Genomic DNA, 57,671 nt, shown 5'->3' on the forward strand with positions numbered 1-57,671 from the left:
CCAATTCGGCCATTGGCTACATTCACAATTGAACGTTGTCGCGCTCTCAGAAACATATCACGCGCTTCTTGGGGAATGTCCCCTGCGGGGAAATGCAAACCTAACAGTGATGGTAGACGCTGTTGATGTATAGATTCAGCAACCACTTCACCACTACCGTCGCTATCAAATCTATATACCATTACGCGATCTGTGCCCAGAAAGGAACGAATTTCTGCAACACTGGTAGTTAATATGTCTTTAAGTTCCAGTGATTGCCTAATCCTAGCGGTTATACGATATAGTAATCCTTCTTCGCCTGTTCCTGCTGCCAATTCCTGTGAGTACTCAGTCACTGCTGTCATTTATTTCTACGTAGGTATAATGTATAAGTACGTAGATGCCCCCTGATGTTTTCCACCACAAAGCCTGCTAATCCGTTGGATCGTAATTAGCTGCCTTGCATGATTTTGCACGCTATTTGCACATTATAAAAATTTATCAGTTTTAATCACTTCATTACTACAACATTTCCTGCATTCAGTATTGTTACGGTTTATGAAGTAAAAAACTGTGCCAATTCTACTTATATATACCCATTATCGAACTATGGTAGCAGATCTTCCTGTATCTAATGGCTGAAATATGAATAGGGATATTTTTGATCAGTAATTACCTCATCTAATATTTAGCTCTTCTTCAAAGGCTTCCAACTAAAAAAATATGCGATCGCTTTATTGCCGTAGAGACGCAATTAATCGCGTCTCTATGTGCAGGGGGAGAAATCAGATAAGCTAAACCACATCTAGTTTGCATAATCTGAAATTGTATATTTACTTGTGGGGTGGACATCTTGCCCGCCCAATCTATGCAAGTTAAATATGGAACAGCTTATTATCTCTTGTAAATTAGATAATTTATTTTCTGGAAATTCCCCCAGCTATTCAGCATTAACCTTTGTGATGATTCCGCATGGCTTTATGGATTTTCTTCCAGCGTTCTTTCTCGGCTAATTGCGCCCGTTGGTCTTGTTTGCGGGCAAGATAGTTCAGTTCTTTTTGCAATTTTTGGTAGCTGAGAAATCGGGAATAATCAAGTGTTCCGTCAAGTAATGCTTGTTGCACGGCACAATCGGGTTCGTTATTGTGTTGGCAATTACGAAAATGGCATTCTGCGGCTAAAATTTCGATGTCTGCAAAGGTTCCTTGTAAGCTTTCATCACCTGCCCAGATTTGAATTTCTCGCATTCCTGGAGTATCGATAATTAAGCCACCTGTTGGCAGTAAGATTAATTCTCGATTTGTCGTTGTGTGTCTACCTCTGTCGTCACCGCGACGCACTGATTGTACGGCTTGCACTGATGCACCTTTAAGTTGGTTAGTCAAAGTAGATTTACCTACACCAGAAGACCCTAATAAAGCCACTGTTTGTCCTGGTTGAAGATAAGTTTTTAAAGCATCTAATCCTTGATTTGTGGTGGCACTCAATGCCAAAATTGGTACCCCAAGAGCAACAGCTTCGACTTCAGATATATACTCATCTAAAGAGTTGCACAGGTCTGCTTTATTTAAAACTATGACGGGATTTGCACCACTTTCCCAAGCCAGAATCAAATAGCGCTCAATTCTTCTGGGGTTAAAGTCGCCATCAAGTCCACACACCAAAAACACCGTATCAATGTTAGCTGCAACAATTTGTTCTTGAGTTTTACTACCAACGGTTTTTCGGGAAAACTTGCTTTTTCTCGGCAAAATTCCGTGAATAGTTGCGCTTCCCTCTGACTCTCTCGCCTGAATAATTACCCAATCGCCAACAGCCGGAAAATCTTGCGGTTGGGTAGCTTGATGTCGCAGTTTACCTGTAACTTCGCCTGTGAGTTCTCCCTGTTCGCTATAGACGATGTAAGTATTTCTGTATTCAATAGCAACCCTAGCAACGCTAAAACCTTGTTGGCGATAGGGTGCAAAACTGTGAGTAAAAAAGTCACTCCAGCCTAAAAAATCTAAATTCATTGAAGTTTCCTCGATGTGTGCTGCTTGCTATACACAAGGCGCACAGAGGCGGACACTTTTTTAGATGAATGTCTCTAGTGTCTGTAAATTCGAGTATCATCCCTGTAAATGGAGGACTGAACGAAAATCTCTGCGCCTTGTTGTGGTTGAGTTTGTGAAGAGAACCCGGACGGCTGGCAATTCATTCATGATTCTTCCTCTCTGATGTACTACAAGAATAATCTACATTACTACATTATCTCATTTCGGCAAATCCCTAACTTACAAATACTGGGTGATACCAACTCAAATAATGTTTGCGACAGATAAATCCTTTGTAAGGGCACGGCACCAGTAAGATATTTGATATGCCAAAAGATTGCGGATGCCGTGCCCCTACCCATCTGTCGCGTTCTTTTTTCAAAATGGTATGAGTTCAGAATTTTTCGTCATGATTTTGGGGTTGGAAAGACGCGATTAATCGCGTCTCTACAGGATTAGCTCACTTCTTGCGGCGTACATAGCTAACCCCATCAAGCCAGATGACACTTTTGGGGTCTGTGGGATCGGTAATTAAGATGCGACGTTCGCTTGAGCCATCATCGTAATTAATGTATAGTATCAGCCCTTCAACGCGATAGCGACCGCGCTCATTAGGTGCTATGCTGCCGGTAGCAAAAGAGTCGTTACTGGCACCAGCACCTTGACCACGCACGACTCGGCCATCGGGCGAAAAGCTATATTGCTGCCAAGCTACAACTGACTGGCTACCTCCAATCGCAATGTTACCTGTGCCAGAAAGTGAGCGGAATAATCCGTTAAGCTTAAAGTTATTCGGCAATTTCGGATATGTCTTCGAGAAAGGTAGTGCCTCCCAGCCGTCCTTGTTTGCCAGTTCTATTTTGCCACCTTGACTGCGCCAGCGCGTCCATTCGTCTGGTTTGGCGCGTTTGTGAGCTGCAATCCCACCGCTAAAGGATAGCCCTTCGACGTTGGTGAGCGCATCTCCGTTGCGAAACAGCACAACAGGATAGATATCAGTGGTTAAGAAACCACCAATACCCATGACTGTGCGTGAATTGAAACCAAAGCTGTCAATCTGCTTCACAAGTTCGTTGTCTGTTGAGGAAGTAACAGACTCTGGTTTTTTGGCAGCAGGCTGTTCTGCCTTTTTGGGTGTTTTGGGTGGTTTACTTACTGGCGAGAGCAGTTGTGGCGATACTTTGGCAAATTGAGCATCGGGCATTCGGGACACCGAAAGCGCCACAGAGCAAGGATTGATATTGGCGTTTTGAGTGGTGATTTGTTTGGTAATTATAGATAGAGCTTGATCGAGTTGTTGCTTTTGGGTGGGGTGCCGATCGAGTTCAGGTAAGCGAGCGCGGATTTGAGCGACACCGTTGGTAGTTTCCCACGCTTCGACTTTAGCAGCATCGCTAGCGGTGAAGCCACTACCCTGCTTGCATTCCGTGGCAAAGTAATCGAATGCCATCACAGTCAGCGCGGCTTTCATAAATGGCTCACTTGTGACATCAGTATTTTGGGCGTAAGCACTCTGCATCGCAGCCACTGACATCACTAGAGTCATTGCCATAGCATTTACTCGCATAAAAACTTCCGTATCCTCACTTAACGGTTTAATTGAACGGCAGTAGATATCTTTAGCACCCATAGGTGCAAATTATCTCTGTTTTTTCCACTCTCATAAACCGTTATGCCGCGATCGCTTAACAATTATTTATCCTCGTGGCTGTAATTGTTGCATCTGAGGATAACTAGATTGTCAGCGGTGCGATCGCCAAAAAATGCTCAACTTAGATGTAAACCACCATCAACAGGTAATGCGACTCCAGTAATAAATGCAGCTTGCACAGAGCATAAAAAAGCTACGGCTGCACCAATTTCTTCCACAGAAGCCCAACGTTGCATAGGTGTATTTTCGATTCTATTTTTCATAGCATCGCCATCTACTCCGCCTCTATTAGCAGTGGCAAATTCCCACGCGTCAGTTTTCACAAAACCAGGAATAACTACATTGACTGTGATTTGTCGTGGTGCCAGTGCTTTAGCATAGTTTCTTACCAAAAACTCAACAACTGCTTTCGCTTGACCTGGCATGACATAGTCTAATCTTGGCGTTTGAGTATTGTTACATCCTGGAGAAGATATTGCTACTATATAGCCGTTTTTGTCTTCCATGTAATTGATAGCTTTTTCGACACATCTAATCAAGCATTTAGGATAGACATTCTGATAGTAGTCGTACTTGTCAAAACTATTCCACTTACCAGTACCTAACAATCTAGTTGAATCATTAGTAGCTAAAATTGCTCTTTGAGATTGAGAAGATGTGGTTGTGCCGACGTATAAACCAGCATTATGAATTAATGCTGTCAATTTACCGCCAAAATCATCTTCTACACATTGAAATATTTTTTCAATAGTAGATTCTTCTGCTACGTCGCCTTTAATCAGGGAAACTTTGCAGCCATAGTTTAATTCCAGTTTAGCTTTCGCAATTGATGCTGCTTCTTCATTGGAATTAAAGCCAAGTATCAAATCATAGCCATCTTTTGCCAAATGCTGCGATATTCCCCAACCAATGCCACGGGTGCCACCTGTAACTATTGCTAGTTTTGATATCATAATTTATCTCAATTAAGTTAAAAAAATAGAAATCAAAATTTCAGGATAGATTGTACTGTATCCATCCAAAAATTTTCTTCGCCTATAAATTAGCAATTAACTCAACAAAAGCCAAGAATTGTAATGAATTTAAATAATCACTTATATTTATTTTACAATTGCAATTGAAGTGAATTAATTGATTCAGAAAAATGATTTACAGGTTATTTATAAAATCGCAGTATGCAGGTAAAAAAACCATAATTTTATGCTTTCAATTTCTGGCACATTAAGAGAATTTATTTAGCTAAAATGGATTTAACCTGTAGCATCGATATTATTTTCTTGATTCTTGAGGTTTTGATACCATTTATCGCATTTTCCTGGTAATTGATGTGTTTTGCTGCCAATATCCCCGACTTTTTCAAAAAGCTGGGGATCTAAATCTCGCTCAAGTAGGAGGATGTGTTAGCGACAGCGTAACACATCCTAAATCTTGCTAAAGCTTGTTGTTGATCCGATTCTCCTGCATCAGCTGTGAGTGCGATCGCGGGGATTTGTCCGCCTTTTTATGCTAATACACCAAAAGTATCAAGTTAAATTATGAACTAGTAATCGATTAGGTACGACGCAATTTTAAGAGCTTTATTAAAGTTACCGAACCGCATCTATATCTCAGTATTGGTCATATTTTCCCAGGAATTGAAAATTAGTTTTTATTTCTTACCCTGATAAATAACCATTTTGCTACAGTCAATTAATGCGGCAGATTTACCACAACATAATTGGTAACCCTGCGATGAAGGAAGCTATACTAGTCCACAAAGTAAAGCTTTCAAGATTGCCTTCATCCAGCGCCAGACTCATTTGCTTTAGGGCTGATAATAATGCTACTAATAGCACAAGGAAGAATGCAAAATATCTGAAAATAACCATACTCTGCGCTACTTATTTTAAAAGTAAACCTAGTAAGTTTTTAACAGTATATTTCACTCTTTTTTGTTGTCTATTTAGCGCTTTATCGGCTAAAATTTTAAATTCAGCAATCCGTACAGAGGAACATTCAATCCACTGAAATTCTTGCTACCAGAAGGAAGTTAAAATTTCAAATAATTCTTTATTAGGAAAAAACATCTAAACCATAGTTTTGATACAGAGTTTTAATTTTTTCTTGGATAAGCGATCGCACATTTTCTGGTGCGACAATTACACAATCGGGTGCATATTGCATTACCTCCCGAATAAACCAAAAGGTACTAGAGACACGCCTGACAACGCGCTTGACTTTTGCTTTATCTGGTAGCCATTCATTGATTTTGTCTTCGAGTTTGGCTTGATAAGCAAAGGCTAAACCAGCTAACAGATGCATTTCTACATCTATCTCTGCTAACCCAGAACGTCGCCACTCACCAACAATCGGCGAAACAGCAGCATCTTGAATCCGATCTAAACGTAAACTCCAATTGTGCTGTAAGTCTTCTACATCCAAGTTACCCTCAGTCTCTTCACACCAGCAATCAAGATATTGGCGCTTTTCGTGGGGCGTAACTTTGGCGTAACGGACAGTAAAATTCCAGATATGCTGTCTCGCATCTTGATAACTCAGTTGAAATGGTTGCTCGCGTAAAATGTAACGATCTATTTCTAAACGCCAAGCTGGGGGTAAGTTTCCTAAAAAATTGTCAATTTCAGTACGCAGAGGTATAGGTAGTTCGCTACGCTCAAGTAATAATTGTGCTATTATCTGCGCTTGCTCATTTTGCCCAATATCAGCCAATGCAAGCATTGCACGATGAACAGCACGCAGACGCGATTCTGTCCAGTCATGATTTTTACCAATAATTAAATGATGACGAGCGATCGCTTCTATTAGTTTAGAGATATTTGGGCGATCGCCCCACTTCATCCCAAACTCTAGCGCTAAGTTTTCTAACTCGGCTTTATCTCGTTCTGATACCGATAAAGTTATAGACTGACCCTTTCTACTCATTTTATACGGACACTTTTATACGGATATATCTTGTCAACTTCTATTTTGCGTGCCAATATTGTTTTTAACAACCAGTTACGGACACTATTTAAGTTTATGTCCGAAAGTTACAAAATTAATCTCAAATCTGTTTATTCCCAAACAGTCCCCACACCCAAAGGTGTACAATTACCCCAAGATTGGTCATTATCTTGGCATCAAGCAGCAACTTTAGAAGCTTTGCGAGATCCAAATATTGATGTCATCTTCAACACCGCCATGACAGGCGATGGTAAAAGCTTGGCTGCATATTTAGAAGTGCTTCAGGGTGAATCTTCGGCTATTGGACTTTACCCAACTAATGAATTAGCGCGCGACCAAGAAATACAAATTCAAGGCTATATAGCAGCATTTCAACCTGCAAATCAACCCCGTGTAGTGCGACTCAGTGGTGCTGATTTAGAAATATATGCAGAAAATGAAGGCTTAAAGAAAAGTGCTGCGATCGCAACTCTCACCAGTCAACGAGAAGCATTATTAACTAACCCTGATATTTTCCATTATTTACATCGCGGTGCTTATATTATTAAGGGTGATAGTCCAGATAAATTATGGGGCAGAATCGATAAAGATTTTGATTTATTTCTTGTAGATGAATTTCATGTATTTGCTGCTCCACAGATTGCCAGTATTATTAATACAATGTTATTAATTCGCTGCACCAATCGCCGCAAAAAATTCCTGTTTCTTTCAGCCACCCCAGATAAAAATTTAATTACTAAACTAGAAATAGCAGGTTTTCGTTGTCGAGAAATTAATCCCCATGAACAAAATAAATATCAATTTCCTGAGACTGAAGAACAAGAACAGCAATTAAAATCTCAAGGATGGCGGCAAGTAGCAAGACCAATCGCTTTAAATTTTATCCCATTAGAACCAGCTTTTAAAGCATCAGAAACTTGGTTAAAAGAAAATGTTGATTTGATTGTCAATCAATTTCAACAATATCCAGGTAGTAAAGGCGCAATTATTCTCAATTCTATTGCGTCCGTCAAGCGATTAACTCCATTTTTTCAAGAAATTTTACAGCCTTACGGTTTAAAAGTAGGCGAAAACACCGGACTTTCTGGGAAAGCAATCAAAGAACAAAGCCTTGCTGCTGATTTAGTTATTGGTACAAGTACAATTGATGTAGGCGTTGATTTTAAAATTAACTTTCTGATTTTTGAATCATCCGATGCAGGTAACTTTATTCAACGTTTAGGTAGGTTAGGCAGACATGATGGCTATGACAAAGAAGGGCAGAAAATTCAGTTTGCAAATTTCACAGCTTATGCGCTTGTACCCAACTTTTTAGTCGAGCGTTTATTTCAGGTAGAATCTCCACCCTTAACAGTTAATTGTATTTGCGATCGCCCATTTTTACAAAACACCATTAAAGAGCAATATCGCCAAATTAATGATTTTCAGGGATATTATCGCCGTTGGGGTGCTGTACAGTCTTTTTGGTTATGTTGTCAATTAAGCGATCGCACTATTCAACAACAGTATGCCCAAAGCCGAGATAAATTTCAAACAGTCAGCGAGCAAGTATTTAATACCAGTTTGAAATCGATGGCGGGACGGATAAAAGGATGGGCTAAAGAATGGCAAGAAATCTCTGGAAAATCGGGAAATCCTATTGCTGAAGATGCTGCTAGTTTTCGTGGTTCTAGTCCTTTGCAATGTGGTTTATATGATTTAACCGAAGCCAACGAAGTTGATAGGTTTAAAACCTACGACTTACCAGGTATTTTGAGCAACTTAGATATTGAAATGTGGACTGAGGCGGCATTTACACGGACACTGAAAGAAACCGCACAACGCACCGGACAACCTATTGCCAAAGGTAGATTTGCCCACTGTCTAGCATTTATCAAGCTGCGTTCTTACCGTGAGGAACGGTTGAACTGGAAATTTACTTACCCCGGCGACTTGCAACCAATAGCTGATGCTTGGAAAGTCCAGGTTTTAACAGGTATAGAAGTTTGGCAACCAGAAAACCAATGGATTAGGGAGATAAACAAACGCTTAAAAACACAGGGTTTGGTATGTTATGTGCTTCGCCGTCCGGTTGCAGAAGTGCGGATGCGGCTACGGCTACCGATGCATTTTCAAATTTACCCGATTAGCGACAAGTACAGCGTTCATGATGCTAACACACCGTATGCGATCGCGTTTGGTCACTCTGCACTGCTGCTAGATACGCTGGCGTACACCTTTAAAAGTAAAGGAGATGAGACATGGATTGCTTGAGGTTTCAATCCCTCATAGGGATTTATGGGATTCAAAGTCTAAAGGCAGAAAAAGGAACAGTAATACGTTCACAGAGTATTGTTTCAATCCCTCATAGGGAGTTAGAGTATGTTATTGCCTTAGACTTTGACTTACAGTATAAGTATAGTACAAACTCTTTAGTCAAGATAAAGAAGTTTGTGTGGTCAATACACTGTGAACTGAAATTACTGTACCTTTATCTGATACAGGCAAATGCAAAACCAAAATGCCGACCCCCACCTGTTGAAATGCGTACTTAATGCTGACATCAATCAGCTCCAACAGATTAACCAAATGCTGATTCATCGGCTTGTTGAGGAAATCTACAAGCATGACTGTCGCATCAGTACTTTAGAAAAGCAAAATCAAGAAATATTGCTAAAACTTAACAAATTAGAAAATCTCACAAACGCAAATACTAGTCAGCTTCAAGAAAACCAAGAATTAATCAGTTTTATAGAAGCAGAAATTCCATATTTGAGACACCTAGTTTCCAAAAATGAGGACTTAGAGAATCGTTTGGCTTTTCTCGAACCATCAGACTAAGGTGTTGTTTGCAGTGTACACGACATCAACAATCTAATTTCAAAACACTTATTACACCTATTAGAAGTTTATCCCTGGTTTGACTGGGAAAATGTGCAAGCCTGTTTAGTATATGCACCTCAGTCAGTTCGCGATCAATAAGTTGAAACTTTGTCACTATGAGTAAACCAATTCCAGATGATTACACAAATCTACTAGTGCAAGTAAAACAACGCATACGTTCTGCCCAGTATGAAGCACTGAAGGCAGTTAATAAAGAACTCATTGCGCTGTACTGGGATATTGGGCAGATGATTGTTACCCGACAACAGGGAGATAGTTGGGGTAAATCTGTAGTGGAACAGTTAGCAAAAGATTTACAGACAGAGTTTCCTGGAATTACTGGATTTTCTACTGCTAACCTCTGGCGGATGAGGCTTTTTTATGAAACTTATGCCGCGAATGAAAAACTCGCACCAATGGTGCGAGAAATTGGATGGACTCACAATATAGTCATTTTTGAGAAGTGCAAAGATGACATAGAACGGGAATTTTATATCAAAATGACTCGTAAGTTTGGTTGGACAAAGAATGTTTTGATTCACCAAATTGAGAATCAGACTTATGAAAAAACTCTGCTAAATCAAACCAATTTTGACCAGACTGTTTCAGCAGAGATTCGCAATCAATTAAAACTTGCAGTTAAAGATGAATATACTTTTGAATTTTTGGAACTAGCAGATGAACATAATGAACGACAGCTAGAGGAGGCAATTTTAACAAGAGTTGAACCATTTTTACAGGAAATGGGTGGAATATTTGCTTTTATCGGTAGTCAATATCGCTTAGAAATTGATGATGAAGAATATTTTATAGATATCTTATTATATCATCGCAGTTTAAAGTGTTTAGTAGCAATAGAACTGAAAATAGGTAAATTTTTACCTGAATATGTCGGTAAAATGCAGTTTTATCTAGCTGTTTTAGATGACAAAGTAAGGCTAGCTGATGAAAATCCTTCCATTGGAATTATACTTTGTAAATCTAAGCAGAGAACGATTGTTGAATATGCACTGAAGGAGTCTAATAAACCAATTGGTGTAGGAACGTATCAAATAGTTTCAACACTACCTCAAGAATTAAAAAATCAGCTTCCGGCTCCTGAACAAGTTGCCAAATTACTCGAAGGATTTGAATAAAGTTTTAAAATGAGTAAATGAATGTTGACGATTATTCAACAAACTGGAGGATCATCAAATGCAAGACCACACTCCAACAATTGCAGAACTGCAAGAATTAGCCTCACAACTTCCTGAAAAAATTTCTTACTTAAAAATGTTAGTGCTGTTTGGTTCTAGAGCTACTGGTAACGCCAACGCAAAAAGTGACTGGGATTTTGCAGTTTTATGTGATGAAGAACAGCGTGAAGCTTACATAAAAAATAATATTTCAGGTTTGTTTGAATTACCTATGCTGCTTGGCGAAGTATTAAAAATCAATGCTGACCACATTGATATTGTAGAACTTAATCACTGTGCTGAATTGATAGCACATTTCGTTGCTCGCGATGGCAAAGTTTTGTATGAATCTGAATCTGAAGGATTTGAAAAATTTAAACAAAAAGTATTACTCAGTAAATCAGAGCTTAAAACAATTGAAAATCATAAACGACAAAATATTGAGAATTTTCTACAAAGATGGGGCGTATGACAAATATAGATACTGTAATTGTTACAACTCGGTTAGAGTTTATTGCTCGTTATCTTGACAATCTGAAAAGATTCGAGGCAATTACTTGGGATGATTACCTCAATAACATTGATAATCAATTAATTACAGAAAGACTATTGCAATTAATGACTCAAGCTGCGATAGATATTAACGATCATATCTTGTCAAAGCTAAATCCAGGAAATTCAAATACTAACTTTGAAGCTTTTATTGAGCTTGGTAAATATGGTGTCATTACTCCCGAACTAGCAAGACAATTGGCACCATCATCTGGATTAAGAAATCGTCTTGTTCATGAATATGACGATATAGATCCGCAGCAAGTTTTTAAGGCAATTAGTTTCGCCTTACAGCAATATCCACTGTATGTCAGACAAGTCAACTCATATTTAATTTCTTTGAGTGAAGAGAATGGCTAAAAAAAGTAAAGCTGCAAAAGCCTCGGATGAATATCAGCAATTATCACTTTTAGATATAGAAAACACTGCAAATGCTGAATCATCAGATGAAGATTGGTTATCAGGTGATTTTGGTTTTGATAGTGATGGCGATCGCACTATCGAAACAAAACAACAATTACTCACACTCAAGCTACTGCAAGAAGCGATTACAGCGCAAAATCCTGATGATATAGTCATGGCAGATTTTGCCCAATATGTTTTACCAAATCTGCTAAAAATAGCAATTGGTGTCACAGCTAAAGGTGGTAAATTCTTTGATGAAATAGACCAACAGCGAGAAGCAGCAGGTAAAACTAAAGTTAGACGAGATAACGCCGCAGATCAATCACTCAATACACACTTACTCAACGGTTTATTTCCGGCAAATTTAATTGAGAAACGCTTAGAAAATCTGGATACAACTATTCGGCGCGTAGTCAAAGAACGAGAACGACGCTTAGTCATTGCTGGGTTCATTTTACATGACTTTGAAAAATTCCCCGATGTTCCAGAAAATTGCCGCAAATTAGCCTTAGCAGAACATCGTCAAATTATTGATGAAAAAGTCAAACAATTAGGACTTAATAAGTTTATCAATCCCGATAATCCAGAAGATTACAAAGAATATCTAGACGATTTATTATGTTTAGCTTACAATGCTCAACGTCGTTGGGATACTAACTGGAATTTTTCGGAATTTGGCTTAAATCCTGTTCTTAAAGACCGTACTCTTCGCTGTCTTGCTGATTTAACTTGTTTAGCTGATTCTCTCGCTTCTATTGTTAAACATCCTCAAGATGCAGAAAATCCGAGATTGCAAGAAATTATTCATAATCTCAGCGATGGACAACTGAAATTTACCTATCATCGTATTGCTGAGAACCGGGGTGTTTTAACTAATGTTGTTAATAATGCCGTAATTCAAGCTTATACAAACCTTAATACCAATGAGCAGATATACTATGAACCTTTACTATATCTGCCAACAGGCGTAATTTATCTCACTGCGCGTAATGCTCCTTCTCTATCTACAAAAGACTTACCAGACCTTGTAGTTAATAATATTAAATCCCTGTGTCAAGGACAATTAAAACTCAGACAAACAGGATTTGGTCGTGATGGTAAAGGCATGAAATATGCCGAATATTATAACTTATTTTTTGACTCTCCCGGCTTAATGGAAGTAGCTTTAGATGCAACATTACGCATTTTAAGTTCTACTAAACCATCTGTTGCTAAAAGTCGTAGTGAGAATTTAGTTAAGTTTCAACAACAAGGCGTTTTACCTGCTGAGTTTGATTTTAAATTTACCGATGATATACGCATTGATCAAATAGCAGAATTTGGCGATTTAGTCAGTCGTAAAATTTGGGATGAAGCTGTTAACCGGATTGAAGCAATTCGCAAGAAAGATAAAAAATTACCAGCTATACCTGCTTTTGATTTAACTCATAAAGTCGCTGAATTTTGGAATTTAACAGAATATCTCCCTGAGATTCGCCACATTCAGCGTATTAATGAAAGCCTGAAAGAAAACAAGTTAAAAGGTAATACTGGCGGCGTACCTTATGAATGGTATTATCTCGCTGCTAAATATTTAGAAGCACATCCAGGCGTGGAAGATGTCAGGGAAATTTGCCAGCAAGTTATTGAATATTTGACAGGTTTAATTTCTCCTATCCTCTCTCAATATCAATTACCTGATGGTTGGGATGACTTACGACAATGGGTATCAAGAGTTGTGATGTTACCAAATACAAATCAACAATCATCATCTGAAACGCAAACAGAAAATTTTCTCAATGAGTTAAGTAACTATAATGCTGCTAAAAAACCTGGAAGGGGAAGACAATTAATTTGTTCAATTTCTCATTCTGCTTATACAGTAACAGAGCAGATGGAATCAGCAGTTTTATTTACACCGCAAGTTTATACAAATAAACAAATGTTAGGTGGTTCTAATGCCAAGCGCAATATTTCCAGCATTGCAGGTGTGGAAATGATGTTGCGACAAATTTTGATGAATCAAACTCAAGCAGTAGGTAAACGTTTTGAAGATGGTAAATATCGCTATCTCTACTTTTATCCAACTTATTACTTTACCCCAGAAACTAATAAGTTTTTACAGAAAGCTTATAGTGGTGTAGCTCAAACTCGCTTTGATACTAGCATCCGCAATCATTTTATCTCCAAAGATTTTCAAGCGAATTTAGATAAAGAAAATTATCAAAATGTAGATAGTTTCTTAATAGATGAAAATCTCGATAATGAAAAAGACCGGACATTTAAGCTTACTTATCCTGAAGACCAGCCTTTAACATTTTATTTCATGGCGCTACCTCCAGGACGAGACAGCACAGATACGGAATCCTGGGTTATGCCTACTTGGTTAGCGTTTGCTTTCCCGATGATTTTAGATGTCAAAACTGTAGTTTCAGAATCGCCAATTCCACCTTTTAATGATGGTGCAGAGTTTGAAGAAAGCGTTTTTCTTGATAGTGCGCCTCATGCTTTTCGTGCTTTGGTAAAAAGAGATAGGTTCCGTTTAGACTACATTCTGGAAGGTTGGCAAGAAAACGGTATTCAATACCCTGCACCCCTGAATGTCTTGACTGCTGCTTATGCCATTCATTTAGATGTGAATGCGCGACAAGGTAAATCTGGTTATGATGCCAACTGGGGAAGATTTAGCGAATTAGCCAAGGATTTAGAAACTAGTCCATTGTATGTATTTTATTATCTAAATCGTTGGGCACGTAACCAGGGAGTTGAATCAGCCAGAGTTGAAAAAATTCGGCTTTACACCTATCATTTTTATCCTTGTTTTGACCCTTATGCAAAATTTGACTACACCAAAGAGGAATTAATTGTGGGAGAAGAATCAAGTCTCAATCATCCTAAGAAGTTAACGGAACTTTATCGCCGTTTTTATAGAGCTAATAAGCGATATAATCCCAAAGCTAATGCTGTATTAAAACCGATTGATATTGCATCTGAAACTATACTTAAAGCTGAGTTAAGTGTATTTCGCGGTGAAACATTAGTTACAGCTGTAGCCGCCGAAGTTTTTAAACTCATGGATCGCGTTCATTCTTCCACTGCTGAGGGACGTTGGGTAATGAGTAAACGGGAGGAAGAACGACAAGCGATTTTAGATTTTGCCCAGTATTTTGTAGTTGAAGTATTTGAAAAATCTTTTGCAGGCGATCGCGCGCGTTTAGCAGGCCGTCAACTCAACTTAATTCGCGATACTTGTGAATTTATCTATCGCTTAGAAGACGATAAAGAAAACATAGAGAAAAATCAAAAGTCACCGGAATCAGATAATCAATAGATACCAGCTATTCTCAGCTAAAAACTCTGCCAATCACATTAAATAATCATATTGGAGAAATATCATGGCATTGCTCAAAACAGTTGAACCTAAATTATTTCAAACCGCAATTCCCTACAAACCAATGGGCAAATATGTCCACTTTTTAACTATTCGCATCACCGAATCCTACCCATTATTTCAAACAGATGGCGAACTAAATAAAGCCAGAGTCAGAGCAGGAGTCAAAGATAAAACTACAATTAGCCGCCTGTCAATGTTCAAACGCAAACAATCAACACCAGAACGTTTAGTTGGACGAGAATTGTTGCGTAACTATGGTTTAATGACTGCTGAAGAATGCGAATACAACGTTAACTTTGCAATGGATAATCCTGATTGCATTATTTATGGATTTGCAATTGGTGATTCTGGCTCAGAGAAATCAAAAGTTGTGGTAGATACAGCATTTTCAATAACAGCTTTTGATGAATCACACGAAACTTTTACCTTGAATGCTCCTTATGAAAATGGGACGATGGCTTCTAAAGGTGAAGATGGTTCTAAACCAGGGGAAGTTACTAGCAGAATTAACCAGCAAGACCACATCAGACCGCAAACTTTCTTTCCTAGTATTGTCACATTAAAAGACCCAACTGAAGCTAGTTTTCTTTACGTCTTTAATAACATCCTACGGACTCGCCATTATGGAGCGCAAACAACCCGTACAGGACGCGTAAGAAATGAGTTAATTGGTGTTATATTTGCTGATGGAGAAATTACTAGCAATTTGCGCTGGACTCAAGCAATATACGACAAAATGCAGTCAAATAACAGTATAAATTCTCCTGAACCTTTAGATGAAGATGATGTCATTACTGCTGCTAAAAGTGCGATTGAGGAATTAATGAATGATGAATTTATCGTTCATACTGACTTTATTGGTGAGACTTTCGTACCCTTGCTAAGTGAAGTTAAAGCACTCACAAATAGCGAAGCAGGCATAAAATCAATTTTACAAAAAGCTGATGCAGAAGCTAAAGAATACGCCAACAAACACATCAGCAAAAAGAAATCGACTGCTAAAGCAGGGTAATCGCTATGCCAATTATTTATTGCTGTCAATTAGAATTACACGACAGCCTTTATTACGCTACTCGTGAAATCGGCAGATTATACGAAACAGAAGCGGTAATTCATAATTACGCACTCTGCTATGCATTAGGCTTAGTTGATAGCGAAGTTTACTCTACCACTGTAGCTGACGAACATTCCTATCGTTACTTTTGTCCTGAACAAGTTCCCAAATATGCGGAACATTTAACGCCGCTAAATCAGCAGGGAATTTATGTGACACCTGGGCGTGCAGTTAATCATACTGCAATTCTTAATACATGGAAATATGCGAATAATAACTACCATGTAGAAATGGAGAAGACGCAGAAAAATATTCCTAGTTTTGGTAGAGCGAAAGAAATTGCAGCAGAAAGCCAATTTGAGTTTTTTGTAATTTCTCAAAAGCCAATCAAGTTACCAAAATGGATTCGCTTGGGTAAATGGATGAGTAAGGCTGAGGTGACAATTGAAGAAGCTGGCAAAATCAATATAAAAACAGGTGACTTTACTTTTCGTCATCCATTGAATCCTCTGGATGTAATGTTTACCCATCAAGTTATCAGCTATGATGTGATCAATATGCCCCCAGTAAGTCTGATTCAAAATGTAAGTATTTGCCAAGGTGAATATTACGAGTTGGAGCATCCCAACACAAGTGAAAAATTGCGCTTACCTGCAAAAATGCAGTATCGACTTAAAGCTTAATTTCTAGCGGTGGGCAATCCCCACCCTACATCTATCATTTTAAATTATTCATGCCTTACAGCCTTGTTTTAAATCTTGTCCCCCAGTCTCCCATCTACCCAGAATTCTTGACTGGTAGACATTTCCATGCGCTATTTCTTACTCTCATCAGTTCTGTAGATCCCAGTTTGGGAGAATATCTGCACTCATCAAACGCAGATAAAGCCTTTACTCTTTCACCATTGCAAATACAACGACAACCTAAACCACATCACCAAACGTTGCAATTTATTCATCAAAAACCTATTGCGGCTGGTACTCACTGTTGGTGGCGTGTTTCTCTACTGGATGATACTTTGTTTAGCAAATTAACTCCATTGTGGCTAAATCTTAACCCAGAACATCCTTGGCATTTAGGTTCGGCAAACTTGTATATTACTCAAATTCAAGGTACAGCGCAATCAAAGCAACCTTGGGCTAATGCTTGTAATTATGCACAACTTTATGAACAAGCATCAAATAAAGAGCGCAATCTTAGCTTTAGTTTTGCTACGCCTGTATCCTTCCGTCAAGGTGGATATGATACCTTTCTTCCGGTAAAAGAATCTGTATTTAATAGCTTACTTAACCGTTGGAATAAATATAGTGGAATAGAAATCTCTAGTATTCCTATTGAATCAATTTATCCGAGTGCTTTTGACATTAATACAGAAGTCGTCAGTAACTATGAAAGTAAGTTCATTGGTTGTGTTGGTGCAATTAGTTATCGGATTTTAGGCGATGTTGAACCTTTAGCAATTAAGCAAATAAACGCTTTAGCTGATTTTGCATTGTATGCAGGGTTAGGGCGGAAAACAACGATGGGTATGGGTATGGTGCGTAGGGTGTGAGGGAGATGAGGAAGATGAGGAAGATGAGGGGGATGAGGAGGGAAAATTTTTGTGAGTAATTTATGGCTGTTAGATAAATGATTGTTTTTAATACATGAAATTAAGTTATGAATGAAATTGATTACATTCCAATTGCGGCGTTAAATCAATATGTTTACTGCGCGCATCGCTGTTGGCGGATGTTTTGTGCAGGAGAATTTATCGATAATCAATACACAATTGAAGGTACAAGTTTACATGAACGAGTTCATACAGTTGGTGAAGGACAACGTGAAGATACTTGGCAAATCCGAGCAATTTGGTTGAAATCTGATAAGTATAAACTGATAGGTAAATCTGATTTAGTTGAATCTGAAAATGGCACATACTATCCAATTGAATATAAACGTGGTCGCAAGGGTGAATGGGATAATGATGAAATGCAAGTCTGCGCTCAAGCTTTGTGTTTGGAGGAAATGACGGGGAAGAGTATTAGCACAGGTTATATATATTATGCACATTCACATCAACGTCAGTTAGTAGAAATTACTCCACAATTGCGTCAAAGTGCGATCGCAATAATTGAGGCAGTTCAAGAATTGCTATTGACAGGCGCAATACCAATACCCATAAAAACAAAACGCTGTGATGGTTGCAGTCTTTACGCTTCATGTGTGCCACAAGCAACTGATAAAGTCAAGCGTTATCAAGAAAGTAATTAATATCAATTCGTAATTTGTAATGTATGGTGTGTTATCGCCTAGCGCAACGCACCGATGTACATCAATGATTACGCAAATATTTCTATCGTTTGTAATTGAGTTTGAGATTTGATTATGGGCACAGTTTATATTACCCAAGAAGATGCTTTTATTGGGAAGGTAGATGAACGTCTGAATGTTAAGTTTGAGAAAAAGACAATTTTAGATGTACCTTTGCTAAAAATCGATGGTGTTGTGGTTTTAGGACGTGCTACTGTTTCACCTGCTGTCATTTCTGAATTACTTGAGCGTCATATTCCACTGACATTTTTGACAAATACAGGTGGTTATTTAGGGCGTTTAGAGCCAGAGGTTACTAAAAATATATTTGTTCGCAAGGCGCAATGGCAAGCGGCGGGAGAATCAACCCAAGCGATTCATTTGGTACAGGGTTTTGTGCGCGGTAAACTGAAAAATTATCGCCAGGTTTTACTGCGACGACAACGCGAATCTACAGATTTAGATTTATCCAAGAATATTACTCGCATTGAGCAGGCGATCGCACCAATTGAAACAACTCATAATATCAATTCGCTGCGAGGCTTAGAAGGTGCTGGTAGTGCGGCTTACTTTGGCTGTTTTTCTGAGCTAATTCTGGTTCCAGAATTTGATTTTAATGGTCGTGTCCGCCGTCCGCCTACCGATCCGGTGAATTCTTTACTTAGTTTTGGCTATGCGTTGCTGCGTCATGATGTGCAAGGTGCAATTAATATTGTTGGCTTCGATCCATATTTAGGATACTTGCATTGCGAACGTTATGGTAGACCATCTCTCGCACTAGATTTAATGGAAGAATTTCGCCCTTTGGTTGTCGATACGGTAGTGTTATCGGCTTTAAATAAACGCTTGCTGACACCTGCTGATTTTGTTACTGAACCTTTAAGCAGTGCAGTTTCTCTCACTTCCACCGGACGAAAAACATTTCTACAGTTATACGCACAGAAGAAATTATCGGAATTTAAACATCCCGTATTTGGGCGTAAATCTACTTATCAAGAAGCCTTTGAATTGCAAGCTCGATTATTAGCGAAATACCTTATGGGCGAAATTGAAAAGTATCCACCTTTAATTTTGAAGTAAATTTTAGAGAGGAAAATTACCGATGAATGTTGTTATATCCTACGATATTTCCGAAGACAAGCGCCGCACAAAGATTCATAACATTCTCAAGTCTTATGGGCAATGGGTGCAGTATAGTATTTTTGAATGTCAGTTAAATGACACCCAGTACGCCAAACTGCGATCGCGCTTGCATAAGTTGATTAAAAGCGATACGGACAATATCCGTTTTTACTCTCTGTGTAGTTGCTGCTTTGGTAAGGTTGAACGTATTGGCGGCGAACCAGTCCCCGATGATACTATTTTCTTTGCCGAATGCGCGGAGGGGTAGGTGTGGAAAAACTAGTTATCCCAAAAATTAGGTGAAACTATTTCTCTGTAAGGCTCTCACAGTTTAATTGATATTCAATCACCCGCGCGCCTTACAGGGATAGACTTTCAGGAATTTTGGTTTTGCGTTTTCACTATTGCCCGTGTTATTATGGCGCTATCCGCGCAACAGAACCTTGAAAACCGCATATAACTTGACTTTTAGGCTTCCGGTGTTGAAATTTCAAATAATCCCTATTAGGGATTGAAACCCAATAAATACAGTATTGTAAAGATTGCTTTATAGTTGAAATTTCAAATAATCCCTATTAGGGATTGAAACATTCTGAACAGAAATCAAAGAAGTACTAGCAGAAGTTGAAATTTCAAATAATCCCTATTAGGGATTGAAACTTGGACTTCCGCGCTTGAGTCTGAGGTACTTTGGAAAGTTGAAATTTCAAATAATCCCTATTAGGGATTGAAACATTCTCCTAGATTTTCCTCCACTTCCTCAATGTAGTTGAAATTTCAAATAATCCCTATTAGGGATTGAAACAAAGTCTCGCTTGCTCCTAAATCAGTAAGAGACGTTGAAATTTCAAATAATCCCTAGTAGGGATTGAAACCCATAGAAATAATTATTAGCTGTTACTTGATTCCGTTGAAATTTCAAATAATCCCTATTAGGGATTGAAACTCAATTTATTGAGCAAGTTGAAAAGAACATTAGGGGTTGAAATTTCAAATAATCCCTATTAGGGATTGAAACATTAGTCATTGGGTATTGGGCATGGCGATCGCTTGTGTTGAAATTTCAAATAATCCCTATTAGGGATTGAAACGCCTTATATACTGTGGCCCCTTGATATGGAATAGCAAAAGGTTGAAATTTCAACAACCCCCTATTAGGGATTGAAACTTAAAACCGCCGCAAGCAGCATCATTTACTAACTTGATTAAAGTTGAAAGTTCACAAACTTATACCATTTTGAAAAAAGAACGCGACAGATGGGTGGGGGCACGGCACCTATAAGATCTTTGAATATACCAAAAGATTGTGGATGCCGTGCCCCTACATGGAATTTATCTGTCGCAAACATTATTTGAATTGGTATTACTCTTTTTTGAGTTTTTTACCATAAGTAAAATAGCAACTCCTGAACGGGTTGCTATTTTACTTAATAAGGCTAGATTTACACTTTATTCCGAATTAATGGTTCAATTTATCATGTTCGTCTTGGGTAACCCGGTAGACTTCCCTATCTACCATATGAATTTCATATACTGCATCTTTGCCTGGGAAAAATAAAAATCCTGGCTCTTTTTCTTCTACCTCTACTATTTCTGAAATTGCATTAGGATTAATCTCAACATGAATGCCATCTGTTGTTGTTAAATCTACAGGTTTCATGTATACCTCCTTGCTCTGTAGCAAGCTGTATCTCTAATGTCTTCAATTTAATCCTAATACAATGACATTTGGATGAATCAATGAAGCAAAAATACTTAACCTTTTATGAGATGAAACTTTAAGTTTTTAAAACTATAAAATAGTTTAGCTAAAAATTAAGCACTTAATTTTCTCATTATCATTACTGTGAATATTCCTATAACTTAATCTCTGTTGTTGCTGATAACTGATACTTGTACATTACTGAATTTAGCACTATTTAGATTGCTTACTTTTTGCAGAAATCGGTATTTTGGGCAGATTTTTTGCTGAAATTATAGTTTATACAGGCAGGTTATCCTATTTTAAATACTCTAATTAAGTAATTTATTTTTAATAAATTAAAAGCTAAAAATACTACTTAAAGCTATAAAAATAGAAATTAAATTTTCAGTATGGGAGCTACTGCGTTACGCGGGTTGAGTTGCGTTGTGTTAAGCCTATGAAAGAATTTGAAGTTTAGAGGCAATGATATTTTGCTGTCATGCACCAGAATTATGCAACGGTGCGTTAGGCGCGAGAATAGACGCTGCGTGATGAATCATATCGATAATATGCGCCTAACACAGCCTACATCTGAAGAGTAATCAACTATCGATTGCTGAAGAAAATTAGCGATCGCCTATCACCAGTCATACTATTGCTGGTATTCTGAAAGCGGCAAGGCCATTACCAGGAAATTGACAAAGCAAAAGAAAAACAATGGAAGTCGCTACAACCAGAGTTCCCCGTTGGTTCGTTCGCAGAGATATTGATGGTTTATTTGGGCTGGCGCTGGATAATTTTATTCAAATTTTATTGATTGTTAGTTTGTGCCAAACAGTGCTGGGCTTTCCGGCTGAGTTAGTTTATGGGCGGATTTTGCCAGGAGTAGCAATCAGTTTGATTGTGGGCAACTTCTATTATGCCAGGTTAGCCAAAGAGCAAGGTAAACGCGAACAGCGCGATGATATTACAGCTTTGCCCTATGGAATTAATACTGTCAGTCTTTTTGCTTATATTTTTCTGGTGATGTTGCCTGTAAAATTGGCAGCAATTGCTGGTGGCTCATCTGGCGAACAAGCGGCTGAATTAGCTTGGCAAGCGGGTTTGGTGGCTTGCTTTGGTTCTGGGTTAATAGAATTTGCTGGGGCTGGGATTGGCGATCGCCTCCGTCGTTTGGCTCCCCGTGCAGCACTTCTTTCTACTTTGGGCGGGATTGCAATCACTTTTATTGCCATTGGCTTTCTCTTTCGTACCTTTGCTAATCCTGTAGTTGGCTTGGTACCGCTTGGTGTAATTCTGGTAACTTATTTTGGACGAGTGCGATTTGGCATACCCGGCGGCTTGTTGGCTGTGATTTTAGGAATCGCCCTGGCTTGGGGAACAGGTTTAGTCAGTTGGGATCATGCCAAATTTGCCGCTACTCTACAACCAATCAAGTTCTATCTACCTTCTTTATGGTTAGGAGAATTATGGAATAGTCGTTCAGTCTTTTTGGAATATTTCAGTATTATTCTCCCAATGGGGCTATTTAATCTAGTTGGTAGCATCCAGAATTTAGAAAGTGCAGAAGCGGCGGGTGATAACTATCCAGCTGCGCCCTGTTTAGCGGTGAATGGAATTGGGACTTTGGCGGCTGCTATTTGTGGTTCCTGTTTTCCTACTACTATTTATATTGGTCATCCAGGCTGGAAAGCTTTAGGTGCAAGGATTGGTTACTCAGTTCTCAATGGCATCATCATGGGCTTGCTTTGCTTGACTGGAACCGTGGCGATGCTGGCTTACTTTGTTCCTGTGGAAGCGGGGATGGCGATTGTATTATGGATTGGCATTGTGATTGTTGCTCAAAGCTTTACAGCTACCCCATCGCACCATGCACCTGCTGTAGTTGTTGGTTTGTTACCGGGGATTGCTGGTTGGGGCGCACTCATCGCCAAGAATGCACTGCGCGCCGCAGGTTTGGGTACGGTGGAAAAACCTTTTACCCCATCGCTGATTGAGCAGTTTAAGTTGAGCGATACATATATTGATGGCGCTTTTGCTCTTGAGCAGGGGTTTATTTTTTCTGCCATGATTTTAGCGGGCATTACGGTTTACATTATTGAACGCAAGTTTCGCTATGCTGCCTATTGGTCTATCATCGCAGCTATGATTTCTTGGGTTGGGTTAATGCACAGTTATCGTTGGACTGTTGCAGATACAGTTGTGAATTTTGGCGCAGGAACAGGTACGCCTTGGGCGATTGGCTATCTTTTGCTGGCTATTCTCTTTTTCTATGTCGATTGGCAAGAAAGACGGAAAAATTGAGTAATTTATCGTTATTTCACAGCATAGCTTTTGCTTCCTCTCATCTACAACAATAGCGGTTGAACTTGCATATCCTTGAGGGTAATCGTAAAATTTTGCTGTTGTGCGATCGCAATGAAGGAAATCACGGCTTCACAAGCCACCGCAACGGTTAACATTACCAAGTTGCGCGCCAAGGGATAATCACAGATATCATCATTCACATCAGAAGGAACCCGATAAACTTCATTCCAAATTACCTCTGCATAATCGGCTGATAGCCCAACATGAAGACAAGGAATATGAAATTTCTCTGCATAATCCTTGACTGCTTGACGGGCGATACTATTATCAAAAACATCGATAATTAACTGACTATCTTTGAGAAGTTGACTGGTATTTGCTGGTGTCAACTCTTTAGTTTTGCCATCAATTTTTGTACCAACGGCACGATATAAATTATTCGCCAAAATTTTCGCCTTAAATGCGCCTACATCGGAACGGTAGTAAGGCTGAGTAGAAAGATTACGTTCCTCAATGCGATCGCAATCAATCACAGTCAGTTTATCAAAACCAGACCGAGCCAAGTTTTCTGTGATGTTCGCGCCTAATGCGCCAGCACCACAGATAGTAACAGGATAATCCTTCAGCTTTTTCATCACAGCATTGCTGCGGTAAAGCTGTTCGTGAAAAAAAATAGACATAATTCGTAATTCGTAATTAATAAATTCACCAGTCTTGTTGTTCGATGACACCCACTAAGGATTGCAAATCAAAATCGCGATCTCGTCCACTCAAACAAATACCGGAACTAATTACAGTCAAGTCTGTTTTTGCGATCGCACTTGTATGGCGAATCCCATCAGCAGTACGCCAATTCACTGTCCAGTAATCACCATGATCTTGGAATTGGCTTAACTCACCACCCCCTTGCTGTAACGCTTTACGCAATCGCTTTTCATCCTGTTGGGGTTGACTAAATTCCGCAATTTGCTCAGTCGCTAATTCATAGACTGTACGCATCTCTGGAGTCATACCCTTAAATTGCAATTCCGCAACCGGAGTTAATTCCTTAATCGCAGATTGCAGAATTTCCGTAATCATGGGATTGGTACGGCGATCAATCTCCTCAAACCAGCAAGACTGTCCATGACAACGGCTAATGATTTGCTCAAAAGCCACACCCTCAGTTACCAAATGAACTGCGATCGGCTTTACCACCTTCAACCGTTGACGCATATCAACTTCATTCACAGGATATGCTAACCAAGTTTGTCCCCGCAGTTGGTATGCTAACCGCAGTCGAATTTGGGGAAAATGTTGCAAGTATTCTGCAATTTGGGGTAATTCTGCTGATTCCACAACCCTTGCTGTTTTTGCATCCACAGGCTGAAAGATACCCCAACCTGCAAATTGACGCGGCTTTGGCGTGAAGGTGTAAACCATTCCCGCTACCTTTGTGCGAACTCGTCCACCTTTGACACAAGGCGCAAGGAATTGAGTGGCAGACAACTGTGCTTCCGCATCAGCAATTTTACTGATTAGCTTACGGATATCAGGCATAAATAATACTAATTTATATAATGCAAAGCTAGATAATACTTTCGCAAGATCAATTACTCTGTGTCTCTGTGGTTAGATTAATTATTTAATTACGAACTACGAATTACGAATTACGAACTAAGAATTAATCTGCGTGCAAGTTAATGGAGCATTGCGTGTTCTCAGCTACTAGAGGGACTCCGCTGGTGAGTTGTTACACACTCTTTCAAAGGTGGCTACTTTTAAGCCGACTTTCCAGGTTCTTCGCACTCCCCGTTCACACAATACTACTATTTAAATAATGCACTCAGTATATTAGGAATTGGTATATGTCCAGTTAGCAAATCTTTTAAGTAAGAACTATTAATTACAATAATATCCATTCGTACAAAGACTTCCAGATTATTACTTGAAATAACTTGAACTAAATCTAACGGTGCAGATTGAAGATGCTTTGGTAGAGAATATTCATAAATTACAAATGGTACTGGCTGCAATATTGCCTTGTCTAGAGAAATTTCACCTGTACCTGAATTTACATTTTTTGGATCAAAACTACAAGAATAAAGCTGCGCTGTAGTTACAATACACGGAACAATTATTTGAGTTTCATAATTCAACTGAGGAATAGGATTATAGGTAGCCTGTTTTTGGCTATGTTGTGTTTCCTCCATCCATATTGCTTGTGTAGCTAGAGCAACTTGATAAGCGGCATCTGTTACAGCAGCATTTGAAGTTTTTGTTTTTTGACCACTTTTCCAAGATTGATAGTCACCACGAGTTTCCCTCGCTTCACTAAACAAAGTAACTGAATTAATTGGCAACTTAAGCAGATGAGTGTTTACATCCCATCCTAGATTCGATTCTTGTTTTGTTAGATTATCTATGGCACGAACAACAAACTGTCTTTGAGCCATTTCTCCCCTTTTAGGAAAGAAAACCCAATCTACAAAATCTGGATTATTCTTTTTACATTCGACTATAAAAGTCACAATTTTAGAACCATCACGCAGTTCAACTCTAATATCGAGAGCGCTTTCCTTACCTCTAAGATGTCCATTGGGAGGAGGAAATTCTACTGGATAGTTAGTTGACACAACTTTTAGATCAGGTACAGACCGAAACAGATCCTCGCACCAATGTTCAAAAAACACACCATGAATATTTATCGAATGTATTGTCCATTCCTGATCAGTCTGTGGATTTACCATAATGAAATTCTGTTATGTCAACAATTTAATGGCAGCAACAACATTAAAAATAGCACTGCCCACAAATTTATTTAATGAGCAATGCCATATTCTAATCTTACTTATCATCTCGCACAGGTAACGGCAGATCCATAATCTCCATCAACAAATCCAGGCGAGAGGGACGCGCTAGGAGTGGGACAAGGTTCGGTAAGCTGTAGTAGTCACCCGCGAAGGTAAAGGTTTCTACAGGTGCTTGTTGCTGCTTCAGTTGACTCTCCAGCCAGTTGTAATGAGTACCTACACGGACAATCACTACATTGGGGATTACCGCCAATTCTCGGCAGTAGGTCTTGTAGACTTCACTGAAGTAAGGTGTAGCATTTTCACCTTCATCAGTCACCAAGATGATTTGGTCTACTACCTGCTTTTTCTTCCGCATTGCTTCCAATGCACAGCCGATACTAGTGCTACCACCTGCTCTGATGTGCTGGAAAGCACGCTCCCAGTCAGTTAACTCTTTGCCATTAGCGGTAATAGCGTAGGGCATAGTATCGAAAGCATAGACATACAATTCTGCTTGAGCGATACCAGAGATGAGGGCAGCTAGTTGCTTACCAACTGCGATCGCATTCTCCATAGAGCCAGATTTATCTACAAGTAAAGCAGTAGGACGAGCGATCGCACCACGCCGTTTCACCTGCTCGTTGGTGACTTTTTCCAACTTCGCAACGGTGTCTGCATCGAAATCTGCTCCATCTGCGGCAATTTGTGCTTTAAATGCTGCTACACGCCCATTCTTAGATGCTTCCTCCAGTTTGGCATCAATCAGCTGCTTGACTTCTGGATGATCCATTGCACCTTTCGCCTGGAGAGACTTGAGGTTGTTGATTACTTCCTGGGGAGTCATGCTATTGATTAACGCCACCAAGACAACTGGTGTTAGTTGCTTGATTGCACCGATAGCGATCGTATAGGGAATATTGAATTCCACAATGAATTGTGCTTGTTCTGCCGGAGTTTCCGCCTTTGCAAGTTGCTTCAGCACATGGGCTAAAGAACCTTCTGGCGGAGTATCACGGAAGAGAATCGCATTTGCTCGTTCATTGGGCTTAATGTGCAGTGAAGCATACAGGTGCTTCATCGCCTTACGTCCCCGCAAAGCCGCGCGATCGAATAATGCAGGATTGCTTTCCCTTGCTTTCAGGTAACGCCGCACCGCAGTCCGTGCTGAACGAGGTAGTTTATTTTGTTGCTGCTTCATAAAATCCACTACACGAGCCACCTGATAAGGCGGAAACTCCTGCAGCATCATAAATCCAGCATCTCGGTGTTCGGTTAAATTACTATTTAATAAATGAGCAACAAATACTTCTTTATGATCGCGGACATCTCCATTGCGTTGATACCAAACTGCTAGGTGTCCGTAGAACAGGGGATCTAATTCAACAATTAACTTATGCACTTCTGCGACTTGCTCAAGCTTGCGGTGAGGGGTTGTGAGCAAACTATTGAGCATTTCCAGGCGTAAATCGCGTTCTGCGGTATTCATGATAACCTCCTCTAGTTGTAATGAATGAGGAGGCAGATGTTGCACGCGGGGCGATAAATTCACCGCGCAAGTTGTAGAAGCATTGTGTATAACTGATTCAGAGTTATGTAAGCTTCTGCGATCGGGGCGCGGCAACAACTGCCAATAATAAAGTTAGAAACTCTCTATTTCTTCACTTCGCGTTTTTTGCGTCCTTCTCTTCGAGACGCTGCGCGAACGCGGTTCGTTTAAAAAAAGAATCTCACGCAGAGTCGCAGAGACACAGAGACGAAAGATAAGACTATTGGAGAGAAACAACGGCTCCAGTTTCCTCTAGCTGTTGCCTGAGAACTTGGGCAGTTTCTTGGTTTAATCCTGTCTGCACAACTTTAGGAAGAGAGTCTACAAAATCCTTCGCTTCCTTCAATCCCAAGCCTGTTACCGTCCGAATGACCTTGAGTAAGGTAATCTTTTTCTCTGGCGGAACCGATACCAATAACACATCAAATTCCGTCTGAACTTGTAATTGAACTTCATCTTCATCTCTTCGTTCAATTTGAATCAGCTTCGGTGTAGAAATATCAACATTGAAGGTTGCTTTAATCTGCTTGACTAGTTGAGCAGTTTCATTGAGATTTAGAGATTTGATTTGTTCTAAAATTTCTAAGGTTTTCACAGACATGGCAACCTCCAATGAGTTGCAGTTAACTCATAATTGATAATGAATAAAGGCACTTCGTGCAAGTTGAAAAAGCTGTTGATTCACACACAGGATTTGAACCTGTAATAGCTTGATTATAAGTCAAGTGCCTGTTCCAATTCGGCTAGTATGTAAGCTTTTTCGGTTAGGGCACGAAGTGAAAATTTTATTGTTTAGAAAGTAGTTTTAAAATAACTCGAAGCTCTTTCTTGTTACATTGTCGTTTACTCACAGCATAAGATGGTATGCCGCAGTAATAACGATGCCAAAGAATATGGGTTAAACCTTTTGAACTATCCTTTGTATCATGATTTGATTGTTGGGGGAAATCTCCAAAGGTAATGAGATACCAAATATCATTCAGTTTTTGGTATTCATGATAATCATCAATGATGATAAAGTCAGTTTCTTGCTTGCTTTGCCACGGCTTGCTAGGTACTTTCTCGACTGCACAAAGAATACCAGTTTCCGGATGGATATAGAAGCGATCGCGGTAACCCCAACCAAACGAAGTTCGATATCCTCGGTAAGGCTTCCGATAAACGACACCATCAATGATTTCTACATGACGTTCAACGTAATCCCATATATGACCAATTACGTGCTGTCCTGCCATTGTATTATGGTCTAATCGTTGGCAGAGTTCGCTGTAAACGGTGTTCCAAGGCTGTCCGACTTTGGAACGTAACAGCCGACGCAGAGGGCCAAGATGATCGGAAAGATACTTTGATTTATATCTAGTTTTAATCAAGTAATGATTAAATAATCCATCCTCAGTTGCATCTTGGGTGAGTTTGTATAGTTGCTTTTTATAGCCTGTCTGCTTTTTTAGAGGAATTCTTGCTCCACGCCGAGGACGCTCAATCACAATTTCGCTCAAACGATGTTCGCTCATAACTTATGTAGTTGAAAGATATGTAGTTGAAAAATAGGTTTACAGATTGATTTGTTAGGCTACATAAGTTTGCGGACATCATGAAATTCACCTCCATATATGTGATTGAGTTCAGGTAATAAATTAATACAATTGGCATAATTAGAATTCCGCACAAGTTAGCAAAGCAGTTTTGCACAGTTGCCTTTACCATTTTGGCTACGCTCCCATAAGCGGGAGCGACAGGAATCGAACCTGTATTCCGTTTCCGGATAGAGTGTGTATGCTTCACAAGTTGGGGCGCGGAATAAAGCTAATAATTCGTAATTCGTAATTACATAAGCTAGATTTAATTTGGTGTTTGAGATAAATTATTCCGTGCAAGTTTAAGAAGCTTTTTACAACTACGGTCGCTCTTACCAAATATTGGCAGTGGGCACGCATCTTAAATCTGCGAGAGACTTAATCATGCTTCGCTAGTTCGATCGCTCGAATTTTACTACCTTAGAACCGTTCTCAATGTATATGTATGCTTCTTATATTTGGGCACGGATGATTCAATTTTCCCAGGACTTTTTACCCATAAACCGCTTCAGGACGAACAATTAAATCACCACTAGGACGACGATCGATTATGTAAGCTTCTAGGCGATCGCTATTTACATCCAAATGACGAGCCACCTGTTCCTTAACAGCAACATCATTCATCCCAGTGTTAATTCCTAGCTGTGTTTCTGTCACATCAACAGAACGCCCTTCAAATCTAATATGTACCACTGTGATCACCTCCCTTTTAATTACGAATTACGAATTACAAATTATTTAAGTGGATCTGATCGGGATTGAACCGATACCCTCCCTGTGAGAGTTGCACTCACACCTCATGCGAGTTGAAAAAGCTGTGATTACAAACGCAGGAGTCGCACCTGCAACTTATCGCTTTGCAAACGATCGCTCTACTATTGAGCTAGTATGTAAGCTTTTTCTGTTAGGGCACAAGTGACATCCAGGAACTCTACCGTTAGAGCTGCAGACCCAAGGAAAGTATGTTTGCAATGCTCTAATTCAAGCGATCGCAACTTTAATCTAAGTTAAAGCAAGTAAAAACCTCAGAAACTTTTAGTTTTGCCTTTGCTCGAAACTTTAGTGTTCATAATACGAACGTAATACAAGTGCTACAGGATGTCAAGGGCATACTACAAATTTTTTTGAGAAGCGATCGCGCAGTCAAGCTCTTTTATCCCTAGTTACAGAAGTAGATATAATTTTTGTAAGCTTCCCCGCACTAAAGTGACGGGGCTTTCAGCAGCCCTGAGCTATCTGTGCTGAGATTACAACACAAATAACCCGAACCTCCAGGCAGGCTTACGGACTGCCCCAATAAAGAAATCATTTTTGCACCATTCAAATCAGCGTCACCATGCCAGCCACAGTTACCACAGTTAAAACGTTGATCCGACCTCAACCCAATGTGCAAACATTGGTGGCAAGTTTGGCTTGTGTATGCTGGCGGCACTGCGATGACCTCAACTCCTTCCTTGATGCTTTTGTACTCAAGGAAGTATCGCAATTGATAAAACGACCAAGAATTAGACCGTCTGCGTTCAATTTTGTTTCTAGGTTGCTGATTGGTGCGTTCCCTGATCCCAGTCAAATCCTCAATAGCGATAATTGCATTTGTGCTTTTGGCTTGTTGAATAATGCGATAACTGATTTGATGGTTGAGCCATTGCTGAAATCTTCTCTCACGCCCCGACAGCCGTGGCAAAATCTGCCTTGCCCTACGGCGAGTAGACCTTGTGCCTTTCGTGGCTTTTCTTTGGAGAGATGTCCTAACTTTGGCGTATTTATCTCGAACTTCTGTTATCTGCTTCCCATCCCATTTATCCCCATCACTGGTTACGGCGATGTCCCGTCTCCCAAAATCCACTCCAATAACATTGGTTGGCTTGAGTGGTTGCGGGGCTTCATTCTTGATTTGAATATGAATGTAGTAGGAACCATCTCGATGCTTACACAACTGCGCCGATGTTGGTTTTTTGCCTTTGAGTTTACCTCGCTGGTAGTTGCCAACATCCAACTTAATATGCTCTCTGCCTTCCATCAATGTCAGGCTAACAGTCCAGTCTTTCTCCCTAAAAGCAAAAATTCTAGCGTCGTAGTCGGCGCTAGTTGGCTTGAAGAACTTAACTGGCTTGTTCTTTTGTTTGGCAGTTTTGCGGTTAGCTCCCACTCTGGCACAAGCCCTGACCGCCAAATTAGCAGACAACCCAAACAACGAACGCAAGTCTTGATAAACCAAGCTTTGAATAGTCGTCTTGCTTGTGATTTGGGGCTTAACCTGCTCATTGGCGTAGTTGCAAGCATCTGCAACCGCTTTCAGTGTTGCTTCAATTTGGGCAACTTGCTGAGTGGTAGGGTTGAGCTTGCAGACCAATGTCAGTACTTGTTCCATGACATTGATTTTATTACACGTGATGGCTATTTTTAAATAGCCAAGTCGTGTTTTCTCCGCGCACTTAAAAGTGCGCGGAGGAAACATTCCCGTGAGGCTTTAGGTGAATTATTGAATAGAAAAATGACAGATAAATTCAACTTTTTTCAGCAGTGGTATCCTCTCTCACCAGTCGAAGATTTAGCTTTAGACCAACCCACTTCAGTGACACTTTTGGGAATGCGTTTAGTTATCTGGAAACCTAAATCATCTCAAAGTTTCCGGGTATTTTTAGATCAATGTCCCCACCGCCTTGCTCCCCTAAGTGAAGGACGCATTGATGACAAAACAGGAAATTTAATGTGTAGCTATCATGGTTGGCAATTTGATGAGCAAGGAATTTGTACTCATATTCCCCAAGCGGAAAATCCAGAACTGATCAGCAAGAATAAAGAAAATCTCTGCTCTGTAGTACTACCAGTTCGTCAGCAACAAGATTTACTGTGGGTGTGGCCAGATGCACAATCCAGCGAACAAGCAGCTAACACACCTTTACCGTTATCACCGCAAATCGATGCGGCTAAAGGCTTTGTGTGGTCTTCTTTTGTACGAGATTTAGAATATGACTGGCAAACCTTGGTGGAAAATGTGGCAGATCCGAGTCATGTTGCTTTTGCTCATCACGGCGTACAGGGCGATCGCGCTAAAGCAAGGCCATTACCCATTAAAATTGTACAATCAACACCACATTTAATTGAAGCGTCTTCAGACACACGCTTTCCCACAACCATCACTTTTGAACCACCTTGTCGTTTGGAGTATGCAATCCAGTTTGGTAAGGCTGAAAAGCAGGTAGGACTGGTAACTTATTGCATACCAGTATCTCCTGGTAAATCTCGGATTGTCGCTCAGTTCCCTCGTAACTTTGCCAAAACCCTCCATCGTCTTCGACCCCGTTGGTGGGATCATATTAGCGAACGCAATGAAGTACTTGATGGCGATATGGTGCTGTTACAGCAGCAGGAGTATTTTCTACAACAGACACAATCATCCCAAAGTTGGAAAACTTTTTATAAGCTACCTACAAGTGCAGATAGGCTAGTGATTGAGTATCGGAATTGGTTTGATAAGTATTGTCAAGGACAGTTACCTTGGAGTCAAGTAGGGATAAGTATTCCAGACATTAGGCAGATCAATGAAAATCGCGAACAAGTTTTGGATCGCTATAAACAGCATACACAGCATTGTAGTAGTTGTCGCCAGGCGCTGAAAGTTCTGCAACGGTTGCAGGTAGGACTTTTGGCATACTTTGCTATTACTGTTTGCGCTGTTGCTCTCCTTAGCGATGCATCACGAGTTCAGCTAGGTTTACCTCTAACTCTAACAGCACTACTAAGTTTAGGAATTTACGCTTGGTTGAAATTCAAGCTGATTCCTAAGTTTTACTTTGTAGACTATATCCACGCACACAGATAGGGATTGCAGCAACACTTTTCGTGCGTGAGGTGTAAGCCGTAACGCACCCTACATCTGAATAGCACTGTCTTAAGCAAAAGTTGCTACCCCGCTCCCCGACTTTTTCAAAAAGTCGGGGAGCTAAATCTCGCATATTACTTAAATTTTTCGGAATTCAAATCGGATTGCTAGATTTTTTAAGAATTATACTAATTTGAAAAATTATGGCGATAGATAGCTTGCTAAACGCTCAATCAATCTTTCTCAATCCCTAATCTAAAACCATAAATTGTATTAAACAATCATGCTCATGATTTATTATTAATAATTACCAGCGCTACTCAATATCTTAAATTATGACTCAATCAAATAATACCGGAATACTGGAAAAGTTTGTCAATACAGTAATGGGGGTAAAAACAGAAAATCAACAGCAGCCTCCAGATACATCAATTGCTACTACGCAAGCACTGGATATTAGAGCAGTTTTAGTTTACAAACTAGGGACTTTTTTACAAATAGCAGCTATGACGCTGGCTTTACTGGGAATGGAAAAATTAGTCATGCTGATTGATAAAAATACTCACCTACCCAGTTGGTTCAGCACTTTATTAGCTGTATTATTTTTCGCATTATTAAGTATTCGTTCGCGAATTTTTTCACCTTTAGATAATACCCGTTCTCGTAAGACCTATGACCAGGTAATCAGACCGAGATGGGCACCTCCACCTTTAGTATTTCCTATAGTTTGGATGATAATTGCAGTTTTGCGGGTAATTTCTTCTGTATTAATTTGGCAGCAAATGAATCACCAATTTTTAGCACTGCCTTTAATTTTATTTGTGGTGCATCTGGCTTTAGGAGATACTTGGAATACGATTTTTACTGTAGAACGGAGATTAGGCGCGGCTGTTCCTGTGGTTATTTTAGGGCCTTGGTTATCTGCTGTAGTAGTAACGGCAATTTATTGGCAAACTAATCCTGTAGCGGGAATGATTCTCTCGGTTTCTTGTATCTGGCTAACTGTAGCTGCTGTATTAGTATTTAGAATTTGGCAATTAAATGGTTCAGAGCCATTGTATCCTTTAAAACTCACACCAGTGGAAAAATAAATACTCAAAATTAATTGTGACATCCATAACGGTAGATTAATTAGCAATCTACCGTTTTTTAAACTTTTTAATTCTATGCATAAATCTATAGATAGATTGACAGAATTCTGACCGAATAATTTTAGATTTTAGATTTTGCGTTCGCGTAGCTTGCTTCTTTGCAGGAGTATGCAAAATCTAAAATTCAAAATGGTATGAGATATCTGCAATCTCCCAAAAGTGTTATGCATCATTGGCTGATGATGTTAAATTTCCACCCAGGCTTACCACCAATTGGTAGAGGACTCAAAGCCCTACTTTGTCATAGTTTTGAGACAAGAAATCTGGAACAAGGAGCAGCAGGACAAATGCGATCGCACATCCTATTACCCGAAAGTCGTTTTGTTGTTCAATCCCCATGAGTAACATGATAGGGTTTATTCGCTATCGTCTAAAACCGTCCACTTGTCAAGCAGGCGTAACTTTTGTTAACCTAAGTCTAGGATTATAGATCAAGCTAATGTTGCAAAACACCGGAGAGTAAACATAATGGACATCCCAATGGATCTGAACTTAGAGCAGAAATTCAACCTCAAAGTTTACGAAGAGCAAATTAAGAGCTTAAACCAGGAAGAATCGCAAAAGTTGCTTTTAGAAGTAATGCGCCAGTTAATGGTCAAAGACAACATGATCAAGCATCTTCTCAAGCAGGCGTAGCTAACTGGGAATATTTGTGAGTTTCCCACAGCACAAATAGGAACAAAAGGATATGCAAAGGCTTGTCTAGATTAGACTGCAAGCCTGCTCTTTTTTTTAATGCCATTTATAAATAGTTCGTTTTAGTGCAGCTCATCCGTAAGGCAGCTCACCCCATAAAATTAATTACAACTTATTTCTTATTCACTCCCAATCCCCAATCCCCAGTCCCCAGTCCCCAATCCCCAGTCCCCAATCCCCAATCCCCAGTCCCCAATCCCCAATCCCCAATCCCCAATCCCCAATCCCCAGTCAGGGTTGGGGATTTTTTGTTAAGGATTGTTACTTAGTTTCTCATAACTGAGACTGGGATAGGTTTCATCTTTTATGTTCTATATTGTCTTGTTCAGAGAACAGGCAATCAAGTTTCAGAGAAAACCGAATTTTTAAGGAGAGCGAAATGCTTGATGCTTTTTCTAGAGCTGTAGTTTCAGCAGATGCTAGCACCTCTACCGTATCTGATATTGCTGCTCTGAGAGCCTTCGTTGCTAGTGGTAACAGACGTTTGGATGCTGTAAATGCGATCGCAAGCAACGCTAGCTGCATGGTTTCTGATGCTGTAGCTGGAATGATCTGCGAAAACCAAGGTTTAATCCAAGCTGGTGGTAACTGCTATCCTAACCGTCGTATGGCTGCTTGCTTACGCGATGCAGAAATCATCTTACGCTATGTAACCTACGCTCTATTAGCTGGTGACGCTTCAGTTCTAGATGATCGTTGCTTAAACGGTTTGAAAGAAACCTATGCTGCTCTAGGCGTACCCACCACCTCTACAGTACGTGCCGTTCAAATCATGAAGGCTCAAGCTGCTGCTCACATTCAAGATACTCCCAGCGAAGCTCGTGCTGGTGCCAAATTGCGTAAGATGGGAACCCCCGTTGTTGAAGATCGTTGCGCTAGCTTAGTTGCTGAAGCTTCTAGCTACTTCGATCGCGTAATCTCTGCTTTGAGCTAATTCATTGCCACTTGCAATTCACTCAACAGATTGACATCCAACACAGTTTAAATAAAAAGCCTTTTGGGAGATTTAAGAAATGAAATCAGTTGTTACCACCGTAATTGCAGCAGCAGATGCCGCAGGTCGTTTCCCCAGCACCTCTGATTTAGAATCCGTACAAGGTTCTATCCAACGCGCAGCTGCTCGTTTAGAAGCTGCTGAAAAGCTAGCTAACAACATTGATGCAGTTGCAACCGAAGCTTACAACGCTTGTATCAAGAAGTATCCTTACTTGAACAATGCTGGAGAAGCTAACTCCACCGATACCTTCAAAGCTAAGTGCGCTCGTGACATCAAACACTACCTGCGCCTCATCCAATACTCCTTGGTTGTTGGTGGTACAGGCCCATTGGATGAGTGGGGTATTGCTGGACAACGTGAAGTTTATCGCGCTTTAGGCTTACCTACTGCTCCTTATGTTGAAGCTTTAAGCTTTGCTCGTAACCGTGGTTGTGCACCTCGTGATATGTCTGCTCAAGCATTGACTGAATACAATGCTTTACTAGACTACGCTATTAACTCTCTCTCCTAGTTAATTGCCACTCTTGTTATTGAGTAACGAGGGTATGTGATGACCCTACAAACCTAGAGGTTCTTCGCTCTTTGCTTTGCCTGATAAGGTTGAGTAATGGTAAAGAATCTCTGGGTTTGTTTTGTTATTGGTAATTGCTAATTGGTAATTGGTCATTGGTAATTGGTCATTGGTGATTCATATCAAGTCTGGCTAATTACTGACCATATGGTTGGTTTGGATATTGAGAACTGGTAATTGGTATTGTTAAACTCTATTTTTCTTTCCCATTACCCATTACCCATTACCCATTACCAACCTTTACAGAACTAAAGAATATTTGCTGAAGGCTGAACCACTAACAGCTAACATTTATATATTATGGATAAACGCTTTTTTAATTTCTTTAATCTCACAGAAGACCAGGCGATCGCTCTTTTGGATACACCTCAAGACCAATTGAGCGAGAACGATTCGCGCTATATTGCGGCTTCTCATTTAGTCAACTTTCCTACAGAACGCTCAATTAACGCCCTCATCCGTGCGGTGCAGCAAACTGACCCCTCGTTGGATAATCGCATTGTCCGCCGCAAGTCGGTAGAGACTTTAGGGCGATTGCAAGCTGAGTCAGCTTTACCAGTGATCCGTACCTGTCTGTTTGATGAAGACTGCTACACCGTGGAAAATGCGGCCTGGGCAATTGGGGAAATAGGGACTCAAGACCCGGATATATTAGAGGATGTGGCGCAATTACTGGAGAAGCCAGGACAAACCTATCGAGTAATTATCCATACATTAACCAAGTTTAATTATCAACCTGCCCTAGAACGCATTCGCAAATTTGTGAATGACAGCGATCCACCTACAGCTAGTGCTGCGATCGCCGCAGTTTGTCGCTTAACTGGCGACTATTCCCAAATGGCAAAAGTGGTGCAGATATTGCAGCATCCAAATGTTTTAGGAAGGCGGTTATCTATCCAAGATTTGATGGATGCACGTTACTATGATGCAATTCCTGATATTGCCAAATGTCCTGTATCCCTAGTTTTTCGGCTGCGAGGCATTCGCACATTAGCAGAAACGGGAATCTCTGAGGGGGCAATTACTTTTGCTAAAATTCAACCCTATTTAGAGCAGACATTATACGACCATCCCCAGGATTTGAATTTAGTCCATCGTTACGATCGCCTCCCCACGTTGGAAATTTTAATTCGCGGCTTGTACGAAACTGACTTTGGACGCTGTTATTTAGCAACTAAAACCATTTTGGAGCATTACGCCGATGCTGCTCCTGAGGCTTTATTTGCTACTTATGCCGCAGAAGCAAATAATGATTATGGCGCTCATTTTCATGTAATTAAGTTGTTTGGTTGGTTAAAACATACCCCAGCCTACGATTTAATAGTAGAAGGCTTGCATAACAAACAACCACAATTTCAAAAATCACGAGCAGCAGCTGCGATCGCACTCGCTGAACTCGGAGATCCAAAAGCGATTCCCGAACTGAAAGCCTGTCTAGAAACCAAAATATGGGATCTGAAGTATGCCACATTGATGGCACTAGAAAAACTGGGTGATATCAGCGAACATAAACAAGCAGCACAAGATAGTGATTGGCTAATTGCCGCTAAAGCCTCAAGCACCCTGAAAAATCAAGAAATCACAGCCTAATTTTTCTTTTAAAAACAATGCCAACAACAGAAGAACTATTCCAACAACTAAAACACCCCAACCCCCACCTCCGCGACCAAGCAATGTGGGAATTGGCGGAAAATCCTGATGAAACAACTATTCCCCGGTTGATGAGTATTCTCGATGAAGAGGATACCACTTATCGACGGGCTGCTGTGAAAGCCTTAGGTGCGATTGGCCCTGATGCAGTGACACCGTTAGTAGAAGCCTTACTCAATAGTGATAATGTTACCGTTCGTGGTAGTGCCGCCAAAGCACTGGCGCAAGTTGCTATTAATCACCCTGATGTTCCCTTTGCTGCTGAAGGCGTACAGGGTTTAAAAACTGCTCTGGATGACCCCAATCCCGTAGTCCATATTGCTGCTGTGATGGCGCTAGGTGAAATTGGTTCTCCTGTGGTTGATGTTTTAATTGAAGCATTACAAACTACAGATAACCCAGCGCTAGGAATCTCGATTGTGAATGCTCTTGGTTCAATTGGCGATAGTCGAGGTGTGGAGGTTTTACAATCCCTAATTGAGAATGAATCAACCGATTCCTATGTGCGTGAATCCGCTACTAGTGCCTTATCTCGCTTAGAAATGACAACGAAGTTTCAGCGGGGAGAAAAATAATCTTCCTAGAATTATGCGATCGCATCTTCAGGAAATGGATAATTAAACTGTATGACAAATTAATTTTCTCACCCAATGTCAGATTCCCAAGCAATTAGTGCCGCAGTCGCTAAACTCTACAATACCTATCCCTTCCCTCCAGAACCGTTATTAGATGAACCGCCTCCTGGTTATAACTGGCGCTGGAATTGGCTGACAGCGTATAACTTTTGTACCGGACAAAAACCCTCACGGAACAATGTCCGCATCCTCGATGCTGGGTGTGGTACGGGGGTGGGAACAGAATACTTAGTCCATCTCAATCCGGATGCGGCGATTGTAGGCATTGATTTGAGTGCTGGCGCATTAGCTGTAGCTCAAGAGCGCTGTCAAAAATCAGGGGCAACCAGGGTAGAATTTCATCATCTGAGTTTGTTTGATGTGGAGCAGCTTCCGGGTGAATTTGATTTAATTAACTGTGTGGGAGTTCTGCACCATACCCCTGACCCCATTCGCGGGATTCAAGCCTTAGCGAAAAAGCTATCGCCTGGTGGAATCATGCATATATTTGTGTATGGTGAACTGGGGCGTTGGGAAATTAAATTAATGCAAGAGGCGATCGCACTTTTGCAAGGCGATCAACGAGGTGATTACACTGATGGCGTAGCAGTGGGCAGACAAATATTTGCTGCTTTACCAGAAAATAACCGCCTCCGCCAGCGCGAACAGGAACGCTGGTCTTGGGAAAATCAACGCGATGGCTACTTTGCAGATATGTATGTCCATCCCCAGGAAATTGATTACAACATCAATACAGTGTTTGAGTTAATTGATGCGTCGGGGTTGGAGTTTCTCGGCTTTTCTAATCCCCATATTTGGAATTTAGAACGATTGATTGGTCAAGCGCCGGGATTGATTGAACGTTCTCAAAATTTAAGCGATCGCCAACGCTATCGGTTAATTGAGATCCTCGATCCGCAAGCAATTACCCACTACGAGTTTTTCTTAGGACGCAGTCCCATTCATAGAGAAAATTGGACATCCGATGCCAAACTGATGTCTGCAATCCCAGAACCGAGTCCTTGCATTCAGGGATGGCGAGATAGCCAACAATTCTTTAATCAAGACTATCAGATTGTGCGTTTAAATGATGCCGAGTGGCAGTTTCTCCTCGCCTGTGATGGAAATCAAACAACAGCGCAAATTTTGCAGTCAGTGGATGCGAGTTTAGCAGATGTGCGATCGCTCCAAACACAGCAAATCATTCTCCTAACTCCCACAAGTCTATGAGTAGTATTCTAGAGAATTAATCCAATTAATGATGTTCAGTGATTATCTCTCTGCCATTAAATATCTCAATTCTTTATAAAATTGCTCCCTTCTGCGTTTAATTAAGCGATATCGCTTGTATTTGCGAATGTAGCTTTTAGCTATCGGCTTCATTAGAAGTGCGAGTGCACTCATCAGGATGATAAAAGATACCATTAGAATGATTATAGAAAAAGCAGGGTTTGTACTTATGTTGCTTGAAAATACGGGAATTACTGAGGAACGACATCCGTATTTTTGTGTATTTATTTCAGCAAACATGGCGCACTATTTCAGTATTTATACTATTTAAGCTTTACATAGTAAGAATTACAGGGATTAGGGACTTCCAACTTAAAAAATAGACAATCACTTTGGGGAAAAGGTTAAAGGGTAAAGGTTAAAGGTTTTTTCTTGCCCCTTTTCCCCTTAACCGACAAGTATTGTGACAGATTGTAGGGGCAAGGCAATGCCCACCTGTGTCAATTTAACGTGAAACCCGCTTGGCGACAACGTTCTGCCCTCACCCCCAGCCCCTCTCCCACCAGGAGAGGGGAGCAAGAGATTTAATTCCCCTTCTCCCGCGGGAGAAGGGGTGAGGGGATGAGGGCGCGAGGTATTTCTACAACGCCCGCCCTAGATAGCTTTTAGCTTAAGTTGACACCAATGGATAGTGCCTTGCCCTTTAGATTATATTGATGTGTCGCAAAAATTATTTGAATTGGTATGAGTTTTGCAAAGAGCGATCGCTGCTATCGTGGAGCCTAGACATTGGCGAACGGAAAAATTCAAGGCGGCAGAGAAATAATAATAATTGGAATTGAATAAATATTTGTATAAGCGCACTAAAACAAGTTTTTACTCGTCACAATTTAGCTGCCAAATACTGGAATTTTAATTAAATGTTGCTTAACTGTCTTAACTGTCCTTGTATTGTGATGACAAATCTGAAATCTTAGAATCAAGAAGTCAAGCAATTTTGGATTTTAAATTTTGGATTTTGGATTTTGGATTAACCCCATGCACGCCACTATTCAAGCTAGACGTTAATTTTCAGCAATTATATAAGCAACTGCAATAGTAGCTTACCCCAATCAATGCCTGGTACTGCCTGGTGTTGTAAAACTTTGTGCTGACTTGTCTTGAGTCTTAACTAAACCCACATTCATTGTGAAAATCCGCTAATTTTAAGACCACAAATCATGCTAAATATATCCACATAACAACGGCAAGTTCAATAAATGTGTAGTGGTGGGGTAACACCTGTGCAAAAGAGATTTGCCAAAAAATATTCAATAAATCAAGACGAATTAAATCATGACAGTGAGATGAAATTAATACGTTTAAATAAACAATGACTTCAAGTAAGCAACCTTTTGATTTGCCAAGTTTTTATGTACCTTGGCCTGCACGACTGAACCCAAATCTGGAAGCAGCACGGGTACATTCTAAAGCTTGGGCTTATGAAATGGGAATTTTGGGCGGGTCAGAGGAATCAGAAGATTATGGAATTTGGGATGAGCGCAAGTTTGATGCTCATGACTATGCCCTATTGTGCGCCTATACCCATCCAGATGCCGATGAGTCTATGCTCAATCTGGTAACTGACTGGTATGTTTGGGTATTTTTCTTTGACGATCACTTTCTTGAGCTTTATAAGCGTACTCAAGATATGAACGGGGCGAAGAAGTACCTCAATAGACTACCAGCGTTTATGCCTGTGCAGCCCCAACAACCATCGCTAGAACCTAGCAATGCTGTAGAAAAGGGTTTAGTAGACCTTTGGAATCGCACCATCCCTAATGCCTCCCAAGACTGGGTAATCCGATTTTCTGAGAGTACTATCAATCTTCTCAAAGAATCTCTCTGGGAACTCGCTAATATTAGCCAGGATCGAGTCGCTAACCCCATTGAGTACATAGAAATGCGTCGTAAGGTGGGAGGAGCACCTTGGTCAGCTAATCTAGTAGAACACGCGGTGAGGGCAGAAATTCCGGCTGCGATCGCCCCTACTCGACCCTTGCGCGTGCTCAAAGATACCTTTTCTGACGGGGTACATCTACGAAATGACATCTTCTCCTACCAAAGAGAAGTGGAAGAAGAAGGGGAAAATGCTAACTGTATCCTAGTCTTAGAAAGATTCCTCAATGTGAGTACCCAAGAGGCGGCCAACCTCACTAACGACTTACTCACCTCTCGGGTGCAACAGTTCGAGAACACCTTTGTCACAGAGCTTCCTTCCTTATTCGAGGAATATAGTCTGACTCCTGATGAGCGGCTGAAAGTAGTTTTATATGCCAAAGGACTTCAGGACTGGCAATCGGGGGGTCATGAGTGGCATATGCGATCGAGCCGCTACATGAACCAGACATCAGATAAATCTTCTATAGGAAGCTGGTTTTTAGGTGGCCCCACTGGACTAGGTACATCAGCAGCTCGTCTCGGAGCTTTATACGATAGTTTGGGACTAAAACGCTTCCAAAGCTTTACCCATGTTCCCTACCAGCCTGTAGGGCCAGTAACTCTGCCGCAGTTTTATATGCCCTTCTCTACCAGTTTGAATCCCCATCTACAAGAGGCTCGGCGGCACTCTAAAGAATGGGCGCGGCAAATGGGAATGCTGGACACACTGCCAGGGATGCCCAGTATTTATATCTGGGATGACCACAAATTTGATGTAGCAGACGTAGCTTTATGCGGTGCTTATATTCATCCCAATGGATCTAGTGCTGAGTTGAATATAACGGCTTGTTGGTTGGTTTGGGGAACCTATGCCGATGACTACTTCCCCGCACTTTATGGTTATAGCCGCAACATGGCAGGGGCGAAAATCTTCAATGCTAGACTATCGGCCTTTATGCCTTTGGATGATAGTCCCCCTCCCGAACCAACCAACCCAGTAGAACGTGGTTTAGCAGATATTTGGCTGCGGACGGCTGGGCCGATGACACCAAATAATCGTCGTCTCTTCCGCCGTGCGATCGAGAGTATGACGGACAGTTGGTTATGGGAACTAGCGAACCAGACGCAAAATCGCATTCCTGACCCCATCGATTATGTGGAAATGCGCCGTAAGACCTTTGGCTCCGATCTCACCATGAGCCTGTCTCGACTCTTCCAAGGAGACGACATTCCACCAGAGATATTCGCTACCCGAACCATGCAGGCAATTGATAACTCAGCTGCTGACTTCGCCTGTTTAACGAACGATATTTTCTCTTACCAGAAAGAAATCGAATTTGAAGGAGAGATTAATAATGGTGTGCTAGTGGTGCAGAATTTCCTCAACTGCGATATCCCCCATGCTGTCGCAGTTGTTAACGACCTGATGACCTCCCGTGCTGTGGAGTTTGAACATGTTGTGGCGACTGAACTCCCTATTTTATGTGATGATTTCGGCTTAGATACAAATACCCGTGAGAAACTGTACGGATACGTTAAGAGACTAGAGCAGTGGATGTGTGGGGTACTCAAATGGCATCAAGCAGTAGACCGCTATAAGGAATTTGAATTGCGGAATAATTCCACAGAAAAACGGTTACTCCCAGTCCCCACAGGCTTAGGCACTGCAGCGAGCCAAATTAGACCAAATACAAATATCGGTCAGCAAACAACTCAAATTAATGTTCAGCCAGTATTGCAGAACTTACTGAATGGCCCCACAGGGTTAGGTACTTTGGGTACCAAAATCAGCTCGTTGTTCAGCACAAAAGATTAGCGCAATCGAGTTTCCTTTGGGAAAGATTGTCAGAACTTGGTTTTTTCTAGTAACTAAAAAGTAGAGGATGGAATTGTGACTTATTCTAGCGATCGCAATATTGATGCAGAAAATCAGCAGCCCCAGTTAACATTGAGTACGGCGGCGGCGCGTAATTTGGCGACAACAGCCAAATCTGCACCGCAGACCCAGGAAATTACATCCCGGTGGTTATTGAAGTTGTTACCGTGGGTGCAGACCAAAGGTGGTACTTTTCGAGTTAACCGTCGCTTGAGTTACACCGTAGGTGATGGGCGGATCAGTTTCACCAATACTGGAGCAACAGTGCAGGTAATTCCCCAAGAACTGACTGAATTGCCCTTGCTGCGCGGATTTGGTGAAGTTGATGTCCTGACAGCCTTAGCCAGCCAATTTCAACAGCAAGAGTACGCCCCAGACGATGTCATCGTTGAGATTGGCCAGCCAGCCGATCGCGTGATTCTAATTGCTCGTGGTAAGGTGAACAAAATTGGTATTGGCAAGTATGACGAGCAGATCGTCTATGATGTCCTAGCCGACGGCGACCATTTTGGTGATGAAGCGATAGCCCAGTCAGATGATACCTGGCAGTATACCCTCAAGGCAGTCACCAGAACCATAGTTTTGTCATTGCCCCAACAGGCGTTTGAGAGACTAATCGGACAGTCTGAGGCCTTGCGTACTCATGTTGAACAGTACCGCACCCGCCTGAACCAGCCACAAACTCCTGAAGGTGAAGCTGCTATTGAGCTGGCAACCAATCATCCCCAAGAAGCTACATTGGCAGGAACCTTTGCTGATTACGAACTTGCACCCCGCGAATATGAATTGAGCATCGCTCAAACGATATTGCGAGTCAGTAGCCGAGTTGCCGACCTCTACAACGAACCCTACAACCAAACAGAAGAACAACTGCGGCTAACTATCGAGGCATTACGGGAACGTCAAGAATATGAGTTGCTCAACAACCGCGAATTCGGATTGCTGCACAACGCCGATCTCAAACAGCGCATTTACAGTCGCACTGGCGCACCTACACCCGACGACCTAGACGAGCTATTGACGACGGTATGGAAAGAGCCGGCATTTTTCCTCGCTCACCCTCGGACGATCGCAGCCTTCGGTCGGGAAGCCAATCGCCTAGGTATTTATCCCCAAAGTGTTGATATCAATGGCAATCAAGTTACAGCTTGGCGCGGTGTACCTATCTTTCCTTCCAACAAAATTCCCATCACCAATAACCGCACTAGTTCCGTTCTTTTGCTCCGCACAGGTTTAGAAAAACAAGGCGTGATCGGTTTACATCAAACTGGTATTCCTGATGAATATCAACCAAGCTTGTCTGTCCGCTTCATGGGTATTGATGAAAAGGCAATCATCTCTTACCTAGTTACCGCCTACTACTCTGCAGCTGTCCTCACTCCTGATGCACTTGGCATCCTTGAAGATGTGGAAATCGGACGCTAAAGATTAGGAGTGCTGAGTTAGAAGGCAGGAAGCAGGAGGCAGAAGTGAAGAATTATCTCCCTATCCCCCTCGTCTCCCTGTCCTCTTTTACTCAGCGCTCTTGATGTACTTGAATGAGTAACTAACCTGAGTTCGGGATAAGCTGAAACCCTTATTACACCGTTGCTGAATTCTAGGATATGTCAACGTGCTTGCACTGTTTCAGGCGTTTAACGTTAAATCAAACTCCTTAACCCGAACTGACGTTAACTAGAGGATGAGGTAATGACGGATTTTCTGGAATCGAATAGCTCAGTTGAGGATAGACAATCTCAACTAAGCTTGAGCAAAGATGCTGCACGTAATTTGTCTAAAACAACCAAATCTGCACCACAGACGCAGGAGATTACCCCACGTTGGTTGTTGAAGATGTTGCCGTGGGTACAGACGAAGGGTGGCACTTATCGTTTAAATCGGCGATTGACCTATACTGTGGGTGATGGGCGGTTGAGTTTTGCCAACACTGGAGCTGAAGTACAGGTAATTCCCCAGAAACTAACTGAATTGCCATTGCTGCGAGATTTTGACGACACTGATGTGTTGAATGCACTGGCAAGTCGATTTGTGCAGCAGGAGTTTGCGCCTGGTGAGACTATAGTACAGTCAGGTCAGCCAGCCAATCAGCTGTATGCGATCGCTCATGGCAAGGTGAACAAGATTGGTGTGGGCAAGTATGACGAGCCGCCTTTCTTGGATATGTTGGCTGACGGTGCTTATTTTGGCGAACAGGTGTTGCTGGGGTCACAAAGCAATTGGAAGTTCACAATTAAAGCTGTAACCCAATGCACAGTATTGGCACTACCACAACAGGCATTTGCAGAACTGCTCAATCAGTCCCCAGGATTGCAGGCTCAAGTGCAGCAATTTCGGATTCGTGCCGCAAAACCCCAAAATAAGTACGGAGAAGCTTTAATTGCTTTGTCCTGCGCTCATCCTACAGAGACGACTTTACCACAAACATTTGTTGACTACGAACTCTCACCCCGTGAATATGAATTAAGCATTGCTCAGACTGTGTTGCGAGTCAGTACTCGTGTTGCGGATTTGTACAACGAACCTTACAACCAGACCCAAGAACAATTGCGGCTGACTGTCGAGGCATTACGGGAACGTCAAGAATACGAATTGATCAACAACCGCGAATTTGGGTTGCTGCACAATGCTGACTTCAAACAACGCATCTACAGCCGTACTGGCCCCCCTACTCCGGATGATCTGGATGAACTAGTCACGCGGCGGCGGAAGTCGAAATTCTTCCTGGCTCACCCCCGTGCGATCGCAGCATTCTGTCGGCAGTGTAACTACCGAGGCATCTATCCATCAACCATTGACATCGATGGGAGTAAGATAATTACCTGGCGCAATGTCCCGATTCTTCCCTGTAATAAAATCCCGATTACTAAGAATCAGACCAGTTCTATCCTGATACTCCGCACTGGGGAGCAAGACCAAGGCGTAATCGGTTTACATCAAACTGGTATCCCAGACGAATATCAACCAAGCTTGTCTGTCCGCTTCATGGGTATCAACGAAAAGGCGATCATTTCCTACCTTGTTACTGCTTACTATTCGGCAGCAGTTCTTGTCCCTGATGCACTTGGCATTCTCGAAGATGTAGAAATCGGACGCTAATACCATTGCGCTAATTTTTGAAATTGCTTTTTTACCTCTCCTGCCTACCCTGCTCAAAAACAGCCTATCAATGCAAACTACTACAGAGACTAGTTTTAATTTAAAAGCTTATTTATCAGAGCGGCGAGCTTTAGTGGATGCAGAACTTGAGCGTTCAATTACTGTAACTTATCCAGAAATTCTGTATGAGTCTATGCGTTATTCTCTATTAGCTGGAGGAAAACGCCTACGCCCCATTTTGTGTTTAGCAAGTTGCGAACTTTGCGGTGGCACATTAGAGATGGCTATGCCTACCGCCTGTGCTTTAGAAATGTGTCATACCTTTTCTCTGATCCATGATGATTTACCCGCTATGGATAACGACGACTATCGGCGAGGTAGGTTAACTAACCATAAGGTTTATGGCGAAAACATTGCCATTTTAGCTGGAGATGCACTTTTAGCTTACGCTTTTGAGTTTTTAATTGGGCAAACAAAAAAAGTTCCCGCTCATCATCTGTTACAAGTCGTGACTAAGTTAAGTCATACTATGAGTGCAGCAGGTTTAGTCGGCGGCCAAGTTGCAGATTTGCAATCTGAGGGGCTAGAGAATATTGACATCAAAACCCTCGACTATATTCATACTCATAAAACTGGAGCGTTGTTAGAAACCTCAGTTCTTTCAGGGGCGCTGTTAACAGGAGCGAGTGATGCTGTTTTGCAACGACTTTCTGTTTATGCTCATCATATTGGTCTAGCTTTTCAAATAGTTGATGATCTGCTTGATATCACCGGAACTCAGGAAGAATTAGGCAAAACTCCAGGAAAAGACCAAAAAGTACAAAAAGTAACTTATCCCAGTTTATGGGGAATTGAGGAATCAAAACGCAAAAGTCAAGAATTAGTGCATCTAGCCAAAGCTGAACTTGCTAGTTTTGGAAATCGGGCACAACCGCTAATGGCGATCGCGGATTATATCGTCGCCAGAACGCAATAATCTTTTTATGAACTACCCGCCCTTACTTCGTTGAAGGGCGGGTAGTTCATAAAATACAAATTAATCTATAACTTTCGGTTACCCAATAGTTCATAATTATTTGTTGGAGATGAAAACCGCATCGCCAGAATCTTATGAGCCACTGCTAATGAGACAGGCATCACTGATAATCGATTTCCTGTTCTCACCACCATTAATTCTTCAGCGCTAAATTCCTCTTTTAGCGTTGACAACAAGATAGGATAAGAAAAAGTTTCCACGAATTCTACTACAACTGTTTGCCAACGAGGAGATTCGAGACTTGATTTTGGGTCGTAGTAAGTACTATTGGGGTCAAACTGTGTGGGATCGGCAATACCCGTTTTTACTACACGCATTAATCCAGCAATACCAGGAGGATTAGTGTTGGAATGATAGAAAAAAGCTAAATCTCCTGGTTGCATTTGGCGCAGAAAGTTACGAGCTTGATAATTGCGAACGCCATCCCAGATAGTTTCGCCTTGCTGTTGTAGGTCAGTAATACTATAAACTTCTGGCTCTGATTTCATTAACCAATAATTCACTGTTAGCTATTCTCCTGCGCTTGAGTTGGTGGCTGAAGCATATTATTTAGCTGTTGAAATATGTTTTTTAATATTGGTGTATATGGTGTCATTTTTGAGCCAATAATTTTGATAGATGGATAGGTTTGTTGCTTCTGAAAACTCCAGCAAAATTAGTTGTATATGCACAAAAATTGTGCAGTATTAGAAGTATCTTTGTACAGGCATTCAAGGCGGATAAAATTGTGCTTTTGTGCAAGTCGATACAAAGTAGCTTGAGTTTCGGGGAAATCATATTTATACACATGATTTTCAATTATCGATATATCTTGAGACGACAATTCTGTCCAATTTTGATGCATATTTTCTGAGTAGCGCTGACAATACTGTTCTTGGGTTTCCTCTTCTTGACGCACTATGTCAATCAAAATAAATATACCTTGATTTTTCAGGAGATGAGATATTTGCTCTATAAGCCTATCTTTTTGTGCAAGATTGAGGTGATGTACAACAAAAGAACTCATAATTACATCAAAACTTTGCTTTTGACTTGCAGCTAGTTCCTCAAGCACTGTAGATATATCGTCTTGAATGAAAGTTTGTCTACACTGAATTTGTGCCATATTGCGTTGGGCAATTGCCAAAGCTGTTGCCGATAAGTCAATTCCCGTATAGTCGGTAATATTAGTATCTAATAAAGCTTGAACTGTTAAACTAGCATCACCACATCCCAGTTCAAGTAAAGAAAATGGTTTTTGAAAATAATCGGTTAGTAATTTATGCAAAACACCAGCAATTTCTTGGTGTTCCATATAATTATTAGTTAAAACCTTTTCATAACTTACCCAATTTTTTTTAAAGTAATCATCAGATTGAGTTGGGAGATTATTCATCAGCCAGCATCCGTATGTTTTAAATATATTGAAAACTCATCCTGATTTTACAGGAATAATGTGTCTAATAACAAAGAATTACTTCAATAATTAGAAATGCGATCGCTCCTTCTAAACTCAAACGCTTCTTACGATGCTTGTGGTGTTCTGGAAAAATCACAATCAGCTGACTTTTTATCTGTACTGGTAGCGTTTTGGTGAGGAATTTTAAAAGGTGAGACAGAAATTCCTCTAATCAGTTCCACCCTAAGTCTAGGCTGGATTACCATTCTTTAAACTTTTTTAACATTTTGGGCTTTACGCACTGCTTTTTTAAGTGGTATATCTGCCGGAATTTTGACTCGCAACTCAGCACTTTCCAGTCAGCAAGCTACCCAAGCAGATTCAACTATCAATTCCTGTTGATAGCGTTATTCAACATCAGGTTGATGGGAATACTAATAAAAAACTCCACCAACAAGGAGATGGAGTTTTTGGGCATGGGGAATCGGTAGTTTCTTCCCCATGCCCCATGCCGCCCCAAGCGGCGGGACGGCTGTCCCTCTTAACCAACAAGGGGATGGAGTTTCCCGCCGCTTTCAATGAAACTAAGGAAAAGCCAAATTAGGTTATGTATAGATGGAAACCGTGAACTCTACTCCCATCATTGCAGGATATGAAATTAGCTCTCAACTGTATGCTGGCGCTAGAACCAATGTATATCGAGCTATCCGCCAATTAGACCAACTTGCAGTCGTGATTAAACTGCTGAACTCAGAGTATCCTAGTTTTAACGAATTACTACAATTTCGCCATCAATATACAATCAGTAAAAATCTCAACATTGCTGGAATTATTCATCCCTTATCCTTAGAAACCTATGGCAATGGTTATATTTTGGTGATGGCAGATACCGGAGAAATTTCTTTAAGAGAATACATTAAAACATCAAATATCTCTTTAGCAGAAGTTTTAAATATTGCTATTCAATTATCACAGATTCTTCACGATTTACACGAACATCGCATTATTCATAAAGATATTAAACCAGCAAATATTTTAATTAATCCTGAGTATCAGCAAATTCTAGTTATTGACTTTAGTATTGCTTCATTACTACCCAAAGAAACCCAAGAAATTAAAAGTTTAAATGTTTTAGAAGGAACTCTTGCTTATATTTCTCCAGAACAAACAGGCAGAATGAATCGAGGTATTGACTACCGCAGCGATTATTATTCTCTGGGTGTAACATTGTATGAAATGTTAACCGGAGAGTTACCATTTAATTGTGATGATCCAATGGAGTTGGTGCATTGTCATCTGGCGAAAATACCTGCAGCATTAGGGAACAGGGAGGAAATTCCGCAAGTAGTTGCAGATATGGTGATGAAACTGCTGGCAAAAAATGCCGAAGATAGATATCAAAGTGCCTTGGGATTAAAGCATGATTTAGAACTTTGTTTAGCTCAACTCCAAGATACAGGAAGAATTAAAGATTTTGAAATCGCTCAGTGGGATGTGTGCGATCGCTTCCTGATTCCAGAAAAATTATATGGTAGAGCAGGAGAAGTTAGCACTTTGCTGCAAGCATTTGAGCGGGTGGCTCAAGGCACATCAGAAATCATGCTAGTTGCTGGATTTTCCGGGATTGGGAAAACTGCTGTGGTGAATGAAGTCCACAAACCAATTACCCGTCAACAGGGTTATTTTATCAAAGGTAAGTTTGACCAATTCAATCGGAATATTCCTTTATCGGCTTTTGTGCAAGCTTTACGTGACTTAATCGCACAACTGTTGTCAGAATCAGACGCAAAATTAGTAGAATGGCGCAATAAAATTTTGCAAGTTGTCGGAGACAACGGACAAGTTTTGATTGAGGTAATTCCCGAATTAGAACAGGTAATTGGTAAACAACCGCCTGTACCAGAACTATCAGGAACTGCGGTGCAAAATCGGTTTAATTTACTGTTTCAAAACTTTATTGCAGTGTTCACCACAAAGGAACATCCTTTGGTGATGTTTTTGGATGATTTACAGTGGGCAGATTTGGCTTCGCTACAGTTAATTAAACTGCTAATGGAAGACCAAAACTATCTGCTGTTGTTGGGTGCTTATCGAGATAATGAAGTGTCAGCCGCACATCCATTTATATTGACAGTAGAGGAACTCAAGAAAGCAGGTAAGGCTGTTAATACTATTACTCTTGCACCCCTTTCCTTAAGTGATACCAATCAGTTAGTTGCTGATACTTTGCATTGTCCCACTGAGCGATCACTTCCTTTAACAGAATTAATCAATCGCAAAACTAAAGGTAATCCCTTTTTTATTACCCAGTTTCTCAAGGCTTTATACGAAGATAAACAAATCACATTTGATCGCCAGCAAGGTTACTGGGAATGTGATTTTGCTCAAGTTAATGCGCTATCTGTGACTGATGATGTAGTGGAATTTATGGCTACTCAGTTACAAAAATTGCCTCTTGATTCGCAAAATATTCTGAAGTTAGCTGCTTGTATTGGTAACTCTTTTGATTTAACTACTTTAGCAGTTGTTTCCCAACAGCCACCCCAGACAGTAGCAGATGCTTTGTGGCAGGTTTTGCAGGAAGGATTGATTTTACCGCAAAGTCAAGTTTATAAGTTTTATCTCAGTGATGAGCAAGAAGTTCAAACTAACAATATCGAAAATGTTGCTTATCGCTTTCTGCACGATCGCGTCCAACAAGCTGCTTATTGTTTAATTCCCCAAGACCAAAAACAAGCGACTCATTTGGCGATTGGTCAATTATTGCACACGAACACACCTACAACTCAACTAGATACATATATCTTTGAAATTGTCAATCACCTGAATATTGGCATTGATTTAATCACTCAGCCTGAGAAACAACTGGAATTAGCTCAACTGAATTTGCTGGCGGGGCGCAAAGCCAAAAGTGCGATCGCCTATAATGCTGCTGTGAAATATTGCACCCAAGGTATTGATTTACTATCCGCCGATGCTTGGAGGGAACATTACCAATTAACCTTAAATCTGCATAATGAGCGTTTAGAAGCTGCTTGCTTGAATACAGACTTTGACAAGCTAGCTACATGGGGTGAGGTGGTGTTGCAATCTGCTACTTCTTTGCTAGATAGCATCAAAGTCTATGAAGTCCGAATGATGGCATTCCGGTCGCAAGGTCAATTTGCCAAAGCCGTTGAAACTGGGTTACAAGGATTGAAATTACTCGGTGTGGAATTTCCCGATCAGCCAACTACGGCAGATATTGGCACAGCAGCCCAACAGACAAAACAATTATGGATGGGGCGCACACCCATTAGCTTGCTGGATTTACCTGTAATGAGCGATCCGCATCAGCTAGCAGCTATGCAAATTATGACTACATTGGTGTCCCCTGCGTACATTGCTAAACCGACACTGTTACCACTACTTACATCCAAGCAAGTGGAGATGGCTATCCAATTTGGCAATTCATCTATTGCTATTTTTTCCTATGCAGACTACGCAGTGATTCTTTGTGGTTTGATGGGAGATATTGATGCTGGGTATGAGTTTGGACAACTGGCATTAAAGTTACTAGAACAATACCAAACTAACGCCTTGAAAAGTAGGGCTTACTTTATTGTCAACAGCTTTATTCGACATTGGAAAGAACCATTAAATCACAGTATTCCCTGGTTGCTAGAAGGTTATCAAAGTGGTTTAGAAACCGGAGATTGGGAATGCGTGGCGTTGAACTTAGACGCATACAGTCAGTATAGCTATTGGAGTGGTCGAGAATTAATTGGTTTGGCTGAGGAAATGGAGAATTATCGGCAAGTCATCAGCCAAGTAAAACAAGAAGCAACGTTAAAATATCTAGAGTGTTACCAACAAGCGATTCTCAATTTATTAGCAGAAGCGGAAGTTCCCTATTATTTACAGGGCAAAGTCTTTAATGCTGCCCAAATTTTACCCAGCTTGCAAGCTACCAGCAATCGCACAGGGTTATTCTATCTTCATCTCAACCAAGCTGTTCTGTGTTATTTGTTTGGAGAATATGCAACGGCCTCACAACAAGCAGCCTTAGCCGAACAGTATAGCAATGCGGTAATTGGCTATTTTGTCGTAGTTGTGCAAGTTTTTTATGATGCTTTAATTCATCTAGCAAACTACACTGATGCTAACCCGGAAGAACAATCGGCTATTTTAGAGCGAATTAATGCCCATCAAGAAAAACTCCAAACTTGGGCTAATCATGCACCCTTCAATCATCAACATCGCTCTTCACTTGTAGCCGCAGAACACTATCGAGTGCTTGGTAAATTTGCGGAAGCGATGGAATATTATGATTTAGCTATTGCCCAAGCCAAAACCCATGGTTATCTGCAAGATGAAGCACTCAGCAATGAACTAGCAGCTAAATTTTACCTCAGTTGGGGTAGACAGAAAGTTGCAGCCAGTTATATGCAGGAGGCATACTACTGTTATGCTCGTTGGGGCGCAAAAGCCAAAACTGAGGATCTGGAAAATCGCTATCCCGATTTACTGCGGATTATTCTCCAGCAGAGAATACAACCATTACAAATGCTGGAAACATTATCGAGCGGCTTTAGCCCTACAATCTCAGTGCATAATTCTACTGATTTGAGTCGTTCTTCTAGCAGTGAAATCAGTAGCTTTGATTTTGCAGCTATCCTCAAAGCCTCTCAAGCCATTTCTGGCACGATTCAACTAGATAAACTGCTGCACCAATTAACACAGATTATTCTGCAACATTCTGGGGGCGATCGCTGTGCCTTAATTCTACCTAATACTCAAGGAGAATGGTTAGTCAGGGCTATTGCTACACCCGAAACCACAGAAATTTGTGCCGAACCTTTAGAGGGTAACCCCAACTTACCACTCAAGTTGATCCAGTACGTCAAAAATACTCAAGAAATGGTGATGATTGAAGAACTCAAAACCAATTTACCTGTAATTGATGAGTATTTAATTCAAAGACAGCCAAAAAGTTTGTTGTGCTTACCAATTCTCAATCAAGGACATGTAATTGGGATTTTGTATTTAAAGAATCGCTCAACTAGTAATGTATTTACTAGCGATCGCATCCTCATTCTCAATTTTCTTTGTACTCAGGCAGCTATTTCTCTGGAAAATGCCCGTCTTTATCAAGATTCTCAGATTTATGCTCAACAGTTAGAGCAAAAATCTCAAGCACTAGAAAATGCACTGCAAGAACTGCAACAAACCCAACTGCAAATGATCCAACAGGAAAAAATGTCTGCACTTGGTAATTTAGTTGCTGGGGTAGCTCATGAAATGAACAATCCCCTCGGCTTTATTGCGGCTAGCCTCAAACAAGCTAAACCTACTTTGGCTGATATCACCGAACACCTAAAACTATATCAACAAGCACTACCAAATCCGGAAGTAGAAATTCTCGATCATGCAGAAGAAATCGACTTAGACTATAGCCTAGAAGACCTACCAAAAATGCTCAATGCAATGGTCATGGCTTCTGACAGATTGAAAAATATTAGCACCAGTTTAAGAACTTTCTCCCGTGCTGATAAAGATTATAAAGTGCCATTTAATATCAATGAAGGTATTGATAGTACAATCTTAATTCTTAAACATCGCTTGAAAGCAAATGAGCAACGTCCAGAAATTGTAGTTGTCACTAATTACGATAATTTACAACCAATCTTGTGCTTTCCTGGACAATTAAATCAGGTATTTATGAATATTCTCGCTAATGCCATTGATGCTGTAGATGAGTCAAGTATTGGCAAAAGCTTTGAGGAACTCAAGCTCAATCCTCACAAAATTCTCGTGAGAACTGCCATTGAAAATCATACCTTAAAAATTTCAATTGCTGATAATGGCCCGGGCATCAGCGAAGATGTCAAAGAAAAGATATTTGACCATTTATTTACGACCAAAGCAGTAGGGAAAGGCACAGGATTAGGACTTGCGATCGCACGTCAAATTGTAGAAGAAACACATGGGGGAAAAATTGCAGTTAATTCTGTTTTAGGGCAAGGAACAGAATTTATAATTTCTCTGCCTCATTAAGGTACTTGCAACTAAATCAATATCCTATTGCTAGGGGTGGCAGAGGGAGCAGAGGAAGCAGGGGAGCAGAGGAGGACATTCCTTCTGCCTCCTGCCCTCTGCCTTTTCTAGTAAATGTGAAATGTCGTCTGCTCTAGACTTTTGTAAGCATCAGGTGATCACAGTTGGCTGTTCTCTACCTGTGAAGGTGCGAATCTGAGCAATTTCATCAGCGATCGCAATTAAATTTCCTAGTGCTTCCTGGGGATCGAGGTTTTGTTTAGCAGTATCTGGTTCGTAAGATTCCAGATAAATTCGCAAAGTTGCGCCTTGGGTACCAGTACCAGAGAGACGGAAGACAATGCGGGAACCATCAGTAAATCCAATTCTGATGCCTTGATTTTCACTAATGCTGCCATCAACTGGGTCGGTGTAGCTAAAGTCATCGCTATACTCAACCTCATATTTACCAAATTGTTTGCCTGGAAGGTTTGGCATTTGCGATCGCACATTGTCAATCAAGGCTTTGGCTTTCCCCGCATCAACTTCTTCGTAATCGTGGCGAGAATAGTAGTTGCGTCCGTAAGCTTGCCAGTGTTCGCGGACAATCTCTTCTACAGATTGTTGCTTTACTGCGAGAATATTTAGCCAAAACAGCACTGCCCACAGTCCATCTTTTTCTCGAATATGGTTGGAACCAGTGCCAAAGCTTTCTTCTCCACAAAGAGTAGCTTTACCTGCATCTAATAAATTACCAAAGAACTTCCAACCAGTAGGTGTTTCGTAGCAGTCAATCCCCAGCCGTTTTGCTACTAGATCTACTGCTTGACTAGTAGGCATAGAACGTGCGACTCCTGCCAAACCATCCTGATATCCTGGCACTAGCTTGGCATTGGCAGCTAAAATTGCCAAGCTATCGCTGGGGGTAACAAAAAACTTGCGTCCCAAAATCATGTTGCGATCGCCATCGCCATCGGAAGCTGCACCAAAGTCTGGCGCATTTTCTCCATAAAGGACTTCTACTAAGTCATGGGCATACACTAAATTCGGGTCAGGATGTCCGCCACCAAAGTCTTCCAGAGGTATACTGTTTTGCACGCTACCTGCAGGTGCGCCCAAGCGCTGCTCAAATAGGGCATGGGCATAGGGGCCAGTCACGGCATGAAGTGAATCTATGCACAGCCGGAAGTTCCCAGAAGTTAAGAATTGGTGAATGCGATCGAAATCAAACAGGGACTCCATTAACTCTTGATAATCTTGCACGGAGTCAATGACTTCTACAACCATTTCACCCAGTTTAGATTCACCCAAGGTTCCTAAATCCACATCTGGGGCATTTAAGATGTAATATTTGTCAATAACTTTGCTGCGGGCATAGATAGCCTCTGTCACTTTTTCCGGTGCTGGCCCACCGTTACTAATGTTGTATTTTACACCAAAATCACCCTTTGGCCCGCCAGGATTATGGCTGGCAGACAGGACAATACCACCTAGCGCCTGGTATTTGCGAATTATGGCAGATACTGCCGGGGTAGACAAAATTCCATCCTGACCAACTTTAATTCTAGCCACACCGTTAGCTGCGGCCATTTTCAAGATAATTTGAATAGCTTGGCGATTGTAGTAACGTCCATCACCACCTACAACTAAGGTCTGTCCCTGTAAGCCTTCGAGAATATCAAAGATGGATTGAATGAAGTTTTCTAAATAATGGGGTTTTTGAAAAACACTCACTGCTTTCCGTAGTCCAGAAGTGCCGGGCTTCTGATCAGGAAAGGGGGTGGTATCAAATGTCTGGATATCCATTGTCATGTTTTCAGAACTGATTTTTTGCTATTTGAGGAAGCCACACAAAGGTATGATACGGCGATTGCTCTCCAGAAAACTGATTATTCTCGGTGCTTAACCTGTTGAGATTTGATAAATTCTTTCAATAGTGAGTTGTCCCGCACCCTAATCATACCTAGTGCTAAGTAGTTACAGCTTCGCCCGTAGGCATTAATTCTTACTCAGTTTCGCTAAAGCGTACTTTAGCGAATGATCAGGAAATAGGCCAATACGCTTGGATTAAGCTCATTAGCGATTGATTTGTCACTTATTAACAAAGCCTGCAGAATTGGGGGATTCTCCCCCAAACCCCCGATTGGGTGACGGTTGCGTCCCCCAAACCCCCTCCAAAATTATTGTTCGGTTTTTTTAACTAGTTTTTTGGTTTTGTTAAGCTGTTACGCATTTAAATTGTATATTTCGCGCTCAGGTGGTCAAGAGTCAAGAGTCCAGGGTCAA

General features: G+C 40.9%; 45 protein-coding genes, 2 tRNA genes and 1 CRISPR repeat array (1 of these 48 running past the window's edge). Of the genes, 27 read left to right on the plus strand and 20 right to left on the minus strand.

Going from position 1 to position 57,671, the window contains the following annotated elements; all coding sequences use genetic code 11:
- From AACU25_RS16345 to AACU25_RS16365, 5 genes are all read right to left on the minus strand, one after another.
- Positions 1–344, minus strand: partial view of a GAF domain-containing protein gene (locus tag AACU25_RS16345; RefSeq protein WP_096577309.1) — the 5' end (the start) only. Its footprint begins 1,909 nt before the window's first position; the window shows 344 of its 2,253 coding nt (coding positions 1–344); its start codon is at positions 342–344; its stop codon lies off the left edge, out of view.
- Positions 345–929: 585 nt separating this feature from the next.
- Positions 930–1,991, minus strand: coding sequence for a ribosome small subunit-dependent GTPase A (rsgA, locus tag AACU25_RS16350; RefSeq protein WP_096577311.1), 1,062 nt, complete (start codon positions 1,989–1,991; stop codon positions 930–932).
- A 481-nt stretch (positions 1,992–2,472) separates the two neighbouring features.
- Complete coding sequence (locus AACU25_RS16355; RefSeq protein ID WP_321206812.1) at positions 2,473–3,642, minus strand: hypothetical protein; 1,170 nt, start codon at positions 3,640–3,642, stop codon at positions 2,473–2,475.
- 137 nt (positions 3,643–3,779) lie between these two features.
- Positions 3,780–4,616 (minus strand): SDR family NAD(P)-dependent oxidoreductase, encoded by an 837-nt coding sequence (locus AACU25_RS16360; RefSeq protein WP_096577313.1) that lies wholly within the window; start codon positions 4,614–4,616, stop codon positions 3,780–3,782.
- Positions 4,617–5,715: 1,099 nt separating this feature from the next.
- Positions 5,716–6,585 carry a helix-turn-helix transcriptional regulator gene (locus AACU25_RS16365; RefSeq protein WP_096577315.1) on the minus strand — a complete coding sequence of 290 codons (870 nt, stop codon included), beginning with the start codon at positions 6,583–6,585 and terminating at the stop codon, positions 5,716–5,718.
- 96 nt (positions 6,586–6,681) lie between these two features.
- Between AACU25_RS16365 and cas3 the strand changes: the two genes are divergently transcribed.
- The 12 genes from cas3 (at position 6,682) to cas2 (ending at position 19,709) form a co-directional block, all read left to right on the plus strand.
- Positions 6,682–8,859 (plus strand): type I-D CRISPR-associated helicase Cas3', encoded by a 2,178-nt coding sequence (gene cas3, locus AACU25_RS16370; protein ID WP_096577317.1) that lies wholly within the window; start codon positions 6,682–6,684, stop codon positions 8,857–8,859.
- Positions 8,860–9,093: 234 nt separating this feature from the next.
- Complete coding sequence (locus AACU25_RS16375; protein ID WP_096577319.1) at positions 9,094–9,426, plus strand: hypothetical protein; 333 nt, start codon at positions 9,094–9,096, stop codon at positions 9,424–9,426.
- Positions 9,427–9,584: 158 nt separating this feature from the next.
- Positions 9,585–10,604, plus strand: a complete 1,020-nt coding sequence (locus AACU25_RS16380) for a PDDEXK nuclease domain-containing protein (RefSeq protein WP_096577321.1) — start codon at positions 9,585–9,587, stop codon at positions 10,602–10,604.
- A gap of 58 nt (positions 10,605–10,662) precedes the next feature.
- On the plus strand, positions 10,663–11,115 hold the full coding sequence (gene mntA / locus AACU25_RS16385; RefSeq protein WP_096577323.1) for a type VII toxin-antitoxin system MntA family adenylyltransferase antitoxin: 453 nt from the start codon (positions 10,663–10,665) through the stop codon (positions 11,113–11,115).
- Positions 11,112–11,555: a type VII toxin-antitoxin system HepT family RNase toxin gene (gene hepT, locus AACU25_RS16390; protein WP_096577325.1), complete on the plus strand. Its 444-nt coding sequence runs from the start codon at positions 11,112–11,114 to the stop codon at positions 11,553–11,555. The genes mntA and hepT overlap by 4 nt, the downstream gene beginning before the upstream one ends.
- A complete protein-coding gene (cas10d, locus tag AACU25_RS16395; RefSeq protein ID WP_096577327.1) occupies positions 11,548–14,910 on the plus strand; it encodes a type I-D CRISPR-associated protein Cas10d/Csc3 in 3,363 nt (1,120 codons plus the stop codon). The genes hepT and cas10d overlap by 8 nt, the downstream gene beginning before the upstream one ends.
- Positions 14,911–14,974: 64 nt before the next feature.
- Positions 14,975–15,985 carry a type I-D CRISPR-associated protein Cas7/Csc2 gene (cas7d, locus tag AACU25_RS16400; RefSeq protein WP_096577329.1) on the plus strand — a complete coding sequence of 337 codons (1,011 nt, stop codon included), beginning with the start codon at positions 14,975–14,977 and terminating at the stop codon, positions 15,983–15,985.
- Positions 15,986–15,990: 5 nt separating this feature from the next.
- On the plus strand, positions 15,991–16,710 hold the full coding sequence (gene cas5d / locus AACU25_RS16405) for a type I-D CRISPR-associated protein Cas5/Csc1 (protein WP_096577331.1): 720 nt from the start codon (positions 15,991–15,993) through the stop codon (positions 16,708–16,710).
- 50 nt (positions 16,711–16,760) lie between these two features.
- Entirely contained in the window at positions 16,761–17,579 is an 819-nt protein-coding gene (cas6, locus tag AACU25_RS16410; protein ID WP_096577333.1) for a CRISPR-associated endoribonuclease Cas6, read from the plus strand.
- Positions 17,580–17,686: 107 nt separating this feature from the next.
- A complete protein-coding gene (gene cas4 / locus AACU25_RS16415; RefSeq protein WP_096577335.1) occupies positions 17,687–18,280 on the plus strand; it encodes a CRISPR-associated protein Cas4 in 594 nt (197 codons plus the stop codon).
- Between the two features lie 114 nt (positions 18,281–18,394).
- Positions 18,395–19,399, plus strand: coding sequence for a type I-D CRISPR-associated endonuclease Cas1d (gene cas1d / locus AACU25_RS16420; protein ID WP_096577337.1), 1,005 nt, complete (start codon positions 18,395–18,397; stop codon positions 19,397–19,399).
- A gap of 22 nt (positions 19,400–19,421) precedes the next feature.
- The gene (gene cas2 / locus AACU25_RS16425; RefSeq protein ID WP_096577339.1) at positions 19,422–19,709 is read left to right on the plus strand and encodes a CRISPR-associated endonuclease Cas2; all 288 of its coding nucleotides are present in this window, start codon (positions 19,422–19,424) and stop codon (positions 19,707–19,709) included.
- Between the two features lie 213 nt (positions 19,710–19,922).
- Positions 19,923–20,609: a CRISPR direct-repeat array (repeat unit 37 nt; unit sequence GTTGAAATTTCAAATAATCCCTATTAGGGATTGAAAC).
- A gap of 291 nt (positions 20,610–20,900) precedes the next feature.
- Here cas2 and AACU25_RS16430 read toward each other — a convergent pair.
- Positions 20,901–21,101, minus strand: coding sequence for a hypothetical protein (locus AACU25_RS16430; protein ID WP_096577341.1), 201 nt, complete (start codon positions 21,099–21,101; stop codon positions 20,901–20,903).
- 741 nt (positions 21,102–21,842) lie between these two features.
- Here AACU25_RS16430 and AACU25_RS16435 point away from each other — a divergent pair.
- Positions 21,843–23,429: a permease gene (locus AACU25_RS16435; protein ID WP_096577343.1), complete on the plus strand. Its 1,587-nt coding sequence runs from the start codon at positions 21,843–21,845 to the stop codon at positions 23,427–23,429.
- 44 nt (positions 23,430–23,473) lie between these two features.
- Here the strand turns inward: AACU25_RS16435 and AACU25_RS16440 are convergent, their stop codons facing one another.
- From AACU25_RS16440 to AACU25_RS16485, 10 genes are all read right to left on the minus strand, one after another.
- The gene (locus tag AACU25_RS16440; protein WP_096577345.1) at positions 23,474–24,112 is read right to left on the minus strand and encodes a ThiF family adenylyltransferase; all 639 of its coding nucleotides are present in this window, start codon (positions 24,110–24,112) and stop codon (positions 23,474–23,476) included.
- Positions 24,113–24,137: 25 nt separating this feature from the next.
- The gene (locus AACU25_RS16445; RefSeq protein WP_096577347.1) at positions 24,138–24,971 is read right to left on the minus strand and encodes a hypothetical protein; all 834 of its coding nucleotides are present in this window, start codon (positions 24,969–24,971) and stop codon (positions 24,138–24,140) included.
- Positions 24,972–25,240: 269 nt separating this feature from the next.
- On the minus strand, positions 25,241–26,161 hold the full coding sequence (locus AACU25_RS16450; protein ID WP_096577349.1) for a hypothetical protein: 921 nt from the start codon (positions 26,159–26,161) through the stop codon (positions 25,241–25,243).
- A 97-nt stretch (positions 26,162–26,258) separates the two neighbouring features.
- Complete coding sequence (locus tag AACU25_RS16455) at positions 26,259–27,692, minus strand: vWA domain-containing protein (RefSeq protein WP_096577351.1); 1,434 nt, start codon at positions 27,690–27,692, stop codon at positions 26,259–26,261.
- A gap of 280 nt (positions 27,693–27,972) precedes the next feature.
- Positions 27,973–28,353 carry a 50S ribosomal protein L7/L12 gene (gene rplL, locus AACU25_RS16460; protein ID WP_096577353.1) on the minus strand — a complete coding sequence of 127 codons (381 nt, stop codon included), beginning with the start codon at positions 28,351–28,353 and terminating at the stop codon, positions 27,973–27,975.
- Between the two features lie 81 nt (positions 28,354–28,434).
- Positions 28,435–28,505: transfer RNA gene (locus AACU25_RS16465), tRNA-Ile, on the minus strand.
- Positions 28,506–28,537: 32 nt separating this feature from the next.
- Entirely contained in the window at positions 28,538–29,266 is a 729-nt protein-coding gene (locus AACU25_RS16470; protein ID WP_096577355.1) for a hypothetical protein, read from the minus strand.
- Positions 29,267–29,821: 555 nt separating this feature from the next.
- A complete protein-coding gene (locus AACU25_RS16475) occupies positions 29,822–30,022 on the minus strand; it encodes a hypothetical protein (protein ID WP_096577357.1) in 201 nt (66 codons plus the stop codon).
- Between the two features lie 128 nt (positions 30,023–30,150).
- Positions 30,151–30,222 (minus strand) — tRNA-Cys (locus AACU25_RS16480).
- A 308-nt stretch (positions 30,223–30,530) separates the two neighbouring features.
- Positions 30,531–31,700, minus strand: a complete 1,170-nt coding sequence (locus tag AACU25_RS16485; protein ID WP_096577359.1) for an RNA-guided endonuclease TnpB family protein — start codon at positions 31,698–31,700, stop codon at positions 30,531–30,533.
- Between the two features lie 123 nt (positions 31,701–31,823).
- Here AACU25_RS16485 and AACU25_RS16490 point away from each other — a divergent pair, with 123 nt between their 5' ends.
- The 13 genes from AACU25_RS16490 to crtE all read left to right on the plus strand — a co-directional run bounded on the left by AACU25_RS16490 (position 31,824) and on the right by crtE (position 47,932).
- Positions 31,824–33,155, plus strand: coding sequence for an aromatic ring-hydroxylating dioxygenase subunit alpha (locus AACU25_RS16490; protein WP_096577361.1), 1,332 nt, complete (start codon positions 31,824–31,826; stop codon positions 33,153–33,155).
- 335 nt (positions 33,156–33,490) lie between these two features.
- Positions 33,491–34,246, plus strand: a complete 756-nt coding sequence (locus AACU25_RS16495) for a TspO/MBR family protein (protein WP_096577363.1) — start codon at positions 33,491–33,493, stop codon at positions 34,244–34,246.
- Between the two features lie 194 nt (positions 34,247–34,440).
- On the plus strand, positions 34,441–34,647 hold the full coding sequence (locus AACU25_RS16500; protein WP_096577365.1) for a hypothetical protein: 207 nt from the start codon (positions 34,441–34,443) through the stop codon (positions 34,645–34,647).
- 139 nt (positions 34,648–34,786) lie between these two features.
- Positions 34,787–34,942 carry an NblA/ycf18 family protein gene (locus AACU25_RS16505; RefSeq protein ID WP_321206811.1) on the plus strand — a complete coding sequence of 52 codons (156 nt, stop codon included), beginning with the start codon at positions 34,787–34,789 and terminating at the stop codon, positions 34,940–34,942.
- Between the two features lie 439 nt (positions 34,943–35,381).
- Positions 35,382–35,936 (plus strand): C-phycoerythrin subunit beta, encoded by a 555-nt coding sequence (cpeB, locus tag AACU25_RS16510; RefSeq protein ID WP_096577369.1) that lies wholly within the window; start codon positions 35,382–35,384, stop codon positions 35,934–35,936.
- Positions 35,937–36,015: 79 nt separating this feature from the next.
- Entirely contained in the window at positions 36,016–36,510 is a 495-nt protein-coding gene (gene cpeA / locus AACU25_RS16515; protein WP_096577370.1) for a C-phycoerythrin subunit alpha, read from the plus strand.
- Between the two features lie 360 nt (positions 36,511–36,870).
- Positions 36,871–38,160: a HEAT repeat domain-containing protein gene (locus AACU25_RS16520; RefSeq protein ID WP_096577372.1), complete on the plus strand. Its 1,290-nt coding sequence runs from the start codon at positions 36,871–36,873 to the stop codon at positions 38,158–38,160.
- 17 nt (positions 38,161–38,177) lie between these two features.
- Positions 38,178–38,795, plus strand: a complete 618-nt coding sequence (locus tag AACU25_RS16525) for a HEAT repeat domain-containing protein (RefSeq protein ID WP_096577374.1) — start codon at positions 38,178–38,180, stop codon at positions 38,793–38,795.
- Positions 38,796–38,870: 75 nt separating this feature from the next.
- Complete coding sequence (locus AACU25_RS16530; protein ID WP_096577376.1) at positions 38,871–40,064, plus strand: class I SAM-dependent methyltransferase; 1,194 nt, start codon at positions 38,871–38,873, stop codon at positions 40,062–40,064.
- Positions 40,065–41,436: 1,372 nt separating this feature from the next.
- On the plus strand, positions 41,437–43,800 hold the full coding sequence (locus AACU25_RS16535; RefSeq protein ID WP_321206810.1) for a family 2 encapsulin nanocompartment cargo protein terpene cyclase: 2,364 nt from the start codon (positions 41,437–41,439) through the stop codon (positions 43,798–43,800).
- Between the two features lie 75 nt (positions 43,801–43,875).
- The gene (locus AACU25_RS16540; protein WP_096577378.1) at positions 43,876–45,285 is read left to right on the plus strand and encodes a family 2B encapsulin nanocompartment shell protein; all 1,410 of its coding nucleotides are present in this window, start codon (positions 43,876–43,878) and stop codon (positions 45,283–45,285) included.
- A gap of 264 nt (positions 45,286–45,549) precedes the next feature.
- Positions 45,550–46,956: a family 2B encapsulin nanocompartment shell protein gene (locus AACU25_RS16545; RefSeq protein ID WP_096577380.1), complete on the plus strand. Its 1,407-nt coding sequence runs from the start codon at positions 45,550–45,552 to the stop codon at positions 46,954–46,956.
- Between the two features lie 70 nt (positions 46,957–47,026).
- On the plus strand, positions 47,027–47,932 hold the full coding sequence (gene crtE / locus AACU25_RS16550; protein WP_096577382.1) for a geranylgeranyl diphosphate synthase CrtE: 906 nt from the start codon (positions 47,027–47,029) through the stop codon (positions 47,930–47,932).
- 65 nt (positions 47,933–47,997) lie between these two features.
- On the opposite strand, the gene AACU25_RS16555 is transcribed toward crtE, so the two are convergent.
- Together AACU25_RS16555 and AACU25_RS16560 are read right to left on the minus strand one after the other, a co-directional pair.
- On the minus strand, positions 47,998–48,495 hold the full coding sequence (locus AACU25_RS16555) for an EVE domain-containing protein (protein ID WP_096577384.1): 498 nt from the start codon (positions 48,493–48,495) through the stop codon (positions 47,998–48,000).
- Positions 48,496–48,647: 152 nt separating this feature from the next.
- Positions 48,648–49,367: a class I SAM-dependent methyltransferase gene (locus AACU25_RS16560; protein WP_096577386.1), complete on the minus strand. Its 720-nt coding sequence runs from the start codon at positions 49,365–49,367 to the stop codon at positions 48,648–48,650.
- Positions 49,368–49,985: 618 nt separating this feature from the next.
- Between AACU25_RS16560 and AACU25_RS16565 the strand changes: the two genes are divergently transcribed.
- A complete protein-coding gene (locus tag AACU25_RS16565; RefSeq protein ID WP_096577388.1) occupies positions 49,986–55,406 on the plus strand; it encodes a trifunctional serine/threonine-protein kinase/ATP-binding protein/sensor histidine kinase in 5,421 nt (1,806 codons plus the stop codon).
- A gap of 150 nt (positions 55,407–55,556) precedes the next feature.
- On the opposite strand, the gene AACU25_RS16570 is transcribed toward AACU25_RS16565, so the two are convergent.
- Together AACU25_RS16570 and AACU25_RS36960 are read right to left on the minus strand one after the other, a co-directional pair.
- Complete coding sequence (locus AACU25_RS16570; protein ID WP_096577390.1) at positions 55,557–57,191, minus strand: alpha-D-glucose phosphate-specific phosphoglucomutase; 1,635 nt, start codon at positions 57,189–57,191, stop codon at positions 55,557–55,559.
- A gap of 83 nt (positions 57,192–57,274) precedes the next feature.
- Positions 57,275–57,388, minus strand: a complete 114-nt coding sequence (locus AACU25_RS36960; RefSeq protein ID WP_422641118.1) for a phosphoketolase family protein — start codon at positions 57,386–57,388, stop codon at positions 57,275–57,277.
- Positions 57,389–57,671: the final 283 nt, after the last annotated feature.

The sequence above is a fragment of the Tolypothrix tenuis PCC 7101 genome, assembly GCF_963874875.1.
Lineage (GTDB): Bacteria > Cyanobacteriota > Cyanobacteriia > Cyanobacteriales > Nostocaceae > Aulosira > Aulosira tenue.

What these genes read in the sequence shown, in the direction of transcription:
- cas1d (WP_096577337.1), top strand. Translation starts at nt 18,395, where the DNA reads ATGGGCACAGTTTATATTACCCAAGAAGATGCTTTTATTGGGAAGGTA.
- hepT (WP_096577325.1), top strand. Translation starts at nt 11,112, where the DNA reads ATGACAAATATAGATACTGTAATTGTTACAACTCGGTTAGAGTTTATT.
- AACU25_RS16455 (WP_096577351.1), bottom strand. Translation starts at nt 27,692, where the DNA reads ATGAATACCGCAGAACGCGATTTACGCCTGGAAATGCTCAATAGTTTG.
- AACU25_RS16430 (WP_096577341.1), bottom strand. Translation starts at nt 21,101, where the DNA reads ATGAAACCTGTAGATTTAACAACAACAGATGGCATTCATGTTGAGATT.
- AACU25_RS16450 (WP_096577349.1), bottom strand. Translation starts at nt 26,161, where the DNA reads ATGGTAAATCCACAGACTGATCAGGAATGGACAATACATTCGATAAAT.
- cpeA (WP_096577370.1), top strand. Translation starts at nt 36,016, where the DNA reads ATGAAATCAGTTGTTACCACCGTAATTGCAGCAGCAGATGCCGCAGGT.
- AACU25_RS16535 (WP_321206810.1), top strand. Translation starts at nt 41,437, where the DNA reads ATGACTTCAAGTAAGCAACCTTTTGATTTGCCAAGTTTTTATGTACCT.
- cas7d (WP_096577329.1), top strand. Translation starts at nt 14,975, where the DNA reads ATGGCATTGCTCAAAACAGTTGAACCTAAATTATTTCAAACCGCAATT.
- rplL (WP_096577353.1), bottom strand. Translation starts at nt 28,353, where the DNA reads ATGTCTGTGAAAACCTTAGAAATTTTAGAACAAATCAAATCTCTAAAT.
- AACU25_RS16440 (WP_096577345.1), bottom strand. Translation starts at nt 24,112, where the DNA reads ATGTCTATTTTTTTTCACGAACAGCTTTACCGCAGCAATGCTGTGATG.
- AACU25_RS16485 (WP_096577359.1), bottom strand. Translation starts at nt 31,700, where the DNA reads ATGGAACAAGTACTGACATTGGTCTGCAAGCTCAACCCTACCACTCAG.
- AACU25_RS16375 (WP_096577319.1), top strand. Translation starts at nt 9,094, where the DNA reads ATGCAAAACCAAAATGCCGACCCCCACCTGTTGAAATGCGTACTTAAT.
- cas5d (WP_096577331.1), top strand. Translation starts at nt 15,991, where the DNA reads ATGCCAATTATTTATTGCTGTCAATTAGAATTACACGACAGCCTTTAT.
- mntA (WP_096577323.1), top strand. Translation starts at nt 10,663, where the DNA reads ATGCAAGACCACACTCCAACAATTGCAGAACTGCAAGAATTAGCCTCA.
- AACU25_RS16355 (WP_321206812.1), bottom strand. Translation starts at nt 3,642, where the DNA reads ATGGGTGCTAAAGATATCTACTGCCGTTCAATTAAACCGTTAAGTGAG.
- AACU25_RS16495 (WP_096577363.1), top strand. Translation starts at nt 33,491, where the DNA reads ATGACTCAATCAAATAATACCGGAATACTGGAAAAGTTTGTCAATACA.
- AACU25_RS16520 (WP_096577372.1), top strand. Translation starts at nt 36,871, where the DNA reads ATGGATAAACGCTTTTTTAATTTCTTTAATCTCACAGAAGACCAGGCG.
- AACU25_RS16530 (WP_096577376.1), top strand. Translation starts at nt 38,871, where the DNA reads ATGTCAGATTCCCAAGCAATTAGTGCCGCAGTCGCTAAACTCTACAAT.
- cas3 (WP_096577317.1), top strand. Translation starts at nt 6,682, where the DNA reads ATGTCCGAAAGTTACAAAATTAATCTCAAATCTGTTTATTCCCAAACA.
- AACU25_RS16570 (WP_096577390.1), bottom strand. Translation starts at nt 57,191, where the DNA reads ATGGATATCCAGACATTTGATACCACCCCCTTTCCTGATCAGAAGCCC.
- cas4 (WP_096577335.1), top strand. Translation starts at nt 17,687, where the DNA reads ATGAATGAAATTGATTACATTCCAATTGCGGCGTTAAATCAATATGTT.
- AACU25_RS16360 (WP_096577313.1), bottom strand. Translation starts at nt 4,616, where the DNA reads ATGATATCAAAACTAGCAATAGTTACAGGTGGCACCCGTGGCATTGGT.
- AACU25_RS16545 (WP_096577380.1), top strand. Translation starts at nt 45,550, where the DNA reads ATGACGGATTTTCTGGAATCGAATAGCTCAGTTGAGGATAGACAATCT.
- rsgA (WP_096577311.1), bottom strand. Translation starts at nt 1,991, where the DNA reads ATGAATTTAGATTTTTTAGGCTGGAGTGACTTTTTTACTCACAGTTTT.
- cpeB (WP_096577369.1), top strand. Translation starts at nt 35,382, where the DNA reads ATGCTTGATGCTTTTTCTAGAGCTGTAGTTTCAGCAGATGCTAGCACC.
- AACU25_RS16505 (WP_321206811.1), top strand. Translation starts at nt 34,787, where the DNA reads ATGGATCTGAACTTAGAGCAGAAATTCAACCTCAAAGTTTACGAAGAG.
- AACU25_RS16380 (WP_096577321.1), top strand. Translation starts at nt 9,585, where the DNA reads ATGAGTAAACCAATTCCAGATGATTACACAAATCTACTAGTGCAAGTA.
- crtE (WP_096577382.1), top strand. Translation starts at nt 47,027, where the DNA reads ATGCAAACTACTACAGAGACTAGTTTTAATTTAAAAGCTTATTTATCA.
- AACU25_RS16560 (WP_096577386.1), bottom strand. Translation starts at nt 49,367, where the DNA reads ATGAATAATCTCCCAACTCAATCTGATGATTACTTTAAAAAAAATTGG.
- cas2 (WP_096577339.1), top strand. Translation starts at nt 19,422, where the DNA reads ATGAATGTTGTTATATCCTACGATATTTCCGAAGACAAGCGCCGCACA.
- AACU25_RS16365 (WP_096577315.1), bottom strand. Translation starts at nt 6,585, where the DNA reads ATGAGTAGAAAGGGTCAGTCTATAACTTTATCGGTATCAGAACGAGAT.
- AACU25_RS16490 (WP_096577361.1), top strand. Translation starts at nt 31,824, where the DNA reads ATGACAGATAAATTCAACTTTTTTCAGCAGTGGTATCCTCTCTCACCA.
- AACU25_RS16445 (WP_096577347.1), bottom strand. Translation starts at nt 24,971, where the DNA reads ATGCCTGATATCCGTAAGCTAATCAGTAAAATTGCTGATGCGGAAGCA.
- cas6 (WP_096577333.1), top strand. Translation starts at nt 16,761, where the DNA reads ATGCCTTACAGCCTTGTTTTAAATCTTGTCCCCCAGTCTCCCATCTAC.
- AACU25_RS16525 (WP_096577374.1), top strand. Translation starts at nt 38,178, where the DNA reads ATGCCAACAACAGAAGAACTATTCCAACAACTAAAACACCCCAACCCC.
- AACU25_RS16565 (WP_096577388.1), top strand. Translation starts at nt 49,986, where the DNA reads ATGGAAACCGTGAACTCTACTCCCATCATTGCAGGATATGAAATTAGC.
- AACU25_RS16500 (WP_096577365.1), top strand. Translation starts at nt 34,441, where the DNA reads ATGAGATATCTGCAATCTCCCAAAAGTGTTATGCATCATTGGCTGATG.
- AACU25_RS16435 (WP_096577343.1), top strand. Translation starts at nt 21,843, where the DNA reads ATGGAAGTCGCTACAACCAGAGTTCCCCGTTGGTTCGTTCGCAGAGAT.
- cas10d (WP_096577327.1), top strand. Translation starts at nt 11,548, where the DNA reads ATGGCTAAAAAAAGTAAAGCTGCAAAAGCCTCGGATGAATATCAGCAA.
- AACU25_RS16470 (WP_096577355.1), bottom strand. Translation starts at nt 29,266, where the DNA reads ATGAGCGAACATCGTTTGAGCGAAATTGTGATTGAGCGTCCTCGGCGT.